Here is a 52,849-nt window from a genome sequence, read left to right as displayed (position 1 = left end):
GGGCCGCTCCCCCATACCGGTGTCGCCAGTACTTCTTCAAGGTCAGGTCTTCTCGCTCGACCCTCTCGTTGTGACTCCGGATCGCCTCCGCGCTTTGCTCCTTCCAACGCGCGCCCTCCTCCCGACGCCTCTCGGCCTCCGTCTCCATCGGGTCATAATCTTTCGGCTTATCCTGATCGGACATCTGATACCCTCCCGGCCCCAAACGCCGCATCCGTTCTCCGAGTCCCATCATGCTCCTCCAGGCCGAAGCCATCACCCTCAAGATCGGCGGCCGGGCCCTGTTCCAGGACGCCAGCTTCGCCGTCCATCCCGACGACCGGATCGGCCTGGTCGGCGACAATGGCAGCGGCAAGTCGACGCTGATCCAGGCGCTGCTCGGCGAGATCGAGCTCGACCGCGGCCGCATCGCGCGCCGGCGCGGGTTGCTGATCGGCCATGTGCCACAGGCGGTGCCGGCCGAGCTGCTGCCCCTGACGCTGCACGAGGCGCTGGTGACGGCCCTGCCCGAGGCGGCGCGGGACGACCGGGCCTGGCGCGCCGACATGGTGCTGGACGAGCTGGGGATCGAGCCCGAGCTGTGGCATGAGCAGAAAGTCGCCGCGCTGTCCGGCGGCTGGCAGCGCCTGCTGCTGGTGGCGCGGGCGACCCTGGCCGACCCCGACCTGCTGATCCTGGACGAGCCGACCAACCATCTCGACGTTGGCAAGGTGATGCGGCTGGAGCGCTGGCTGACCGAGCATCTGCGCCTGCCCTTCATCCTGGTGTCGCATGACCGCGAGTTCCTGGACCGGGTGACCGACCGCACCATCATCCTGCGCGGCGACCGGGTGCGCAGCTACGGCACCTCCTTTTCCCAGGCGCGGCAGGAGCTGATCCGCGAGGATCTGGCGGCGCTGCAGCAGGCCGAGCGCGACGAGAAGGAGGTCGAGCGGCTGGAGCGCGCCGCCAAGCGGCTGGCGATCTGGTCCAACCTGAAGGGCCACAACCCCGGCATGGCGCAGCGCGCCAAGGCGGTGGCGTCCCGCGCCGAGCAGCGCCGGGCGGAGGCCACTGTGGCGCATCGCGAGGCCCGGCGGGACATCAATCTGGACAGCAGCGAGGTGCAGCGTGCCACGCTGGTACGGCTGAAGGACCATGTCGTGCGGACCGAGACCGGGCGCGAGCTGCTGCGCATCGAGCAGGAGTTCATCCGCCGCGGCGACCGCATCGCCCTGCTGGGGCTGAACGGCACCGGCAAGTCGCATCTGATCCGCGACCTGATGGCGGCGATCACCCGGGCCGCCGCCGGCGACGCGCCGCTGGGCCAGTCGATCACCGCCAACCCGCAGCTGCGGCCGGGCTATCTCGACCAGCATCTGTCCGACCTGCCGCGGCAGATGCCGGTGAACCGGGCGCTGCAGGCGGCCTCGACCCTGCGCGACGCCGAGCTGGTGCGGGAGCTGCACAATATCGGCATCCCGATCGAGAAGCAGGCGACGCCGATCGCCAATCTCAGCTACGGTGAGCAGCTGCGCGTCACCTTCCTGCTGCTGCGGCTGCGCCAGCCCAACATCTACCTGCTGGACGAGCCGACCAACCACCTGGACATCGCCGGGCGGGAGCGGCTGGAGGACCTGCTGTCGCGCGACGACACGACCTGCGTCTTCGTCACCCATGACCGGCGCATGCTGCGCGGCATCGGCACGCGCTATCTGGAGATCCGCAACCGCCGGCTGGTCGAGGTCGACGGGCCGGACGAATTCCTGGAGCGGGCGGCGGCCGCGGCCTAAGCCGACGCGGCCTCGATTGCCACGCGGGTGGCGAGGGTCAGCGGCTGCGGCAGGGCTTCGAGGGCGAACCAGCCGATCGCGGCCAGGGCTGCCGGCTCGCGGTTGACCGGATCGCCGGCGGCGATGGCGGCGCGATACACCGGCGCCACCCAATGGGTGCCGGCCGCGCGGTCGATCTGGTCGACCAGGCAGAGCAGCCCGCCGAGCCGCAGCGCGACGCCGAGCTCCTCCTCGATCTCCCGGATCACCGCGGCCTCGACCGTTTCGCCGAAATCGACCTTGCCGCCGGGCAGGCCCCAATGACCGGCCTCCGGCTCCCGCCGCCGCTGCACCAGCAGCAGCCGACCGGACTCGTCCCGGATGAAGGCGCCGACGCCGAGCCGCGGAGCCCCGGTCACAGCGTCGGCCATTGGTCGAAACCGGGATGATCGGGCGGCTGCGCCTCCGCCGCCTGGATCCGGTCGACCAGCGCCGCGCTCGGTCCGCGGCGGCAGGCGGCCGCCACCCGGTCGAGCGCGTCGGCCGGTCCGGACAGCAGCGCCTCGACCGAGCCGTCGCGGCGGTTGCGCACCCAGCCGTCGAGCCCGGCCGCCGTGGCCTGGCCGGCCAGCCAGGCGCGGTAGCCGACGCCCTGGACCCGACCGGTGATGCGGAGCGACACTGCCTTGCGTTCTCCGCTCATTCCTCTTCCTCCGGCTCCTCCGGCAGTGCGCCGCCATACAGCGCGGCGGCGACCAGGCGGATGGCGAAGCGCGCCTCGGCCTCCAGCCGCTCGGCCTCGAACCAGTGCATGTCGACCGTCAGCGTCGGCGGGTCGGAGACGTGCAACGCCCGGTTGCGGGCCCGGCGAAGCACGTCGAAGCGCTCGTCCAGCCCGGCCTCGGCAAACAATGTCCCGGCGTTGAGATAGGGGTCGACGGCCCGGCCGGAGGCGATCGCCTGCTCGCGCAGATGCGCCTCGATCACCGCGACGGCGAGGATCACGGTGGCGACCCAGGCACCGGCGCCGAACACGGTCTCCAGCTCGACCAGCAGCGCCTGGGTATGGTCGCCGACCGCCACGGCAGGATCGTGCCAGCCCCCGGTCCCGCGGCCGGCGATGACGTCGGCGAACCAGCGGGTGCGGGCCTCGCTTTCGTCATTGGCCGCTTTCACTGGGCGAAGATCTCCTCGCATTTCTTCAGGTCGCCCTCGATCCGCGTCTTCTCGGCGCTGGGCGGGCGGTTCGGGCCGGCCATGTCCTTGATCCGGGTGCAGTAATCGGCCCAGGCGCCCAACGCCCGGTCGTCGACCCGGATCATGAAGGGATCGGTCGGGCCCGGCGGCGGATGCAGGTCGTCGCCCTTGATCGAGGCGATCGGCGGCGGCGGCCCCGGATTTTCCGGCGGGGTCAGGCCGTCGCCGCAGCCCGCCAGCAGCAGCACCGGCAGGAGGATATGAAAGACTCGGTTCATGGCGCTCTCCCGGCCCTCAGGCCGCTGCGAATTCCAGGATCTTCTGATCGACCGCCAGGCTGTCGCCGGGCTTGGCGTGCAGGGCACCGACCATGCCGTCGCGTTCGGCCCGCAGGATGTTCTCCATCTTCATCGCCTCGACCACCGCCAGCTCCTGCCCGGCCCGCACCGGGTCGCCCGCGGCGACCGCGAGCGAGACCAGCAGGCCGGGCATCGGCGACAGCAGGAAGCGCGACATGTCGGGCGGCGCCTTGACCGGCATCAGCTCGGCCAGTGCTGCGGCGCGCGGCGTCAGCAGCACCAGGTCGGATTCGCCGCCGGCATGGGTCAGGCGCAGCCCGATCGGGCGGCGGTCGACCTGCGCCACCATGCGCGATCCGTCGATCGTGCCGTCGAACAGCGTCTCGCCCGGCCGCCAATGCCCCTGGATGGCGAAGGATCGGCCGTCGAGCGTCACGCGCCAGCCATCGGCATCCGCCCCCACCGTCACCGGCCGGTTCTGCCGGGCGCCGCGCAGCACCCAGTCCCGCGCCCCCGCCACGCCGCCGCGCAGGACGGCCTCGCGGTGCAGCAGGGCGGCGCCCAGGGCGGCGACCCGGTCGGCGGCCTCGCCCGCCGGAGCGGTGCCGTGGAAGCCGTTCGGGAACTCCTCCGCGATGAAGCGGGTGGTCAGCCGGCCCTCGACGAAGCGCGGATGGTGCATCAGCGCCGCCAGGAACGGGATATTGTGGCTGACGCCGCGGATCACGAAGCCGTCCAGGGCGCTGCGGATCGCGGCGATGGCCGCGTTCCGGTTCGCCCCGATGCCGATCAGCTTGGCGATCATCGGGTCGTAGTGCATCGAGATCTCGCCGCCCTCGTCGACGCCGGTGTCGACGCGGACCTGCGGCCCCTCCTCCGGCGCCCGGTAGCGGGTCAGTCGGCCGATCGAGGGCAGGAAGCCGCGCAGCGGATCCTCGGCGTAGACCCGGGCCTCGACCGCCCAGCCCTCCAGCCGCACATCCTCCTGCCGGAACGGCAGCTCCTCGCCGGCGGCGATGCGAATCATCAGCTCAACCAGGTCGAGGCCGGTCACCGCCTCGGTCACCGGATGCTCGACCTGCAGCCGGGTGTTCATCTCCAGGAAGTAGAAGGAGCGGTCGGCGCCGACGATGAACTCGACCGTCCCGGCGGAGCGGTAGCCGACGGCCCGGGCCAGGGCGCAGGCCTCGGCGCCCATCGCCCGGCGCATCGCCTCGTTGACGAAGGGCGACGGCGCCTCCTCGATCACCTTCTGGTGGCGGCGCTGGATCGAGCATTCGCGCTCGCCGAGATAGACGGTGTTGCCGTGGGCGTCAGCCAGCACCTGGATCTCGATGTGGCGCGGCTCCTCGATGAACTTCTCGGCGAAGACCCGGTCGTCGCCGAAGGCGGAGCGCGCCTCGTTGCGGGCTGAGCGGAAGCCCTCGCGCGCCTCGTCGTCATTGCCGGCGACGCGCATGCCCTTGCCGCCGCCGCCGGCCGACGCCTTGATCATCACCGGATAGCCGATGCGGCGGGAGACTTCGACCGCCTCGTCCTCGTCGAGGATCGGCGCCAGATGGCCCGGCACGGTCGAGACGCCGGCGGCCTGGGCCAGTTTCTTCGATTCGATCTTGTCGCCCATCGCCTCGATGGCGTGGACGCCGGGGCCGATGAAGGCGATGCCCGCTGCCTCCAGCGCCGCGCAGAAGCGCGGATTTTCCGACAGGAAGCCGTAGCCGGGATGCACCGCCTGGGCGCCGGTGGCGCGGCACGCCTCGATGATGCGGTCGATCACCAGATAGGACTGGGCCGAGGGCGCCGGGCCGATCGGCACCGCCTCGTCGGCCATGCGGACATGCACCGCGTCGGCATCGGCCTCGGAATAGACGGCCACGGTCTTGATGCCCATGCGCCGCGCGGTGCGGATGACGCGGCAGGCGATCTCGCCGCGATTGGCGATCAGGATCTTGTCGAACATCGTCCCTTCAGAGGCGGTCGGCCATTGCGGGCAGATTGCGGCGCGGGCGTGCCGCGCCGCAACAGGAAAGCGGTCGAGGGGTCACTCGCTCGCCGGCGGCAGCACCCGGCCGGCGACCGGCGAGGACAGGATCAGCGAGGAGGTGGTGGCGCCGAAGGCGGCCAGACGCAGCAGGATCTCGTCGAGATGCTGGATCGAGCGGGCCACCAGCTTGAAGACATAGGCGTCCTCGCCCGCGACCTCGTGGCACTCCACCACCTCGGGCACGGTACGGGCAAAGGCCTCGACCGCCGGGAACGTCTCGGCCCGGCAGCGCAGCCGGACGAAGGCGGACAGGCCGTAGCCGAGCCGGCCGCGGTCGACCTCGGCCCGGAAGCCCTTGATGACGCCCTGATCCTCCAGCCGCTTCACCCGCTCGGCCACCGCCGGCGGCGACAGGCCGACCAGCCGGCCGAGCTCGGCATAGCTGGCGCGGGCGTTCTCCTGCAGCGCCAGCACCAGGGTGCGACCGATGGCATCGAGGCGGAGTTTCACGTCCATCCGAATCGCCCCCGTTGGTTTCGACCTCGCATTGGTTTAATCGAAGGACCGGCGAACCACCATTCGCGATCGTTCTGTTGTAACACGACCTAACACGAGGCCGGCGGCACCCCACACGTGATGACCGATCCCTTCCTGTTCGCCAAAGGCATCGCGCTGGGCATCGCCATTGCCGCGCCGGTCGGCCCGATCGGCGTCCTGTGCATTCGCCGGACGCTGATCCACGGCACCCGCTTCGGCATCCTGACCGGCATCGGCGCCGCCTTCGCGGACGGGCTGTTCGGCCTGATCGCCGCCTTCGGCATGGTGGCGCTGAGCGCCTGGCTGATCACGGTCAAGGACGCGCTGCACCTGATCGGCGGCACCGTGCTGGCCGTGTTGGCCGTGCGCACCCTGCTGCATGCCGGCCATATCGAGCGCGACCCGGAGACCGGACGGACCGAGAGCAGCGAGGTCACCGCGGTGATCACGGCCTTCCTGCTGACCCTCAGCAACCCGATGACGATCCTGACCTTCGCCACCGCCTTCACCGCGGTCGGGCTGGCGGAGACGCTGTCCATCGCCTCCGGGCTGATCCTCGTCGCCGGCGTGCTGGTCGGCTCCGCCTCCTGGTTCACGGCGCTGAGCTTCATCGTCTCGGCCACCGGCGGCCGGCTGACGCCGCGGACGCTGCTGTGGATCGACCGGGTCGCCGGGGTGCTGCTGCTGGCCTTCTCGGCCTACATGTTCCTGGCGCTGTATCTGCGCTGGTAGCCGCCGCGCTGCGTTCTGGCGGATTGACAAGCCGCTCCGCCTTGGACGAGTGTGGCCCGCCCTGCGGGAAAGGCTCGAGACTGACCCGCCCGGATACATCAGACGGACGCGTCCTGTAATGAATCTTTCGACCCTCCGCGCCGGCGCGGCGCTGCTCCCGCTCCTGTTCGCCGTTCCGGCGATCGCGCAGCAGGCCACGCCCCCGGCACAGCCCGAAAAGCCGGCGGAGGCGCCTGCCGCTGCCCAGCCGGCTCAGGCGGCTCCGGCCCAGGCGGCGCCGCAGGGCCGACAGGCTCCGCTGCCGAAGGAATTCAAGATCGATGCCGGCGGCTGGAAGGGCGGCGCGGTTCCGAACCCGCAGAACCAGCAGTTCAGCCATTGCGACGTGTCGAAACCCTATGATGGCGGGATGACGCTGGCCTTCACGCTGAACCCCAACTACCTGTTCAACGTCGCCGTCGTGAAGCAGAACTGGGGCCTGAAGGAAGCCGACAAGGGCAAGGGCCGCATCCGGGTCGATGCCGCCTACGACAAGCAGTTCGACATCGTTCCGGTCTCCCCGGTCGCCTATGTCCTGCCGGTCGGGCAGGACGGCCAGCTGTTCCAGCTCCTGGCCAAGGGCAGCAAGGCGATCGTGACCACTCCGAAGGGCGAGTTCACCTTCGCGCTCACCGGCACCGGAGCCGCCCTCGGCGGGCTGCGGGACTGCATCGAGACCGCGCGCAAGCTGATCGCCCAGGCCCAGGGCAATGCCGGTGCCGGTGGCCAGCAGCAGGGCGGCCAGCAGCAGGGCGGCGATCCGCGTGCCCTGATCGGCGCCCAGGGCTTCGGCATGCCGGTCGGCGCGCTGCAGGACATCCTGAATGGCGCCGGCATCAAGGATGTCGGCATCGCCGACCCGCGCAAGCTGCCGCGCGACCCGCTGCAGATCAACCAGGCCTGGCAGGTCGGCACCGACGGCAAGGTCGTCGGCGGCCTGCACCAGGAGCCGCGCGGCGATGCGGTCGAGATCGACCAGTTCGCCAAGCGCTATCTCGAGATCATGAAGTCGGTCTGCGGCACCGACTGGCAGAGCAGCGACCAGCCGGCCGTCATCGAAGGCCCCTATGCCGTCAAGCGCGCCGAGCTGAGCTGCACGATGAACCAGCAGAAGATCGCGGCGTCGCTGGTCTTCACCCTCGACGACAACTACTACAGCGCCTTCTTCCACCAGGCGCTGGAGACCGAAAAGGCGCTGGCGGACGACGCCTCGGGCAAGCTGGCCACCTTCATCCAGACGCAGATGGCGGCGGTCGAGGCGGAGCGGCAGAAGCAGGAGAGCGGCCAGGCCGCCCCGCAGGGCACGGCGCCGGCGGCACCCGATGCCGCCGCCCCGGCGGCGCCCGCTGCGCCGGCGACGCCGCCTGCCGAGGGCACTGCCCAGCCGCCTGCGGCCGCGCCCGGCTCCGGCGGCTGACCGAAACCACCCCGGCGCGCGACGCGAGGGCGGATCCATCCCGGATCCGCCCTTGTTGTTTCCGGCAGGAACCGGTCAAGATCACGCGAGGATGGAGAAGCCGATGACGCGAACCGATCCCCGCCCCTCGGCCGAGACCGCCGCCCGCGACGGCCTGACCGACCCGGCCGACATCGCGGCGCTGATCGCGTCCGACCACCGCGACCCATTCGGCGTGCTCGGCCCCCATCCCGACGGCGACGGCACGGTGCTGCGCTGCTTCCGGCCGGACGCGGCGGCGGTCGAGGCGATCGACCCGGACAGCGGCGCGGTGCTGGTCCGCCTGGAGCGGCGCCATGCGGATGGCGTGTTCGATGGCCGCATCGAGCGCCCCTTCCCGCCACGCTACCGGCTGCGCATCGATTACGGCACCGCCGGCGGGGTGTGGGAGATCGAGGACCCCTACCGCTTTCCGTCGAGCTTCGGCGAGATCGACCTGCACCTGCTCGGCGAGGGCACGCATCTCGAGCTGTACCGGCGGCTCGGCGCCCATCCACGGACGCTGGACGGGGTCGACGGCACGGTCTTCGCCGTCTGGGCGCCGAATGCCCGCCGCGTCGCCGTGGTCGGCGAGTTCAACAGCTGGGACGGACGGCTGCATCCGATGCGGCTGCATCCCGGCATCGGCGTATGGGAGATCTTCCTGCCCGGAATCGGCCCCGGCGCGGCGTACAAGTTCGAGATCCGCGGCCCGAACGGCGACCTGCTGCCGCTGAAGACCGATCCCTTCGCCTTCCGGGCCGAGCATCCGCCGAAGACCGCCTCGATCGTGCACGGCCTGCCCGAGCCCAGCTGGGACGACGCCGAATGGCTGGCCGGTCGCGCGGCGGCGCAGCGGCGCGGCGCCCCGATCAGCATCTACGAGGTCCACCCCGGCTCCTGGCGCCGGGTGCCGGAGGAAGGCGGCCGGCCTCTGTCCTGGCGCGAGCTGGGCGACCAGCTGATCCCCTACGCCGCTGGTCTCGGCTTCACCCATATCGAGCTGCTGCCGGTCAGCGAATATCCGTTCGACGGCTCCTGGGGCTACCAGCCGATCGGCCTCTACGCCCCGACCAGCCGCTTCGGCCCGCCGGAGGATTTCGCCGCCTTCGTCGACCGCTGCCACCGCGCCGGGCTGGGCCTGATCCTGGACTGGGTGCCCGGGCATTTCCCGACCGACGAGCACGGCCTGGCCCGGTTCGACGGCACCGCGCTCTATGAGCACGCTGATCCGCGCCAGGGCATGCACCAGGACTGGGGCACGCTGATCTACAATTACGGCCGGGCCGAGGTGCGCAACTTCCTGCTCGGTAACGCGCTGTTCTGGCTCGACCGCTTCCATGTCGACGGGCTGCGGGTCGATGCCGTGGCGTCGATGCTGTATCTCGACTACAGCCGCAAGGCCGGGGAGTGGGTGCCGAACCGCTTCGGCGGCCGCGAGAATCTGGACGCGGTAGAGTTCCTGCGCCAGACCAATGTCGAGGTGTTCGGCCGGCATGAGGGGGTGACCACCCTGGCCGAGGAATCGACCGCCTGGCCCGCCGTGTCGCGTCCCGTCCATCTTGGCGGCCTGGGATTCGGCTACAAATGGAACATGGGGTGGATGAACGACACCCTGCGCTACATGCAGAAGGACCCGGTGCACCGCCATTGGCACCATTCCGACCTGACCTTCGGCCTGCTCTATGCCTTCAGCGAGAACTTCGTGCTGCCGCTGAGCCATGACGAGGTGGTGCACGGCAAGGGGTCGCTGCTGGGCAAGATGCCGGGCGACGACTGGCAGCAATTCGCCAATCTGCGAGCCTATTACGGCTTCATGTGGGCCCATCCGGGCAAGAAGCTGCTGTTCATGGGCGGCGAGTTCGCCCAGCGCAACGAATGGAACCACGACCGCAGCCTGGACTGGCACCTGCTGGACGGCGACCGCCATGCCGGGGTGCAGCGGCTGGTCGGCGATTTGAACCGGCTGTACCGCGAGCTGCCGGCGCTGCATGTGCATGACTGCGAGCCGCAGGGCTTCGACTGGGTCGACGCCAGCAACAGCGCCGATTCGATCCTGGTCTGGCTGCGCCGCGGCGACGAGGGCGACCGGCCGGTGCTGGCGGTGTCGAACTTCACCCCGGTGCCGCGCCAGGGCTACCGCATCGGCGTGCCGCATGGCGGCCGCTGGGTCGAGCGGCTGAACACCGACGCCGGGATCTATGGCGGCTCCGGCGTCGGCAATTTTGGCGGGGTCGAGGCCGAGGCCTCACCCTGGCACGGCCGCCCCTGCTCGATGCTGGTGACCCTGCCGCCGCTGGCGACGGTGCTGTTCGAATGGGCGGGGTAAGGCGACAGGCTCAGTTGATCCAGTTCTGGATCTTTAGCCCACCGATCCGGCGGAACTCCTTTTCGTTGTTGGTGACGAGCGTCAGCTTGGCCGCTTTCGCATGAGCTGCGATCCAGAGATCGTTGTTGCCGATGACCTGTCCCCTTGTCTCCAGGTCCGCCCGGATAGCGCCGTAGGCTTCACCCACCTCCGCTGGAAGAGGCAGGACCGGAAGAAGGGCCAACATCTCGCGCAGCAGTTGCATCGCCTTTGTTTGCGACTGGTTTTTCTCCACCCCGTATAGCAATTCGCCACAGGTGATGACGGACAGCCCGGCCTCGCCCGGCTTCAGCTTCTCGAAGCGGGCCAGTACTTCTGGCGGCCTGCGGCGGCGGATATAGATGCAGATGCTGGTGTCCAGCAGGTAGCGGACGACCGCCATCACAGGTCGTCGCGGCTCTGCGGCGGCGTGTCGTCGCGATCCTCGGCGCCAATCGGCAGCTCGGCCAGCAACTCGAAGGCGCGAGCCATGCCACGCGGCTTCTCGCGCAGGACGACCTCATCGCCGCGGCGGAAGATCTCGACCTCCTGACTCTCGAATCGGAACTGCTTCGGCAGTCGCACGGCCTGACTGTTGCCGGACCGGAACACTCGGGCGATGACCATGGCTTTTCCTCTCAGTATATACACCAATGTATACTGAGAGTTGTCTGGACAAGGTCTGCCGGGGGAGGCTGCCCCGCCGCTACGGCTTCGGCGCCTCGGCCTGGCGCTTCAGCTCCTCCTGCGTGCGGGCGATCTGGGCCTGCAGGTCGGCGAGCTGCTGGCGGGCCGTCGCCAGGTCGCCCTGGATCTTGCCGAGCTGCTCGGTCGCCTGCGCCAGCTGGCCGTTCACCGCAGCGGCATCGGCGTTGAGCCGGCCGTAGCTGTCGCGCTGCGTCGCCTCCTGTGCGCGCAGCTGCTCCACCCGGCCATCGGCGTCGGCGATCTCGCCCTGCTTGGCGGCGAGCTGCGAATCGGCGGCCTTCGCCTGCTCCTGCGTCGCCTGGACCCGCGCTGCGGCCGCGTCGGCCTGCTGCGCCGCCTGGTCGCGGCGCTGGGTGGCCTCGGCCAGGGCGGCCCGGCCCTGCTGCAGCAGCGCCTGCAACTGCTCTGATTCGGCCTTCAGCGCGTCACGGTCCGCGCCGGCCCGCTTCAGCGCCGCCAGCTCCTGCTCCGCCGTCTCCAGCCTGACCTGCAGCCCGTCGCGCGACTGGCCGGCGCTGCGGCTTTCGACGCCGAGATAGATCGCCGCCACCAGGGCGACGAAAGCGACGATGATCGCGGCGACGGCGGCGATTCGCGGCGCTTCCCCGTCACGCGGGGCAACGGGATGCGGATCGGTCGGCGCGGCCGGGCTGTGGTCGGGATCGGCAAGGGTGGTCACGCGGTCGGTCCTCTCGGCAGGTCGGCTGGGCAACGCCTAGCGGCGAAACTTGGTCAAAACGTGTCGGTGGTCGCGGCGGCGCGATGCCCGATGGACGGCCGCCGCCCGCGGGCCCCATCCTGCCCGCGGGACAGGATCGAAGGAACCCCGCAATGCCGCTGCCCGATCGGATTCCGGCCGGACGCCCCTGGCCGCTCGGCGCCACGCTGACGGAAGACGGGGTCAACTTCGCCCTGTTCTCCGCCCATGCCGAGCGGGTCGAGCTGTGCCTGTTCGACGCCGAGGGGCGGCAGGAGGTCGCGCGCCGCGACCTGCAAGCCTGCACCGACCAGGTCTGGCACGGCTTTCTGCCCGGTGCCGGGGCCGGCGCGGTCTATGGTTATCGCGTTCACGGGGCTTACGCACCGCTGGACGGCCACCGGTTCAACCCGAACAAGCTGCTGCTGGACCCCTATGCCCGCGGCCTGGCCGGCGGCTTCCGCTGGGATGATTCGGTGCATGGCTACACCCGCGGCGACCCGGCCGCCGACCTGTCCTTCGACCCACGCGACAGCGCCGCCTTCGTGCCGAAATCGGTTGTGATCGACCCGGCCCATGACTGGGAGGGCGACGAGGCGCCGCGCACGCCCTGGGCCGACACGGTGCTCTACGAGGCGCATGTGCGCGGCCTGACCATGCGCCATCCCGGCGTGCCCGAGCCGCTGCGCGGCACGCTGGGCGGGCTGGCCCATCCAGTGATGGTCGACCACCTGCGCCGGCTCGGCGTCACCGCGGTCGAGCTGATGCCGGTGCACGCCTTCCTGGACGAGCGGGCGCTGGTCGAGCGCGGCCTGAAGAACTACTGGGGCTACAACACCACCGCCTTCTTCGCCGTCCATCCGGCCTATGCGGGAGCCCTCCCCCCGCTGGAGGCGCTGCGCAACGCGGTCAAGGCGCTGCACCGGGCCGGCATCGAGGTGATCCTCGACGTCGTCTACAATCACACGGCGGAGAGCGACGTCTTCGGCCCGACCCTGAACTTCCGCGGCATCGACAACCTGTCCTACTACCAGCACGCGCCGCATGACCGGCGCGAGCCGTTCAACCCGACCGGCACCGGCAACGCCCTCGACCTCGGCCATCCGCGGGTGCTGCAGATGGTGATGGACAGCCTGCGCTGGTGGGTCGAGGCGACACATGTCGACGGCTTCCGCTTCGACCTGGCCACCACCCTGGCCCGGGTGGAGTGCGACTTCAACCCCGCCGCCCCGTTCCTGCAGGCGGTGGCGCAGGACCCGGTGCTGGCGCATGCCAAGCTGATCGCCGAGCCGTGGGACATCGGACCGGGCGCCTGGCGCGTCGGCGGCTTCCCGGCGGGATGGTCGGAGTGGAACGACCATTATCGCGACGGCATCCGCCGCGCCTGGCGCGGCGATCCCGGGTCGCGGCCGGAGCTGGCGCGGCGCCTCTCCGCCTCCGCCGACCTGTTCGACCATGACGGCCGCGGCGCCCGGGCCAGCGTCAACTTCGTCACCGCCCATGACGGCTTCACCCTGGCCGACCTCGTCTCCTACGCGCAGAAGCACAACGAGGCCAATGGTGAGGGCAACCGCGACGGCACCGGCGACAACCACTCCGACAATTGCGGCGCCGAGGGGCCGACCGACGATCCGGCGATCCTGGCCCGGCGGGTCCGCCGGCGACGCAACCTGCTGGCGACGCTGCTGTTCAGCCAGGGCGTGCCGATGCTGCTGGGCGGCGACGAGCTGGGCCACAGCCAGCAGGGCAACAACAACGCCTATTGCCAGGACGGGACCCTGACCTGGCTGGACTGGGCTGCGGCCGACCCCGCCTTCCTCGACTTCGTCGCCCGGATCGTGGCGCTGCGCCGGATCCATCCAGCCCTGCGCCAGCCGCGCTTCCTGCACGGCGCCCCGGGCGGGCCGGACGACCTGCCCGACATCGCCTGGCTGCGGCCGGACGGCCAGCCGATGGCGCCGGCCGACTGGGACGACCCGGCCGACGCCGCCCTCGGCGTGCTGCTGAGCGAGCCGAGCGCGCCGCCGCTGGTGCTGCTGGTCAATCCCGGGCCGGCGGACATCGCCTTTGCGCTGCCGCCGCTCGGCGCCTGGCATCCCTGGCTCGACACGGCGCGGACGCCGAGCGTCCCGAAACTGGAGGCGGCGACCTATCCACTGGCGGCGGAAAGCCTGGTGCTGCTGGCGCTCGGCGCCGCTTCGCCAGCAGAGATCAATAATGACTTGCAATAAAGCTGCGACTGTCTCTCAATCACACAAGTAAAACTTTACGGAATCCTGTAATTGTTCTAAGGTGCCCTCCGACATTGACCGAACATGGCCGAGGCGACGATGCAGGGCGACAAGAAGGTTCTCACCCACCTGAACGCGGTGCTGAAGAACGAGTTGACCGCGATCAACCAGTATTTCCTGCATGCGCGGATGCTGAAGAACTGGGACGTCAAGCGCCTGGCCAAGAAGGTGTATGAGGAATCGATCGGCGAGATGAAGCACGCCGATCTGCTGATCGAACGCATCCTGATGCTGGAGGGCCTGCCGAACCTGCAGGATCTCGGCAAGCTCGGCATCGGCGAGAACGTGCCCGAGATGCTGGAATCAGATCTCGGCCTCGAGACCTTCAACCAGAAGACGGTGAAGGAGGCGATGGTGCACTGCGAATCGGTGCGCGACTTCGTCTCCCGCGACATCCTGCTGAAGATCCTCGACGACACCGAGGAGCACATCGACTGGCTCGAATCGCAGCAGTACCTGATCAGCCAGATGGGCCTGCAGAACTACATCCAGCTGGTGTCCAGCGAAGAGAGCTAAGCCGGCCTCTTCGCGCGCTTCGACAGAGCCCCGCTTCGGCGGGGCTTTTTTCTGCCCGGCCGATTGCATCCCGGGCTCGTAACCCAACCTGATACGAAGATCCATCAGCGCCGGGAGGAACCGATGCCCCGTAGCGTGCCGATCGTCTTGCTGGCGGCACTCGTGCCCGCCACCGCTTTGGCCCATCACGGCTGGAGCTCCTACGACGCCAACACCGCCCTCACGCTGTCGGGGCCGATCGAGGCCGCGAGCTACCAGAACCCGCACGGCCAGATCACCCTGACCCAGGACGGCAAGACCTGGCATGTGGTGCTGTCGCCGCCGTCTCGGATGGACCGGCGCGGCCTGCCGCGCGAGGATCTGGTCGTCGGCAAGCCGGTGACCGTGGTCGGCTATCCCAGCCGGGTCGTCGCCGACGAGATGCGGGCCGAGCGGATTACCATCGACGGCCGCACCGTCGAGCTGCGCTGATCCGATGGAGCACGGCCCGACGGGCGGCGGCTTCCTCGCCGAAAGCGCGGCGCTGCTCGAGCACTCCTCTTTTGGCGGATTGATGCGCGATTCGCTGTGGCTGTATCCGGCGGCCAACCTGCTGCATCTGCTCGGGCTGGTGCTGCTGGTCGGTGGCATCGGGCTGCTCGACCTCCGGCTCGTCGGCTTCGGCCGCGCCCTGCCGATCCTCGTGGTGTCGCGCTTGCTGACCCGGGTCGCGCTGGCCGGGCTGGTGCTGATGGCCGCGACCGGCGCGGCGCTGTTCGCCGCCGATGCCGGGCCGCTGGCCGCAACCGACGTGTTCCAGCTCAAGATCCTGGTGATCGCAGCGGCGCTGGCCAACTCGCTGGCCTTCCGCTGGCTGTGGCAGCGGTCGCTGCCCGATTGGGACCGCACCCCGCCGCTGCTCGGCCGGGTCCAGGCGGCGGGGTCGATCGTGCTGTGGTTCCTCGCCGGCGCCCTCGGCCGGCTGATCGCTTACGGGTAGGACCGGCCGAAGTCAGGTCACCGCTTCGGCTTGTTGATCGCCTCGATCTGGCGCTGCAGGTCGTCGAGCTTCTGGCGCAGCGTATCGATCGATCCTTGCTCCGACGGGGCGGCGGCCGGCGCCGGTGCCGCCGGCTGGGACGGCTGCCCCGGCTTGCCGGCCTGGGGGCCGAAGGGGGTGAACATCTGCATCGCCCGCTCGAACAGGGCCATGTTCTGCTTGCTCATTTCCTCCAGCGCGCCGCCGAACGGGAATACGCCGCTGACTTCCTTGAAGTAGCTGCGCATCTGGTCCTGGTTGCGGGCGAAGGCCTCCATCGAGGATTCGAGGTAGCGCGGCACCATGAACTGCAGATTGTCGCCGTACAGGCTGATCAGTTGCCGCAGGAAGCCGATCGGCAGCATGTTCTGGCCGCCTTTGCCCTCTTCCTCGACGATGATCTGGGTCAGCACCGAGCGGGTGATGTCCTCGCCCGTCTTGGCGTCATAGACCAGGAATTCGACGCCTTCCTTGACCATCTGGGCCAGGTTCTCGAGCGTCACATAGCTCGACGTCGCCGTGTTGTAGAGGCGGCGGTTGGCATATTTCTTGATGGTGATGGGAGCGCTCTTCGGCTCCTCGGCCGACGGGGCGGTTCCAGGAGCGGCCTGACTGGTCGGCATGGGGGTCCCTATCGCTTCTTCCGGCCGCGGGCTCACGGCCGCTTTGACTGAATTGAGGCCTATACTGGTCCGACCAGGGCGGCATGTCACGATCCTTTCGCATCGCAACACGCGCCAGGCATAGGCAGGCCCGGCAGGGCCGATTATGATCGCCGGCGATGACTGCGCCGAAACCGCCCCATGACCCGCCGCCCGGCGACGGCGACAGCCCGGACGCCCTGGCCCGCCGCTTCCTCGATCTCTGGCAAGAGCATTGGACCGCAACCCTGACCGATCCCGAGACGCTGCGCGGCTGGGCCGCCCTGCTGGACCCGGGCCATGTGTCGCGGATCATCGCCGGGCTGGGCGGGAGCGATGACGCTGCGCCTAGGACCGCGGCCGCTGCCGCTGCATCTGGCCGCGGCCGCGGCGAGCCTGATGAGCGGGATCGCCGCATTGCCGCTCTCGAAGAGCGCGTCGCCCAGCTCGAAGCCGCTGTGGCCGGAGCCGCTGCGCCGCGCCGCCGAACGCCTCGCAAGCCTGCGCCCTGAGGCCGCCGGGGCGGCCCTGGCGCGGGAAGGGACCCGGCGCGCCGCCGCCTTCCTGACCGGGCTGGAGCGCTATATCCGCCATCCCTATCGCCGCGACCTGCCGGCGCCGCCGGTGCTGTGGCGGGACGGGTCGGCCCGGCTGCGGGACTATGGCCCTGCCGACGGGTTGCCGCTGCTGGTGGTGCCGTCGCTGGTCAACCGCGCCTATGTGCTGGACCTGACGGCCGAGCGCAGCCTGCTGCGCTTCCTGTCGGCGCAGGGCCTGCGGCCGCTGCTGCTGGAATGGGACGTGCCGGACGCGGCCGAGCACAACTTCAGCCTGACCGACGTGATCCTGCGGCGGCTGGAGCCGGCGCTGGATGCCGCTCTCGCGGTTGCGAAACGGCCGGTCGGGCTGCTGGGCTACTGCATGGGCGGCACGCTGGTCGCGGCGCTGGCGGCGCGGCGGCCGGACGACATCGCCGGTATCGCCTTCATGGCCGCGCCCTGGGACTTCCACGCCGATGCGCCGCACCAGGCCGAGATCGGCCGGATGGCGGCGGCAGCAAGCTTGGCCGTCATCGCGTCGCTCGGGGTGCTGCCGGTCGACGGCATCCAGGCGCTGTTCACCACGCTCGATCCGCTGACAGCCCTGCGCAAGTTCAGCGCCTTCGGCCGGCTCGACCCGGAGTCACCCGAGGCGGCGCGCTTCGTGGCGCTGGAAGACTGGCTGAACGACGGCATCCCGCTGCCCGGCCCGGTGGCGCTGGAATGCCTGGCCGGCTGGTACGGCGGGAACACGCCCGGCCGCGGGCAGTGGCGGATCGACGGCGCGCCGGTGCGGCCGGAGGCGATCCGCCGGCCCAGCCTGCATTTGATCCCGGCCCGCGACCGCATCGTGCCGCCGGCCAGCGCCCGCGCCTTGGCCGAGAGCATCCCCGGCGCCGAGCGGATCGAGCCGACGCTCGGCCATATCGGCATGGTGGTGGCGGGCGGCGCCGAGGCGCAGGTGTGGCGGCCGCTGGCGGGATGGCTGGCCGGCGCTATTCGAAACGGACCGACAGCGACACCGGCGCGGCCGAAAGCCCGTCGTAGCGCGCCGTCACGGTCCCGCCCGGCACCGGCTGCACCGGCGGGCCGAAGGAGCCGAGGCTGACCAGTTGGCCCGGCTGCAGCGCCTCGCCCTGTGCGGCGAGGTCCTGCGCCAGCCAGATCACGGCGTTGAGCGGATGGCCGAGGATGGCGGCGCCCGGTGCCTCGGCCAGCACCTTGCCGGTGCCGTCGGCCAGCGACACCTTCATCGTCGCCAGCCTCTCGGCGAGCCCGGGCTCGATCGCGATCGGCTCACCCAGCACGCCGAGCCGGGCGCCGACATTCACGGCAGCGATCGATTCCGCCGTAGGCTTCTGGTCCGGGGGCAGGGCCAGGTCGGCGAGTTCGATGAAGGGCCTGAATGCCGAGAGATGCGCCAGCACCTCGGCCGACGTCCTGGCCTGGTTGACGCCCGCGTCGCCGATCACGGCGATCAGATCCGCCTCGACCAGGGGTCGTGCGGCATAGCCGGCCGGGACCGGAGCGCCCGGTTCGCCCAGCATCCGCTGCAGCAGTACGCCCGACACCGGATGGTCGACACCCAGCCGCTCCTGCATCGCCTTGCCGGTCAGCCCGACCTTGTAGCCGACCGGCGGCCCCAGGTCGGGGGCGAGGTCCCGGACCAGCGTCTTCTGGACGCAGGCGGCGGTTACGGCGTCGATCTCGGCGAGACCGGACACCGTCGTCGTCGCCCGCCAGGCCGCGGCCGCGCGCTCGGCAATGGCGGCGCAGTCCTCGGCCGCCACCGCTGGCATCGTTCCCACCAGCGTGGCCAGGATCACGGCCCGCAGCAACGGTTTCCGCATCGATCCCCCTCCCCTTCGCACCGATCCACCCGTCGTGGTTGCGCCGGCGGAACGGGCATGGCTATCGTCATCCTAGCGCAATTCGACCGGTGCGGCCCGACCGCACCGGACAGCATGAGGAAATGCCTCCATGGCCAATGTCGTCATCGCCGCAGCCGCGCGCACGCCGGTCGGGGCCTTCGCCGGCGCCTTCGCCGCCGTGCCGGCGCATGAGCTGGGCATCGCCGCGATCACAGCGGCGCTGGGCCGGGCCAAGGTCGAGGCCGCCGAGGTCGACGAGGTGGTGCTGGGCCAGGTGCTGACCGCCGCGACCGGCCAGAACGCGGCGCGCCAGGCCGCGATCGGCGCCGGCATCCCGAAATCGGCCACCGCCTACGGCATCAACCAGGTCTGCGGCTCCGGCCTGCGCACCGTGGCGCTCGGCGGCCAGGCGATCGCGCTGGGCGACGCCCGCATCGTCGTCGCCGGCGGGCAGGAGAGCATGTCGCTGGCGCCGCACGCGCTGCATCTGCGCAGCGGCACCAAGATGGGCGACGCCAAGATGGTCGACACCATGATCCGCGACGGGCTGTGGGACGCCTTCAACGGCTACCACATGGGCAACACCGCGGAAAACGTGGCCCGGCAGTGGCAGATCACCCGCGAGGACCAGGACCGCTTCGCCCTGGCGTCGCAGCAGAAGGCGGGGGCGGCGCAACGCGAAGGCCGGTTCAACGACGAGATCACGCCGGTCACGGTCAAGGGGCGCAAGGGCGACGTGGTGATCGATGCCGACGAGTACCTGAAGCCGGACACCACGATCGAGGTGCTGGCCAAGCTGCGCCCAGCCTTCGACAAGGAGGGCACGGTGACCGCCGGCAACGCCTCCGGCCTCAATGACGGTGCCGCGGCGCTGGTGCTGATGAGCGAGGAGGAAGCCGCGCGTCGTGGCATCACGCCCTTGGCCCGCATCGCCTCCTGGGCCACGGCCGGCGTCGACCCGGCGGTGATGGGCTCGGGCCCGATCCCGGCCAGCCGCGCGGCGCTGAAGAAGGCCGGCTGGACCGCCGAGCAGCTGGACCTGATCGAGGCCAACGAGGCCTTCGCCGCCCAGGCCTGCGCCGTGAACAAGGACATGGGCTGGGACCCGGCCCGGGTGAACGTCAATGGCGGCGCCATCGCCATCGGCCACCCGATCGGCGCCTCGGGCGCCCGGATCCTGACCACCCTGCTGTACGAGATGGGCCGGCGGGACGCCAAGAAGGGCCTGGCCACCCTGTGCATTGGCGGCGGCATGGGCATCGCCCTCTGCGTCGAACGCTGAGACCGGCGCCTCTCGACCGAGGCGCTGTTTCCCGGCCGCCCGCCGATCTCTCGTCGCGGCCGGCGGCCCTTCAAATCCAACCCTGGGAGGACGCTATGGGACGTGTAGCCGTTGTGACCGGCGGGACGAGAGGAATTGGCGAGGCGATCTCGCTGGCCCTGAAGGAGAAGGGCTACAAGGTCGCCGCGACCTATGCCGGCAACGATGAGGCCGCCCGCGCCTTCAGCGAGCGGCACGGCATCAGCGTCTACAAGTTCGACGTCGCCGATTTCGAGCAGTGCCAGGCTGCGATCGCCAAGATCGAGGCCGAGCTCGGGCCGGTCGAGATCCTGGTCAACAACGCCGGCATCACCCGCGACGGCACCATCCACAAGATGGACCGGCACGCCTGGGACGCCGTGATCGACACCAATCTCGGCTCCTGCTTCAACATGTGCCGCTGCGTCATCGACGGCATGCGCGCGCGCAGCTTCGGCCGCATCGTCAACATCGGCTCGATCAACGGCCAGGCCGGCCAGTACGGCCAGGTGAACTACGCCGCGGCGAAGTCCGGCATCCACGGCTTCACCAAGGCGCTGGCGCAGGAAGGCGCCGGCAAGGGCATCACCGTCAACGCCATCGCGCCTGGCTATATCGACACCGACATGGTCCGCGCCGTGCCGCCGAACGTGCTGGAGAAGATCGTCGCCAAGGTGCCGGTCGGCCGCCTGGGCAAGGCGTCGGAGATCGCCCGCGGCGTGCTGTTCCTGGTCGATGACGAGGGCGGTTTCATCACCGGCTCGACCCTGTCGATCAACGGCGGCCAGCACATGTATTGAGGCCGCTCCCGGACCGCGCCGGCACCTTGAGCCAGTCCGGCGCGGTCCGGCGCCGCTTCCGTCCGGTGCGTGCCGATTTCGGCCCTGGATATTTGATTTACCTTTAGGATAGTATTCTGGAAAATTGTGATCGCCATATTGAAGTGGATACGGTGGAGGGGATTTTATGTCGCTGATAACCGATAGCGCGCTCGACATTCCTAGCGCCGGCGCCGGCTCCGGAAGGGTTGTGTGGGCCGGCTCGACCGGGAACCGGAATATCGACGGGCTGCTGGATGGCTACAAATGGTCCGGCGACTCGATCACCGTGGCTTATCCCGGTACGGCGAGCGCATACGGTTCGGGATACAGCGAAGCCCTGCACGGTTTCCGGCCTTTGACCGGGCCGATGATCGCGGCGGCGGGCAATATTTTCACCCAGATCATGAGTTTCACCAATCTGCGGATCACCGAGGGCAGCGCCTGAACGGCCAACATCCGGCTCGCCCATTCATCGATGCCCGAGACGGCCTATGCCTATACCCCGAGCAGCTACTCCAAGGCAGGAGATATCTGGTTCTCCGGCACGGACCATGACGCGCCGGTCCGAGGCGGCTATGCCTGGTACGGCATCCTGCACGAGGTCGGGCACGCTCTCGGCCTGAAGCACGGACACGAGACCGGCGGCGTCGCTAACGTTGCGATGCAGTACGCATACGACGCGATGGAATACTCGCTGATGACATACCGGAGCTATGTCGGCGCCCCTACGGATTATGTCTACAACGAAGACTATGGCTTCGCACAGACTTACATGATGTACGACATCGCCGCGCTGCAGAAGCTGTATGGCGCGGACTACGTCAACAACGCCGGCAACAACGTCTACACCTTCTCGCCAACGACCGGGGCGATGTTCATCGACGGGGGCAGCCAGGGCACGCCGGGCGCCAACCGCATCTTCCGGACGATCTGGGATGGCGGCGGCAACGACACCTACGACTTCTCGAACTATGCAACCAACCTGACCGTGGATCTGAGGCCTGGCGGCTATTCGAAGCTCTCCTCGTCGCAGATCGCCGATCTGGGGAACAATCATCAGGCCAAGGGCAATGTCTACAACGCGCTGCTGTACGGCAACGACCCGCGATCCCTGATCGAGAATGCCCGCGGCGGCAGCGGCAACGACACCATCGTCGGCAATCAGGCGAACAATCAGCTCTCCGGCGGGGCCGGGAACGACACTCTCGACGGCAGGACCGGAGACGACCTCCTGATCGGCGGCGCCGGCACCGACACCGCGGTGATCCACGCAAAACTGACGCAAACCACGATATCCACCAGCCCGGGCAACCCCGTCCTTCACGGACCCCAGGGGCACCACACGGTGGTCGGTGTCGAGCAATACAGATTCGACGACGGAACCGTCGTCCAGGCTGACGGCAACGCCCTGGTCGACGACCTGTTCTACTTCCGCAGCAACCGCGATATCTGGAATGCGCATGTCGATCCGGACATGCACTACGCCCAGACCGGCTGGCGGGAAGGGCGCGATCCCAACGCCTTCTTCGACACGAGCTGGTATCTGGCGCAGAACCCGGATGTCGCGGCGGCGAGGATCAATCCGCTCGAGCACTACCATCTCGCCGGCTGGCGGGAAGGACGCGATCCTTCGGCACAGTTCGACACCAGCTCCTATCTCGCGTTCAATTCGGACATCGCCGCAGCGCGGGTCGATCCGCTGCAGCACTATCTGGCGCAAGGCCTCTATGAGGGGCGCAGCACCAAGGTCTTCGCGACCGCAAACTCATTGAGCTTTGTCACGCTTTCCTATTCCGGTCCGAATGTCGTCCTGACCGATGCCGCAGGTCCGCATCGCCTGACCGGCATCGAACAGTACAAGTTCTGGGACGGGCTGGTGGTTCAGGCCGACGGCAAAGCCCTGGTCGACGACCTGTTCTATTACGATGACAATCTCGATGTCTGGAACGCCCATGTCGATCCGGACACGCATTACGCCCAGGGGGGTTGGCGGCAAGGGCGCGACCCCAACGCCTTCTTCGACACCAGCTGGTATCTGGCGCAGAATCCGGATGTCGCGGCGGCGAGGATCAATCCGCTCGAGCACTACCATCTCGCCGGCTGGCGCGAGGGCCGCGACCCTTCGGCACACTTCGACACCAGCGCCTATCTGGCCGCCAATCCGGACATCGCCGCGGCCCGCATCGATCCGCTGGAGCACTATCTCGCACAAGGGATGTATGAGGGCCGCGTCATTCCCGACACCCTCTTCGGGTGACACGGTAGTTTCGGTCAGGCCGCCGCCGCGTCGGCCGGCAGCCTGACCGCTGTTCCTGCCGGGGCCATTCCCTCGACGCGCTCCCGGAAGTCCTGGCCCCAGGCCTTCATGGCATCGAGCACGGGGGCCAGGGTGCGACCGTATTCGGTCAGCGAGTATTCCACCCGCGGCGGCACCTCGGCGAAGACATGCCGGTTCACGATGCCGTCCGCCTCCAGCTCGCGCAGCTGCAGCGTCAGCGAGCGCTGCGACACGCCGCCGAAATGCTTCCGCAGCTCGCCGAAGCGCCGTGGCCCGTCCAGCAGCTGGTACAGGATCACCGGCTTCCACTTGCCGCCCATCACGGCGAGCGTGACCTCGACGGCGCAGCCATAGGGCCGGCGGGCCTGATCTCGTGGCGGCATTTCATCTCCATAGGTGCAAAAGAGTATCCTATGGCAAGAAATGTTGCCTTCTTGCGTGAAGGCCTGCAAGCCGCAACATGGCGTCCATGCCGCCGATCCGGCGGCGATCCCGACACATCGGAGCTTCGAGCCATGCGCCAGTACCGCTTCCCCCGCACCGGCAGCATCGACGACCTCACCCTCGCCGAGACCGAGACGCCGGTCGCCGGCCGCGGCCAGGCACTGGTCCGGTTGCGCGCGGCGTCACTGAACTATCGCGACCTGATGGTCGCCACCAATCGTTACGGCCGCGGCGCGCCGCTGCCCGACCTGGTGCCGTTGTCGGACGGCGCCGGCGAGGTCGTGGCGGTCGGCCCCGACGTCACCCGGGTCAAGGTCGGCGACCGCGTCGCCGGCATCTTCATGCAGAGCTGGATCGGCGGCGAGATCGACCCCGCCGATCCGGCCAGCGCCCTGGGTGGCGCCGCCCATGGCGTGCTGGCCGAATACCGCGTGTTCGACCAGGACGGGCTGGTGCACCTACCCGACCACCTGTCCTTCGAGGAGGGTGCCGCCCTGCCCTGCGCCGGGGTGACCGCCTGGAACGCGCTCTATGGCGGCCAACATCCGCTGCAGCCGGGCGAGACCGTGCTGGTGCTCGGCACCGGCGGCGTCTCGATCCTGGCGCTGCAATTCGCCCGCGCCGCCGGGGCCCGGGTGATCGCCACCTCCTCCAGCGACGCCAAGCTGGAGGAGGCGAAGACGCTGGGCGCCGCGGAGCTGATCAACTACCGCCGCCATCCGGAGTGGGAGAAGGAGGTGCTGCGGCTGACCGGCGGGCGCGGCGTCGACCATGTCGTCGAGGTCGGCGGCGCCGGCACGGTGCCGAAGTCGATCGCCGCCACCCGGATCGGCGGCTTCGTCCAGCTGATCGGCGTGCTGACCGCCGGCAGCCCGTTCGAGCCGACGCCGCTGATCGGCCGGTCGGTGACGCTGCGCGGCCTCTATGTCGGCTCGCGCCAGATGTTCGAGGCGATGAACCGGCACATCGCGCAGGCGGGCATCAAGCCGGTGATCGACCGTGTGTTCCCGTTCGAGCAGGCGAAGGACGCCTACCGCCACCTGGAGGCGGCCGGCCATGTCGGCAAGATCGTGATTGCGATCGGATGATGGCGATCGGATCTGGTGGGTCGGGACTTCGGCCCGACCCACCAGTCAGTAAGGATCCGGGGTGATGCGGCCGGTGGCGAGATCGACCGTCACCGGCTTCGGCCCGGCGTATCCGTCGGAACAGCAATAGCTGCTCGACAGCAGCAGACCGGCCTTCTGGCCTGATTTCAGTGCTACATCGTTGGAAATCAGCACGAATTGACCATGTCCGGTGTCGCGCACCTTCCAGGCGACCGTGCCGACCACGATCCATTTGCCTGCGGGGATGTTGGCGAAGCTGAAGTATCCGCTCGAATCACATTTGGCTTCCTGCCGCTCGGCCTTCTCCAGAATGGCGAGCCACAGATCGGCGGCGGACATGTAGGGGGAACTCATCTTCCCCACGGCCAGGGCAACATCCGTCGTCTCGACATAGGCGCGAACGCGCTGGCCCGCGCAGGTCAGCAGGGTTCCGTTCGGCATGCGGAGAATTCCGCGGCCGATGATCGTTCCCATGCCATCTCGCACCGGAGCTGCCTCCGCGGCGGCGACGGACGGGCTCTTTGCGGCCTGCTGGCATGCGCCGAGCATGAGGAAGGCGATGAGAGCGCCGCAGACCAATGAAATCCGCATGAAAATTCCCCCTTCGAAATTCCGACTGACAGCCCATCGGGCGCAAGCCGGTCGAAGGGAGGGTATCACGCCAGTCTCGATCAGCGAGGGGCGTCGGATCGGCGTTTAAGGAATTGCGATGGGGTGATCTCAGAGGGGATCGCGGGGCGGCCTCTGCCAGCCTCGCCACCGATCGAGCCCCAGATCGGCCCGGAGATGGTCAGAGAGGTCGCCCGGCCGCAGCACCGGGCGACGGCGCCACAGCAGCGACGCGAGCGACAGCAGCTTTCCAGCGAGGCGGCACAGCGCCCTCGGCCGGCGAGCCGGAAGGACGGCCGGCATGGCGCTCATCCCGGCACCACGGCGAGCACGTCGAGCTCGAACAGCAACCCTTCGCGGAAGAAGCGGTCGATCTGCAGTGTCGTGCTGGCCGGCGGCGCCGCGCAGTTGACGTAGCGGTCGCGCACCTGGCGCAAGGCGGGCCCCTGGGCGGCGAAGTCGGTGACGAACATGCCGAGCCGGACGACATGCTCGAAGCCGCTGCCGACGGCGGCCAGGCCGGCCTTGACGTTCTCGAAGGCCTGTTCGGCCTGGGCGGCGAAATCCGGCCCGGCGATCGAGCCGTCCGGGCGAAGGCCGACCTGGCCGGCGAGCTGGACCAGCCGGGCGCCGGCAGGGATCAGCACGACCTGGGAGTAGCCGTTCGGCGCCGGCATGGTGTCGGGGTTGAGGAAGCTCAGAGGGTCGGCGGGCATTATGTGCATCCTGGCTGGAAAGAATGGGCGGACGATGCGCCATCCCCTCCGGCCGAACCACGCAGGGCCTCGCCGCCGATCATAAGCCAGGCTTATACTGGGCCATGCCGACCGACAGCCTGCCCCTGCCTGCCCTGCACGCCTTCGAAGCGGCCGCGCGGCATGTCAGCTTCACCCGCGCGGCGGCGGAGCTGGGGCTGACCCAGGCGGCGGTCAGCTACCACATCAAGCGGCTGGAGGAGCGGCTGGGGGCGCCCTTGTTCGCCCGCCGCGGCCGCAGCCTGGCCCTGACCGAGGCCGGCGAGCGGCTGGCCGCGGAGGTGGTCGACGCCTTCGGCCGGCTGCGCGCCGTACTCGGCAGCGAGGTGGATGCGGCGGGCCGCAGCCTGACGGTCGTCTCGGTGCCAACCTTCACCACCCATTGGCTGGCGCCGCGGCTCGGCGCCTTCCAGGCCGCCCATCCGGAGATTGCGGTCAAGCTCGCCACCAGCACCGAGCTCGGCGACAGCATCGAGGGCGAGCTCTCCGCCGATATCGAGATCCGCGCCGGGCCAAGCGGCTTTCCGCCGCGCTTCATCGCCCACAAGCTGCTGGAGGTTCGCCTCGCCTGCGTGGTGGCGCCCCAACTCGCGGCCGGGCTGCGCCAACCGGCGGATGTGCTGTCGCTGCCGCTGATCGGCATGAGCATGAGCTGGGATGCCTGGTTCGAGGCGGCCGGCGTCGATGCCCCACCGGCGATGCGAAAGCAGGCGCCGCGCTTCGACAACCAGGCAGCCTCGGCGCAGGCCGCCGCGGGCGGGCTCGGAGCGGCCCTGGTCACGCCCGATTTCTTCGCCGAGGACCTGGCCAACGGACGGCTGGTTGCGCCCTTCCCGCTCCTGGTCGACCGCGCCAAGGGCTACTGGCTGGTCTACGCCGCGGACCAGCGCCACCGGCCCAAGATCCGCGCCTTCCGCGACTGGATCGTCGCAGCCGCCGCCCGGTCATGAAAAAGGCGGCCCGAAGGCCGCCCTGATCGTCACGCCGCGGCCCGTCCGGTCAGGAGGCGTTCGCCGGCTGGAAGCCGAGGATGGCCTCGATCTGCCGGGTCACCGTGTCCATGTCGGCCATGCCGTCCACTGCCTTCAGCAGCCCCTTGTCGCGGTAATAGGGGATGATCGGCGCGGTCTGCTCGCGATAGATGCCGAGGCGCTTGCGGAGCGTCTCCTCGGTGTCGTCGGCGCGCTTCTCGGTCGATTGGGCGGCGCGGTTGGCGACGCGGGCGAACAAAGCCGCCTCATCGACCTTCATCTCGATCACCACGGCCAGCGCCCTGCCGTGCCGGCCCAGCATCTCGTCCAACCCCTCGGCCTGGCGCACGGTGCGCGGGAAGCCGTCGAGGATGAAGCCGCGATCGCAGTCGGACTGGGCAATCCGCTCCGCGATCATGTCCAGCATGACCTCGTCTGTCACCAGATCACCGCGATCCAGGATCTCCTTCACCTGGCAGCCGAGCGGCGTGCCGGCGGCGATCGCCGCCCGCAGCATGTCGCCGGTCGAGAGCTGCTTCAGCCCGTAGCGCTCCTCCAGCCGTTTCGCCTGCGTCCCCTTCCCTGCCCCGGGCGGGCCCAACAGGATCAAATTCATCGACGGCTCCCCCGCAGCTTCGATTTCTTGATCAGCCCCTCATACTGATGGGCCAGGAGATGGGAATGGACCTGGGCCACGGTGTCCATGGTGACCGTGACCACGATCAGCAGGCTGGTGCCGCCGAAGTAGAACGGCACCGCGTATTGCGACGTCAGGAACTCCGGCAGCAGGCAGACCACCGTCAGATAGGCGGCGCCGATCACCGTGATCCGGGTCAGCACGTAGTCGATGTAGTCGGCAGTCGACTTGCCCGGGCGGATGCCGGGGATGAAGCCGCCATACTTCTTCAGGTTGTCGGCCGTCTCCTCCGGATTGAAGACGATCGCGGTGTAGAAGAAGCAGAAGAAGATGATCAGCCCGGCATAGAGCGCCATGAACAGCGGTTGGCCGTGGGCCAGCTGCGTCGCGATCCAGGACACCCAGCCGCTCGCGCCCTCGGCCTGGTTGCCGGCGAAACCGACGAGCGTCGCCGGCAGCAGCAGCAGCGACGAGGCGAAGATCGGCGGGATCACGCCCGAGGTGTTGAGCTTGAGCGGCAGGTGCGAGCTCTCGCCGCCGAACATGCGGTTGCCGACCTGTCGCTTCGGGTACTGCACCAGGAGTCGCCGCTGCGCCCGCTCCATGTAGACGATGAAGAAGATCACCGCCACGCACAGCGCCAGCAGCACCAGGATCACGAAGGGCGAGATCGCGCCGGTCCGGCCCAGCTCCAGCATCTGCACCAGGGCATGCGGCAGCGAGGCGACGATGCCGGTGAAGATGATCAGCGAGATGCCGTTGCCGACGCCGCGCGAGGTGATCTGCTCACCCAGCCACATCAGGAACATGGTGCCGCCGACGATGGTGACCACCGTGGTGAAGCGGAAGTACCAGCCGGGATCGACCACCGCCGGACCGATCGAGCCGCTCACGCTCTCCAGCCCGACCGCCAGCGCATAGGCCTGGGCCGTGGCGAGGACCACGGTGAAGTAGCGGGTGTACTGGTTGATCTTCTTGCGGCCGGCCTCGCCCTCCTTCTTCAGCGCCTCGAGCGTCGGCGACACCGCCGTCAGGAGCTGGATGATGATGGAGGCCGAGATGTACGGCATGATGTTCAGCGCAAAGATCGTCATCCGACCCAGCGCGCCACCGGCAAACATGTTGAGGATGCCGAGGAGGCCGCCACCCTGCTGCTGGAAGATCTCCGACAGCACGCGGGGATCGATCCCGGGAATCGGCACGTAGGTGCCGATCCGGTAGATGATCAGCGCGCCAAGGGTGAACCAGATGCGCTTGCGAAGCTCCGTGGCCTTGGCGAAGGCGCCGAAGTTCAGGTTCGCAGCGAGCTGTTCTGCAGCAGATGCCATGCAAGGCCTCGAATGAAAAGGGCGGGGACTGCGAACAAACGCGGTCCCCGCCCTCCGTTTTTACCCGTGTTGGACGGCGGCGTTAAGCCTGGGACGACGCCCCTGCGTCATTCTCGACAGCCTCGGCCGGAGCCGGGCTGGTCTGGACCACCGAGCCGCCGGCCTTCTCCACCGCCGCGACCGCAGCCGCCGAGGCGCTGTAGACGTGCAGGGTGACCTTGGCCGAGAGCTCGCCCTTGGCCAGCAGACGGACGCCGTCCAGCGTCTTGGCGATGAGGCCGCCGGCGACCAGCGCCTCGGCGTCGACCGGCTTGGCCGCGTCGACCCGGCCGGCCTCGATCGCCTTCTGCAGGCGGCCGAGATTGACCACGGCGTAGTTCGACCGGAACTTCTTGTTGTTGAAGCCCCGCTTCGGCAGCCGCATGTAAATCGGCATCTGGCCGCCTTCGAAGCCCTTCAGGGCGACGCCGGTCCGGCTCTTCTGACCCTTCACACCACGGCCGCCGGTCTTGCCCTTGCCGGAGCCGATGCCGCGACCGACGCGGATGCGCGACTTGCGCGCGCCCGCATTGTCGCGGAGATCGTTGAGTTTCGTCATGATTGCTCCTCAGGAACAGACGGGCCTCAGCCCGCCTGCTCGACCCGCACCAGGTGCTTGACCTTCTCGATCATCCCGCGGACAGACGGAGTGTCCTCCAGCTCGCGGGTGCGATGCAGCTTGTTCAGCCCAAGGCCGACCAGCGTCTGGCGCTGATCCTGCCGGCGGCCGATCGGGCTGCCGATCTGGGTGACGATCACGGTCGATTTGTCAGCCATTCGCGGCCTCCACCACCTCGACGCCACCCTCGCGCTTGCCCGCCGGGCTGCCGATGATGTCGGCGACGCGCTTGCCGCGCCGGGCGGCGACGGCCCGCGGGCCCTCGATCGTCCGCAGCGCCTCGAAGGTCGCCTTGATCATGTTGTGCGGGTTCGACGTGCCGATCGACTTGGCGACGACGTCCTGGACGCCCAGCGCCTCGAAGATCGCGCGCATCGGACCGCCGGCGATGATGCCGGTGCCCTGGGTGGCGCTGCGGAGCTGGACCTTGCCGGCGCCGAAGTGACCCAGGATGTCGTGATGCAGCGTCCGGCCTTCGCGCAGCGGAACGCGGATCATGCTGCGCTTCGCCTGCTCGGTGGCCTTGCGGATCGCCTCCGGCACCTCACGGGCCTTGCCCGAGCCGTAGCCGACACGGCCGCGGCCGTCGCCGGTGACCACCAGGGCGGCGAAGCCGAAGCGCCGGCCACCCTTCACCACCTTCGCGACGCGGTTGATGTGGACGAGCTTCTCGATCAGCTCCTCACCCGCATCCCGCTCGCTCGGGCGCTTGTCGCCACGATCCCGAGGACCGCGCGAATCTCTGCTTTCGCGTGCCATACGCGTGCTCCTCAGAAGTCCAGGCCGCCCTCACGGGCGGCATCGGCTAGGGCCTTGACCCGGCCGTGATACAGGTAGTGTCCACGATCGAACACGACCTTCTCGACGCCGGCCGCCTTGGCCCGCTCCGCGAGGAGCTTGCCGACCGCGGCGGCGGCCTCGATGGTGGCGCCGGTCTTCAGCGACCCGCGCAGGTCCTTCTCGATCGACGAGGCGGCGGCAAGGGTCTTGCCGGCCTGGTCGTCGATGACCTGGGCATAGATCTGCTTCGAAGAACGGAACACGGACAGGCGGACCCGGCCGTAGCGGGCCTGGCTCAGCTTGTGGCGGAGACGTTCCTTGCGGCGCTCGCGCAACTCGTTGGTCTTGGTGGTCATCCCGGCCGTCCTTACTTCTTCTTGCCTTCTTTGCGCAGGAGGGTCTCGGTCTCGTACTTGATGCCCTTGCCCTTGAACGGCTCGGGCTTCCGGTACCCGCGGATCTCCGCGGCAACCTGGCCAACGCGCTGCTTGTCGAAGCCGGTGATCGCGATCGAAGTCGGCTTCTCGCACTTGATCGTGATCCCCTCGGGGATCGGATAACGCACCTCGTGGCTGTAGCCGAGGGTCAGCACCAGTTCCTTGCCCTGGACCGCGGCGCGGTAACCGACGCCGTTGATCTCGAGGTTGGTGGTGAAGCCCGTGCTGACGCCCACGACCATGTTGTTGATCAGGGTGCGGCTGGTGGCCCACATGGTCTGCGCCAGGCGCGACTGGCTCTTCGGCTCAACCTTGATCGCGCCGTCTTCCATCGAGACCTTGATCTCGTCGTTGACCGCGAGCTTGAGCTGACCGAGCTTGCCCTTGACCGAGACGGCCTGGCCCGACACCGAAGCGTCAACCCCAGCCGGAACCTTGACCGCGTGCTTGCCGATTCGTGACATCGCCGCTCTCCTCAGAACACGCGGGCGAGGATCTCGCCGCCGACATTGGCGGCGCGGGCCTCGACGTCCGACATCACACCGCGCGGCGTCGACAGGATGGAGATGCCCAGCCCGTTGTACACCTTCGGCAGGTCCTTGATGCCGGAGTAGACGCGACGGCCCGGCTTCGACACGCGGTCGATGCGGCGGATCGCCGGCTGGCCCTCGGCATATTTCAGCTCGACCTTGGTGGCCGAGATGCCGGTGCTGACCTCATGGGTCTCATAGCCGCGGATGTAGCCCTCGCGCTTCAGTACGTCGAGCACATTGGTGCGCAGCTTCGAGGCCGGAGTCTCGATCACGGCCTTGCCGGCGCGCTGGCCATTGCGGATACGGGTGAGCAGATCGCCCAACGGATCACTTAGCGACATAATCCGTACTCCTTACCAGCTCGACTTGGTCATGCCGGGGATCTGCCCGCGCGAGGCCAGCTCGCGCAGCGCGATACGGCTCAACTTGAAGCGCCGGTAGAAGGCCTTCGGGCGACCGGTCAGCTCGCACCGGTTGTGGATGCGCACCGGAGAGGAGTTCCGCGGCAGTTCCGCAAGCTTCAAGCGGGCGGTGAACCGGTCCTCCATCGGCAGGCTTTGGTCGTTGGCGATCGTCTTCAGGCGCTCGCGGCGGCCGGCGAACGCCTTCGCCAGCTTCTCGCGACGCTTGTTCTTCTCGACCGAGCTCTTCTTGGCCATGATCTATCCTTGCTCGTTCAGCTGACGAACGGGAAGTCGAAGGCCTTGAGAAGCGCACGCGCCTCCTCGTCGGTCTTCGCGGTCGTCACGATAACGATGTCCATTCCCCGAACCGTCTCGATCTTGTCGTAGTCGATCTCGGGGAACACGATCTGCTCCTTGATGCCGAGGGCGTAGTTGCCCCGGCCGTCGAAGGACTTGGCCGACAGGCCGCGGAAGTCGCGGACCCGCGGCAGGGCGATGTTCACCAGGCGGTCGAGGAACTCGTACATCCGCTCGCGGCGCAGGGTGACCTTGGTGCCGATCGACATGCCTTCGCGCAGCTTGTAGACCGCGATCGACTTCCGCGCCTTCGTGATCACCGGCTTCTGGCCGGCGATCAGCGTCAGCTCGGACGCGGCCGCCTGGATCTTCTTGCTGTCGGCGACGGCATCGCCGACGCCCATGTTGATGATGATCTTCTCGATCCGCGGCACCTGCAGGTCGTTCGCATAAGCGAAATCCTGCTTCAGCTTCGGCCGGATGACCTTGTCGTAGTGGGTTTTGAGACGAGCCATGGCCATCCTCACCGATCAATCACTTCGCCGGAGGCCTTGGCGACCCGGACCTTGCGGCCGTCGTCGAGCGTCTTGAAGCCGACGCGGGTCGGCTTGCCGCTCTTCGGGTCGGCATGCGCGACGTTCGAGACGTGCAGCGCAGCCTCCTGCTCCACGATCCCGCCCTGCGTCTTCGCAGACTGGCGGGTGTGGCGCTTCACGATGTTCACGCCGCGGACGACAACGCGGTCATCGGCCGGACGGACCTCGATGACCTCGCCCTTCTTGCCCTTGTCACGGCCGGCGAGGACGACGACCTGGTCGCCTTTCTTGATCTTCGCAGCCATCACAGCACCTCGGGGGCGAGCGAGATGATCTTCATGAACTTCTTGGCCCGCAGCTCGCGAGTCACCGGCCCGAAGATGCGGGTGCCGACCGGCTCGCCCTGCTTGTTGATCAGCACGGCCGCGTTGCGGTCGAACTTGATCGTCGAGCCATCCGGGCGGCGCAGTTCCTTGGCGGTCCGAACGATGACAGCGCGATGCACGTCACCCTTCTTCACGCGGCCCCGCGGAATCGCCTCCTTGATCGACACGACGATGACGTCGCCGACGGTGGCGGTCCGGCGGTGGGAACCGCCCAGCACCTTGATGCACATCACCCGACGAGCGCCTGAATTGTCGGCGACGTCCAGATTCGTCTGCATCTGAATCATGGTTTACGCTCCCGAAACAGCGGGGTCGGCGGAGGCGCCGATGGCGCTCGCCTCGGCCTCGGACAGGACGAGCCAGGACTTCCGCTTGCTGATCGGCCGGGTCTCGATGATCGAGACGCGATCGCCGACCTTGCAAGCATTGGCCTCGTCATGGGCGAGGTACCGCTTGGTCCGCTTGATGAACTTCTTGTAGACCGGGTGCATCAGGTTGCGTTCGACGAGGACCGTGACGGTCTTCTCAGTCTTGTCGGACACAACCGTCCCGATGAGCACGCGCCGCGGCATGGCTCACAATCCTCTTACTTGGCCAGCGCGGCATCCTTGCCGCGCTGGCCCATGACGGTCTTGATGCGCGCGATGTCGCGGCGCACGACGCGGACCCGCGCCGTGTTCTCGAGCTGGCCCGACGCGGCCTGGAAGCGCAGGTTGAACTGCTCCTTCTTCAGCGCGAGCAGATCGTCCTTCAGCTGGTCCGGCGTCTTGGCGCGGACGTCTTCGATATCCATGGTCAGACCTCCTCACCAAGGCGGGCGATGAACTTGCAGGCGATCGGCAGCTTGGCGGCGGCCAGGGCGAAGGCTTCCTTCGCCAGGTCGCCGGGCACGCCGTCGAGCTCGAACATGACGCGGCCGGGCTTGACCCGGGCCGCCCAGAACTCGGGAGCGCCCTTGCCCGAACCCATGCGGACTTCGGCCGGCTTCGACGACACCGGCACATCCGGGAAAATCCGGATCCAGACGCGGCCCTGACGCTTGATGTGGCGGGTGATCGCGCGGCGGGCCGCCTCGATCTGCCGCGCGGTCAGGCGCGCCGGCTCCTGAGCCTTCAGGCCGAAGGCGCCGAAGTTCAGCGTGGTGCCGCCCTTCGCAACGCCGTGGATCCGGCCCTTGTGCTGCTTGCGGTACTTGGTGCGCTTGGGACTCAGCATGATCCTCAGCCCTCCCGACCGCGATCGCGGCCACGACGGTCGTCACGACGATCGCCACGCTCCGGCCGGGCCGAAGACGGGCCGGCAGCCGCCTCGGCCGCCCGCTTGTCCTGGGCCATCGGGTCATGAGCGAGGATCTCGCCCTTGAACACCCAGACCTTGACGCCGCAGGTGCCGTAGGTGGTCTTCGCCGTCGCCGTGCCGTAATCGACATCGGCGCGCAGCGTGTGCAGGGGCACGCGGCCCTCGCGGTACCACTCGGTGCGGGCGATCTCGGCGCCGCCGAGGCGGCCGCCGCAATTGATCCGGATGCCCTGGGCACCCAGGCGCATCGCATTCTGCACCGCGCGCTTCATGGCGCGGCGGAAGGCGACCCGGCGCTCCAGCTGGCTGGCGATGTTCTCGGCGACCAGCTTGGCGTCGATCTCCGGCTTGCGGATCTCGACGATGTTCAGGCTGACCTCGCTGCGCGCCATCTTCGCTAGCTCCTGGCGGAGCTTCTCGATGTCGGCGCCCTTCTTGCCGATCACCACGCCCGGACGGGCGGTGTAGACCGTGACGCGCGCCTTCTTCGCCGGCCGCTCGATGACGATGCGGCTGATGCCCGCCTGGGCCAGCCGCTTCTCGAGGAACTCGCGGATCTTGAGATCGGCGTGCAGCAGGCCGGCATAGTCCTTGGTCGCGAACCAGCGCGAATCCCAGGTCCGGTTGATGCCGACCCGAAGGCCGATCGGATTGACTTTCTGACCCATTACGCCGTCTCCCGCCGCTCGCGGACGATGACCGTGAGGTTCGACCAGAGCTTCTCGATGCGGGACGCACGGCCGCGGGCGCGGGCATGGAACCGCTTCATGACGATCTGCCGCCCGACATAGGCCTCGGCCACGTAGAGCCGATCGACGTCCAGCTGGTGATTGTTCTCGGCATTGGCGATCGCCGACTGCAGCACCTTCTTCACGTCGTCGGCGATGCGCCGGCGGGAGAAAGTGAGCTCGGCGAGTGCCTTGGCCGCATCCTTGCCTCGGATCGACTGAGCGACGAGGTTCAGCTTGCGGGGGCTGGTGCGCAGCGTCTTCGCAAACGCTCGCGCCTCATTGTCCGCAAGGCGAGGGGGGTTCTTCTCCTGTCCCATCGCTTACTTCCTCTTCGACTTCTTGTCCGACGCGTGGCCGTAGTACGTCCGCGTCGGCGAGAACTCGCCGAACTTGTGACCGACCATGTTCTCGTTGACCACGACCGGCAGGAACTTCTGCCCGTTGTAGACACCGAAGGTCAGGCCGACGAACTGCGGCAGGATGGTCGAGCGACGCGACCAGATCTTGATGATCTCGTTCCGGCCCGACGAGCGCGACTTGTCTGCCTTCTTGAGCAGATAGCCGTCGACGAACGGGCCCTTCCAAACGGAGCGTGCCACCGTCGCTCTCCCTTACTTCTTGCGACGGCGGATAATGAGCTTATCCGTCGCCTTGTTGCTGCGGGTCTTGCGGCCCTTGGTCGGCTTGCCCCACGGGGTGACCGGATGACGGCCGCCCGAGGTGCGCCCCTCACCACCACCATGCGGGTGGTCGACCGGGTTCATGGCGACGCCGCGGGTGACCGGCTTCTTGCCGAGCCAGCGGTTGCGGCCGGCCTTGCCGATCGAGATGTTCGACTGGTCCGGGTTCGACACCGCGCCGACCGTGGCGAAGCACTCGCCGCGCACGATGCGCAGCTCGCCCGACGCCAGCTTCAGCTGGGCATAGCCCATGTCGCGGCCGACGAGCTGGGCGTAGGTGCCGGCGGAACGCGCCAGCTGGCCGCCCTTGCCGGCCTTCAGCTCGACATTGTGGACGATCGTGCCGACCGGCATGCTGCGCAGCGGCATGGCGTTGCCCGGCTTGATGTCGACCTTCTCGCCGGCGACGACCTTGTCGCCCGCAGCCAGGCGCTGCGGCGCCAGGATGTAGGCCTGCTCGCCGTCCTCATAGGTGACGAGGGCGATGAACGCGGTCCGGTTCGGATCGTATTCCAGGCGCTCGATCGTGCCGACGACACCAAGCTTGCGGCGCTTGAAGTCGATGATGCGATAGGTGCGCTTGTGCCCGCCGCCCTGATGGAAGGCGGTGATCCGGCCGGTGTTGTTGCGGCCACCCTTCTTGGTCAGGCCCTCGGTCAAGGTCTTGACCGGCTTGCCCTTCCACAGGCCCGAGCGGTCCACCTGAACCAGCTGGCGGAGGCCCGGGGTGATGGGATTGAATGTCTTCAAGGCCATCGGATCAAACCCCCGTGGTCACGTCGATCTGCTGCCCTTCGGCGAGCGTCACGACGGCCTTCTTCACATCCGAACGCTTGCCCGGGAGACCCCGGAAGCGCTTGGTCTTGCCCTTGACGATCAGGGTGTTCACCGCCGTGACCTTGACGCCGAACACACCTTCGACCGCACCGCGGATCTCGGGCTTGGTGGCATCGAGCGGCACCTTGAACACGACCTGGTTGTGGCCGGCGGCGAGCGTCGCCTTCTCGGTGATCACCGGCGCGCGGATGATGTCGTACATCCGCGGGGTGACGTTGGCCTCGGCCTTCTTCTTGCGAGAGCGGATCATTTCAGGCGGGCCTCGAGCTGCTCGACCGCCTGGCGCGACAACACGAGGGTGTCACGACGCAGGATGTCGTAGACGTTGGCGCCCTGGCTGGGCAGAACGTCGATGGACGGCAGGTTCCGCGCGGCGAGGGCGAAGTTCGTGTCGATCTGCTCGCCGGCCAGGATCAGCGCGGAGTCGAGACCCAGCGCGGTCAGCTTGGCGGCGAGGCCCTTGGTCTTGTGGCTGTCGGCCACGACCGCATCGACCACGACCAGCTTGCCATCGGCCGCCTTGGAGGACAGCGCGTGGCGCAGGGCCAGCTTGCGGACCTTCTTCGGCAGGTCGTGCGCATGGCTGCGAACGACCGGCCCGAAGATCCGGGCGCCGCCGCGGAACTGCGGCGACCGCGTCGAACCCTGGCGGGCGTGACCCGTGCCCTTCTGCTTGTAGGGCTTCTTGGTCGTGCCGCTGATCTCGCTGATGCCCTTGGTCTTATGGTTGCCGGAGCGGCGCTTGGCCAGCTGCCAGTTCACCATACGGAAGAGCAGATCGGTGCGGACCTCGAGACCGAACACGGTATCGTCGAGATCGATCTCACCGGCGCTGGTGTTGTCGAACGTCTTGACGGCGATCTTCATCGCTTAGCCCTCCTGGCCGGCGGTGTCGGCCGCGGGAGCGTCGACAGCAGCCGTCTCGGCGGCAGCCTTGCGGACCGCACCCGGGAACGGGACGTCCTTCGGCGCCGGCCGCTTGACCGCGTCGCGGATCAGCACCCAGCCGCCTTCGGCGCCCGGGACCGCACCCTTGACCATGATCAGGCCGCGCTCGACATCGGTGGTGACGACGGTGAGGTTCTGTACCGTCACCCGTTCGGCACCGAGATGGCCGGCCATCTTCTTGTTCTTGAAGACCTTGCCCGGGTCCTGCCGCTGGCCGGTCGAACCATGCGACCGGTGCGAGACGGACACGCCGTGCGAGGCGCGCAGGCCACCGAAGTTCCAGCGCTTCATGACGCCGGCGTAGCCCTTGCCGATCGAAGTACCGGTGACGTCGACGACCTGGCCGGCCACGAAATGGTCGGCAGTCAGCTCGTCACCGACGGTCAGCAGCGCATCGGTGCTGACGCGGAACTCGACCAGCTTCTTCTTCGGCTCGACTTCAGCCTTGGCGTAGTGGCCGCGAACGCCCTTGGAGACGTTCTTGACCTTGGCCTTGCCGGCGCCGAGCTGCACCGCGGTGTAGCCGTCGGTCTCCTCGGTCTTCACCGCGACGACCTGGACGCCGTCGAGCTTGAGGACCGTGACCGGGACGTGCTGGCCGTCGGCGTCGAAAATTCGTGTCATGCCCAGCTTCTGGGCGATCAATCCGGAGCGCATTGTCACCGCCTCAGAGCTTGATCTCGACATCGACACCGGCCGCAAGGTCGAGCTTCATCAGAGCATCGACGGTCTGCGGCGTCGGGTCGACGATGTCGAGCAGACGCTTGTGGGTGCGGATCTCGAACTGCTCGCGCGACTTCTTGTCGACATGCGGCGAGCGGTTGACGGTGTAGCGCTCGATGTTCGTCGGCAGCGGGATCGGCCCGCGCACCCGAGCCCCGGTCCGCTTCGCGGTGTTGACGATCTCGCTGGTCGACTGGTCGAGCACGCGATGATCGAACGCCTTGAGGCGGATACGGATGTTCTGACTGTCCATCGTTCTGTATCCGAGTGTTCTTGCCGAGAGGTGGAAAACCGGCTCATCCGGCCCCCACGTCGCGAACAGTCCAAAAAAAAACTCACCCAAGCCGCGAGGGGGCTCGGGTGAGGCGCGTTTCATAACCGAGCCCGCCCCGAATGTCACGCCCGGAATGCCGGTTGTGACGCTTTCGTGATCGGGCCCGCCATGCGCGAAGCTCAGGGCTCGTCGCCCGTCGCCTCTCTCATCCCGGGCCGCCCTTTCCGCGCCGCCTTGCGGCGAGTAACGGAGGTACGGTCCTTGGTCCTTCACAAGCCGGGAGCCGAGGCCCCCGACCCATGATCCTTCAAGCCATCATCACTTGATGATGGAGGCGACGACGCCGGCGCCGACGGTGCGGCCGCCTTCGCGGATGGCGAAGCGCAGGCCCTCATCCATGGCGATCGGCGCGATCAGCGTGACCTTCATCGAGATGTTGTCGCCCGGCATCACCATCTCGGTGCCTTCCGGCAGCTCCACCACTCCGGTCACATCCGTCGTCCGGAAGTAGAACTGCGGACGGTAGTTGGTGAAGAACGGCGTGTGACGGCCGCCCTCTTCCTTCGTCAGGATGTACGCCTCGGCCTTGAACTCGGTGTGCGGCGTGATCGAGCCCGGCTTGGCCAGAACCTGGCCGCGCTCGACCTCCTCGCGCTTGGTGCCGCGCAGCAGCGCCCCGACATTGTCGCCCGCCTCGCCCTGGTCCAGCAGCTTGCGGAACATCTCGACGCCGGTGCAGGTCGTCTTCACCGTCGGCTTCAGACCGACGATCTCGATTTCCTCGCCCACCTTCACGATGCCGCGCTCGATCCGGCCCGTCACCACCGTGCCGCGGCCCGAGATCGAGAACACGTCCTCGATCGGCATCAGGAACGGCTTGTCCTTCGGACGCTCCGGCTGCGGGATGTACGCGTCCACCCGAGCCATCAGCTCCAGGATCGCGTCGTGGCCCAGCTTCTTGTCGCCGTCCTCCAGCGCCACCAGCGCCGAGCCCGGCACGATCGGAATGTCGTCGCCAGGGAAGTCGTACGAGCTCAGCAGCTCGCGCACCTCAAGCTCGACCAGCTCCAAGAGCTCCGGATCGTCGACCATGTCGACCTTGTTCAGGAACACCACCAGCGCCGGCACACCGACCTGACGCGCCAGCAGAATGTGCTCGCGGGTCTGCGGCATCGGGCCGTCGGCCGCCGACACCACCAGGATCGCGCCGTCCATCTGCGCCGCACCCGTGATCATGTTCTTCACGTAGTCGGCGTGGCCCGGGCAGTCCACATGCGCGTAGTGACGGTTCGCCGTCTCATACTCCACATGCGCCGTCGAGATCGTGATCCCGCGCGCCTTCTCTTCCGGCGCCTTGTCAATCTGGTCGTACGCCGTGAACGTCGCCCCGCCCGTCTCCGCCAACACCTTCGTGATCGCCGCCGTCAGCGACGTCTTGCCGTGGTCCACGTGACCGATCGTGCCGATGTTGCAGTGCGGCTTCGTCCGCTCAAACTTCGCCTTCGCCATTCTCTCTCTCCGTTCTTCTTAAGCGCGCATCAAGCAAGCTTGGCGCGGACTTCGTCGGCGATCGCCTGGGGCACTTGCTCGTAATGATCGAAGTGCATCGAATACTGGGCGCGGCCCTGAGACATCGACCGCAGGGTGTTGACGTAGCCGAACATGTTGGCCAGCGGCACCATCGCCGCGATGACCTGGGCGTTGCCGCGGCTGTCCATGCCCTGGATCTGGCCGCGACGGCTGTTCAGGTCGCCGATGACGTCGCCCATGTAGTCCTCGGGCGTCACCACCTCGACCTTCATGATCGGCTCGAGCAGCGCCGGCCGTGCCTTCGGAATGCCCTCGCGGAACGCGGCGCGGGAGGCGATTTCGAAGGCCAGCACCGAGGAGTCGACGTCGTGATAGGCGCCGTCGATCAGCGAGGCCTTGAAGTCGATCACCGGGAAGCCGGCGATCACGCCGGTGTCCTTGGCCGAGTTCAGGCCCTTTTCCACGCCCGGGATGTATTCCCGAGGCACGGTGCCGCCGATGACCGAGCTTTCGAACTGGTAGCCCGACCCGGCCGGCAGCGGCTCGAACACCAGCTTGATGCGGGCGTACTGGCCGGAACCGCCGGTCTGCTTCTTGTGGGTGTAGTCGATCTCGGCCCGCTGGGTGATGGTCTCGCGATAGGCCACCTGCGGCGCGCCGACATTGGCGTCCACCTTGAACTCGCGCTTCATGCGGTCGACCAGGATCTCGAGATGGAGCTCGCCCATCCCCTTGATCACGGTCTGGCCGCTCTCAGGATCCACGGCGACGCGGAAGGACGGATCCTCCTGCGCCAGGCGCTGCAGCGCGGTCGACATCTTCTCCTGGTCGGCCTTCGACTTCGGCTCGACCGCGACCTCGATGACCGGCTCCGGGAACTCCATGCGCTCGAGCACGATCGGCTTGGCCGGATCGCACAGGGTGTCGCCCGTCGTGGTGTTCTTCAAGCCGACCAGAGCGACGATGTCGCCGGCGCTGGCCTCCTTGATCTCCTCGCGGTTGTTCGCATGCATCAGCAGCATGCGGCCCACCCGCTCCTTCTGGTTCTTGACCGAGTTCTGGACGTAGGAGCCGGCCAGCAGCGTGCCCGAATAGATGCGGGCGAAGGTCAGCGAGCCGACGAACGGGTCGGTCATGATCTTGAAGGCGAGAGCCGAGAACGGCGCCTCGTCATTGGTCGGCCGGGTGTCCGGCTCGTCCGAATCGACCTTGTGGCCCTCGACCTGGGCGACGTCGAGCGGCGACGGCAGGAAGTCGACCACGGCGTCGAGCAGGGTCTGCACGCCCTTGTTCTTGAAGGCGGAGCCGCAGAGCACCGGCACGAACTTGAACGCCAGCGTGCCCTTGCGGATGCAGGCGCGCAGCTGGTCCGGAGTCGGCTCGGTGCCTTCGAGATAGGCCTCCATCACCGTGTCGTCCATCTCGACCGCGGTGTCGAGCAGGGTCTGGCGGTATTCGGCCGCCTTCTCCTTCAGGTCGTCCGGGATCTCGGCGATGTGGAAGTTGGCGCCGAGGCTGTCGTCCTCCCAGATCACCGCCCGGTTCTCGACCAGGTCGACGATGCCGGCATACTCGCTTTCGACGCCGATCGGCATGTTCAGCACCAGGGGCACCGCGCCCAGCCGGTCCTTGATCATGTCGACGCAGCGATAGAAGTTGGCGCCGATCCGATCCATCTTGTTGACGAAGCAGATCCGCGGAACCTTGTACTTGTCGGCCTGGCGCCAGACGGTCTCGGACTGCGGCTCGACGCCCGCCACCGAATCGAACACCGTCACCGCACCATCGAGCACGCGCAGGGACCGCTCGACCTCGATGGTGAAGTCGACGTGGCCCGGCGTGTCGATGATGTTGACGCGATAGTCGCGCCAGAAGGCGGTGGTCGCAGCCGAGGTGATGGTGATGCCGCGCTCCTGCTCCTGCTCCATCCAGTCCATCGTCGCCGTGCCTTCATGCACTTCGCCGATCTTGTACGACTTTCCGGTGTAGTAGAGGATTCGCTCGGTCGTGGTCGTCTTACCGGCATCGATGTGCGCCATGATGCCGATGTTGCGGTATTTCTCGATCGCGTGGCTACGCGGCATGATCAGTCTCTCGGGCCGGAGGCTGGGTTACCAGCGGTAGTGCGAGAACGCCTTGTTGGCGTCCGCCATCTTGTGCGTGTCTTCGCGCTTCTTCACCGCGGCGCCCCGCTGGTTGGAGGCGTCCATCAGCTCATTCGAGAGGCGGTCGACCATGGTGGTCTCGGAACGCTTGCGCGCCGCCGCGATCAGCCAGCGGATGGCCAGGGCCTGGCCACGCTCGGCGCGGACTTCGACCGGCACCTGGTAGGTGGCGCCGCCGACGCGGCGCGAGCGGACCTCGACATGCGGGCGGACATTCGCCAGCGCCTCGTGGAAGGCCACGATCGGGTCGGCCTTGGTGCGGGCCTGCAGCTTGTCGAGCGCGTCGTAGACGATCGTCTCGGTGGTCGACTTCTTGCCGTCGTACATGAGGTTGTTCATGAACTTCGACAGGATGACATCGCCGAATTTCGGGTCCGGCAGGATTTCACGCTTCTCGGCGCGATGGCGACGGGACATCTGTGACCTCCTTACTTCGGACGCTTCGCGCCGTACTTCGACCGGCGCTGGCGACGATCCTTGACACCCTGCGTATCGAGCGTGCCGCGAATGATGTGGTAGCGCACGCCCGGCAAGTCCTTGACGCGGCCGCCGCGGATCATGACGACCGAGTGCTCCTGCAGGTTGTGGCCTTCACCCGGGATGTAGCTGGTGACCTCGAACCCGTTGGTGAGGCGCACGCGCGCCACCTTACGAAGCGCCGAGTTCGGCTTCTTCGGGGTCGTGGTGTAGACACGGGTGCAAACGCCACGCTTCTGCGGGCAGGCCTGGAGAGCCGGCACCTTGTTGCGCGCCCGCTGCGGCTGGCGCGGCTTACGGATCAACTGATTGATCGTCGGCATATCTGCCCTTCTTGGTTCTTCGACAAAAACGGCCCGGCAAAGCGGCCCACCCCTCCGGTCGCCACTGGCTTGACATCACAATCCGAGAGAAGGATGACGCAAACGATACAGGACCCCGAGGCGCCCACGCCTGCGGGGCCAACCGGAGTCCTTCGCTTGTCGCGGCTGCATCCCAGATGCATCCGCGGTCGTCTGTCTCTGCGGAAAGCGCGTCTAACCCGTCGCAAAACGGGTTACAGCCGGCTCCCGGAAAAGCGCGCGGACTATACGGATGCACCCCTGCCCCGTCAAGCCGCATCGATCGCCTGCGAAACGATCAGGCGCCGCCCTGCCCCGGCAGCGAAACCGAGCCCAGCTTGTCGGGGTTGCGGGTCCAGAACACGCCGGTGATTCCCTCGGGCCCGACGGCGACGCCGATGGTGCCCATCAGCTGATCGCCGTCCATCACCACATAGCCCTGCTGGCCGTTGATCCAGCGCGGCAGATAGGTGAATTCGCGGCCGAACTTGCGCCAGACGCCGTGCAGGAACTGGGCCACCCGCTCGCTGCCTTCGATCACGTTCATCGCCGCCCGGACCTTGCCGCCGCCGTCGCTGTACAGCTGGGCGTCGCGGGCCAGCAGCGCGGTCAGCTGCGCCAGGTCGCCGGAGCGCAGCGCGTCGTGGAAAGCGGTCAGCATCGCCTGGTGCCGCGGCTGCGGCACCGGCTCGGCGGCGAGGCCGCTGCCCTCGAGCTTGCGCCGGGCGCGGCTGACCAGCTGGCGGGTGGCGGCGTCGCTGCGGTCGAGTGCCGTCGCCACGGCGGCATGCTCCAGGCCGAAGACATGCTGCAGCAGATAGGCCGCGCGCTCCACCGGCGTCAGCTTCTCCAGCAGCAGCAGGAAGGCGGTGGTCAGCGTCTCGCTGCGCTCCAGCTCCTCGGCGGCGGAGGGAGCGGTCTCGGTCACCAGCGGCTCCGGCAGCCAGGGGCCGACATAGGTCTCGCGCCGGTGCCGGGCCGAGCGGAGCTGGTCGATGCACAGCCGGGTGCAGGCGGTGACCAGCCAGGCCCGGGCGTTGTCGACGGCACCGCGGTCGGCCGCCTGCCAGCGCAGCCAGGTCTCCTGCACCGCGTCCTCGGCGTCGGCGCGCGAGCCGAGCATGCGGTAGGCCAGGCCCCACAGAACCCTGCGGCTGGCTTCGAAGTCCGCGGCGTCGGAGCGGGCATGGGCGTGATCCATCTGCGTCTCGGGGGCGAAGGGCGACACGGACAAGACGGAACAGCCTCTGCAAATGTGACGTGGCAGCCTACACCCGCTCGGCCAGGTGCCGCGCGCGGATCTCGTCGAGCCCCGCGACGATGCTGCGGGCGTCGAAATGCGCCCTCGCCCGGGCCGGCCCAGCGAGCTGCAGCCGGCGGCGCAGCGCCGGGTCGCCGATCAGGGTCTCGGCGGCCGCCTGGATGGCCTCCGCCGTCACCTTCGGCAGGGTGACCGCGGTGTCGCCGGTGATCTCGCGCAAGCCACCGGTGCCGGAGCAGATCAGCGCGGCGCCCCAGGTCAGCGCCTCCAGCGCGGTGCGGCCGAACGGCTCCTCATAGACCGAGGGCACCGAGGCGATGGCGGCGCGGCGGACCCAGCCCATGACCTCGTCATGCGGCATGAAGGGCAGGAACTGCGCCCGGTCGCCGGCCTCGGCCAGGGTGGCCTTGACCTGCTCGACGAAGGCCGGGTCGCGGCCGCGGCCGATCATCACCGCCCGCCAGTCCGGATGCGCCGCCAGCACCGGCTTCATCGCCCGGGCGAATTCCAGCGGCCCCTTGTCCGGGATCACCCGCCCGACCTGGATGATGATGTTCTCCTTGGCCTCCGGCGGCGGTGCCGGCGCGTCCATGTCGAGACCGTTATAGACCACGTCGAGCGTGCCCTTGAACCAGGGCGCATGCGCCTGGAAGTGCCGGCGCAGCGCCTCGGACACGAAGACGAAGCCGGCGAAGCGGGAGACGGCGGCGCGATAGTGCAGCCGCCACAGCAGCCCCTTGTGGAAGCGGATGAAGTTGTGCCGGAAGTACAGCAGCGGCACCCGCGGCAGCGCCCGGACCAGGGCGGAGGCGGTCACCCGGTGGGCGTGCACCTCGATCAGCGATGGGTTCAGCGCCTTGATCTGCGGCAGCGCCCGCTTCATCCAGCGGCGATGCGGCTCCCCCTCCTGCAGCGGGATCGGATGGAAGCGGATGCCCGGGAAGGGCTCGCCCGCATCCTGCCCGACCACGACGATGTCCTGCGCGTAGCGGCTGAAGGTGACGGTGTCGCGCGCATAGAGATCGACCGGGCTGGCGCCGACGGCGCCGAACTTCATCTTGCGCGGCAGGACGATGACGATGGGACCCATGGCTACCTCCGGGCGCCTTTATGGCGACCCGCGACGGCCGATGCCAGGGTTCTCCCAAAGACACCCATGGGCCTGCGACCGCGCTGCGAGTTGATCGCATCCGGTCCCGGGCCTATTCTCCGCCGCAAGATCGCGCGGCCGGCCGCGCTTCAGGAGAACGGTGTGATGCTTCGCTACGATGTGCTCGAACAGGCGGCGGTGGACCGGACGCCGTTCCCGCATGTGATTTCCGGGGATGTGCTGCCGGAGGCGCGCCGCGCCGAGCTGGAGAAGGATTTCCCCGATATCCCGATCACCGGCTTCGTGCCGCCGGACGAGTACCCGGCCGGGGCCGCGTTCAAGGAGCTGGTGTCGGACGTCACCAGCCGGGAATTCGCCACCATGCTGGGTGCCAAGTTCGGCCTCGACCTGGCGTCGAAGCCGACCCTGGTGACGGTGCGGAAATGGTCCGAGGCGGCGGCCGGGCGGCCGCACACCGACGGGGCGGACAAGATCGTCACTGCGCTGGTCTATCTGAACCGGGAGTGGGCCTCGAACGAAGGCTGCCTGCGCATCCTGACCAGCCAGGACATCAACAGCCCGGATGCCCGGGAAGTGGCGCCGACCTTCGGCAACTTCCTGGCCTTCCAGCGCTCCGACCATTCCTGGCACGGCCACCTGCCGTTCAAGGGTGAGCGCCGGGTGCTGCAGATCGCCTGGTGCGTGAACGAGGAGGCGATCGCCCGCAAGCGCAAGCGCCACGGCCAGTCGAGCTTCCTGAAGAAGCTGTTCTCCTTCGGCAAGAAGCATTGAGCGGAGCGGCCTGAACCCCATATCGCATCAGGGGCGCAGGCTGGCGGCCGGCCCCTCCGACCGACGGGAGACGGCCATGCATCCGATCCGCACCCTTGTCGTCGCCGGCTTCGTCCTGACCGGCTGCATCGCCGCGGCGCCGCCGGAGGCCGCGCCCGACCCGGCCGTGGCGGCGAAGCTGCGGCAGCTGTCCGGCGGCAATGCCTGCAGCGACCGGATCGCCGGGGCATTGACGGCGGCCGGGATCGCCGCCGACCGGATCACCGACTACGACCTGGCGCCAGCGGCGACGAGCGGCCGGCGCAGCGGGGGGACGCGGCGGAACCTGCAGCGCCAGGCCTGGCTCAAGATGGCCGGCGGCGGCAGCGTCGTGGTCCAGTTCGAGCCGTCATCGTGCCGCATCGCCCTCGTCTACGCCCGCGACGGCGCAGTGCTGCCGAGGGCCGGCTGAGCCCGCGGCCCTCAGTCCTCTTTGTCGCTGCTGCCGATGATGCGCCCGGTCGAATCGTAGTGGATCGTCCGGTTGCCTTGTTGGCGGTCATAGCCGAGCGTGCGGCCAACGGAATCGTGGCGGAGGACGCGGGAGCCGTCCTGCCGGTCATATCCCGTCATCCGACCTGCGGAGTCGTAGTGGACGGTGCGTTTACCGTCCTGTCGCTCGTATCCGATCAGGCGGCCTGTCGAATCATACTCGGCCTGCCGCTGCGCCGACGCGGTCCCGGCCGTGAGAGGCCCCGAGAGCGCCGTAAGCACGCCGAGACCCAGGATCCATCGCTTCCGCATTCGCCCCTCCCGCACCACCCGAGCCGAGCCCGGCAGCTTCAACGGCTATCGCCGATTTGCGGCAATTCCGTGGTCCCGGCGGCAAGGCGCTCCAGCAACGGCACCGCCTCCGCCGGGTCCGGCATGGCGGCGATCTCCCGCGCCATCCGCGCCGCCGCCGACCGACAGGCCGGATCGGCCAGCACTGCCTGTGCGGCCTCGCGCACCGTCTCCGGCGAGCAGCCGACCGGGTCGAGCACCCGGGCGACGCCGAGCGCGGCGCAGCGCTCCGCATTGGCCGGCTGGTCCGCCCCGATCGGCAGCAGGACCATCGGCACGCCATGCGCCAGCGCCCCGATCACGCCGCCCGACCCGGCCTGCGAGACCATCAGGCTGCAACGGGGCAGCAGCTGTGATTGCGGCACGTAGCGCTCGATCCGGACATGCGCCGGCTGCGGGCCGAACGCCGCCGGGTCGATCTCGCGTCCGGTGGTCACCACCAGGGTGACCGGCAGGTCGCGCAACCCGGCGATCATCCGCTCGAGCAGGTCCCCGGCTTCGAGATGGAACACGGTGCCGAGCGTGGCGTAGACGACCGGCCGATCCGTCGGCAGAGCCGCGAGCCAGGCCGGCACCTCCGCCACGGCCTCGCCGACCGACGGGCGGATCAGCCGCGCCGTCGCCGGCAGCGGGTAGGCCGGGTCGCGGAACGACAGCGGCACCGGCGACAGCACCAGGTGCCGGCGCAGCATCGCCAGATCCGGATCGGGGCCGAGGCCGTGCTCCGCCCGCAGCGCGTCGAGCGGCGCCGCCACCAGATCGGGCCGGACCAGGGCGCCGGCGGCGATCACCAGCACCGAGGCATGGGGCAGGCCGAGGCGCTCGGCCGCGACCATGGCGCCGAAATCCATCTCGTCGCAGACCAGCAGGTCCGGCCGCCAGCGGCCGCACAGATCGAGCAGCGCGGCCGCCCGGTCGCGCGCCACCCGGCCGGCAAAGCCGTCGCGCACCGCCCGGTCCTCCCGCGCGGCGTCGAAGGCGAGCAGCGGCGTGCGGACCGGGGCCGAGCGCAGCGTCATTCCGCCGGTGGCGAAGGCGGTGAAGCCGGCGGCCTCGACCGTTTCGGTCATCGCCGGCTGCCCGGCGAAGGCGACATCGTGGCCGGCCGCCGTCACGGCTCGCGCGAGCGGCACCAGCGGCTGGAAGTGTCCATTGCCGCCCGCGAAGCTGAACAGGACCCGCATCGCTCTCCCTGCCCCCTTCTGTCATTGCCGGGCTTGACCCGGCAATCCAGTGGGTTTCGACATCCTCTGGATGCCCGGGTCAAGCCCGGGCATGACAGGAGAGAGCGCGGGATACTGGCAAAGAAAAACCCCCGCCGGCGGACCGGAGGGGGTTTCTTTGGAGTTAGCCTCGGATCAGGCGGCGGCTTCGCCCGATGGCAGGGCCGGCTCGCCGTCCTGCTCCTCGTGCTGCAGCCGGGCGACCCGGTCGCGCTCGCCGGCGATCGCTCGCAGGCGGTTGACCACCGAGCCGGTGCCCGCCGGGATCAGGCGGCCGACGATGACGTTCTCCTTGAGGCCGGCCAGGTCGTCGACCTTGCCGGAGACCGCCGCCTCGGTGAGGACGCGGGTGGTCTCCTGGAACGAGGCCGCCGAGATGAACGACTTGGTCTGCAGCGAGGCCTTGGTGATGCCCTGGAGCACCGAGACGCCCTTGGCCGGTCGCAGGTTCTCGCGGATCGTCTTCTCGTTCTCTTCCTCGAAATCCTCGCGGTCGACCTGATCGCCGATCAGGAGGGTGGTGTCGCCCACCTCCGTCACCTCGATCTTCTGCAGCATCTGGCGGACGATCACTTCGATGTGCTTGTCGTTGATCTTCACGCCCTGGAGCCGGTAGACGTCCTGGATCTCGTTGACCAGGTAGTCCGCCAGCGCCTCGACGCCGAGGACCGACAGGATGTCGTGCGGCACCGGGTTGCCGTCCAGCAGCTGGTCGCCCTTGAGGACGTAGTCGCCTTCCTGCACCGAGATGTGCTTGCCCTTCGGAATGAGGTACTCGCGCTCCTCGCCCGACTCCTCATGCCGCACGACGATGCGCCGCTTGGTCTTGTAGTCCTTGCCGAACTCGACCCGGCCATCGAGGTCCGAAATGATGGCGTAGTCCTTCGGCTTGCGGGCCTCGAACAGTTCGGCGACGCGCGGCAGACCACCGGTGATGTCACGCGTCTTCGAGCCTTCGCGCGGGATACGGGCCATGACGTCGCCGGCCTGCACCTGCGCGCCGTTCTCGACCTGCAGGATGGCGTCGACCGAGAGGAAGTAGCGCGCCTCCAGGCCGTTCGGCAGGCGGATCACCTCGCCCTTCTCGTCGCGCAGGACGATGCGGGGCTTCAGCTGGTCGCCGCGCGGCTGCTGCCGCCAGTCGACCACCACCTTGGCCGAGATGCCGGTCTGCTCGTCGACGACCTCGCGGATCGAAACGCCTTCGACCAGGTCCATATAGGTCGCCGTGCCCGCCTTCTCGGTGATGATCGGCATGGTGTACGGATCCCACTCGGCCATCTTGCGGCCGCGCTCGATCTTCTCGCCGTCATCGACCAGCAGCTTGGCGCCGTAGGGCAGACGATGGCGCGCCTTTTCGCGGCCCTGCCCGTCGACGAGCTGCAGCTCGCAGTTCCGGCTCATCACCACCAGGACGCCCTGGCCGTTCTTCACCACGTTGCGGTTCTTGATCTGGACCTTGGCGTCGAACGCCGCCTCGATCGCAGACGCTTCCGCACCGCGCTGGGCCGCGCCGCCGATGTGGAACGTCCGCATCGTCAGCTGGGTGCCCGGCTCGCCGATCGACTGCGCCGCGATGACGCCGACGGCCTCGCCGATGTTCACCGTGGTGCCGCGGGCCAGGTCGCGGCCGTAGCACTTGCCGCAGATGCCGCCCTTGGTCTCGCAGGTCAGGGCCGACCGGATCAGCACCCGGTCGATGCCGGCGATCTCGACCGCCTCGACCAGCGCCTCGTCGATCAGCTCGCCCTGCTGGACCACGACCTCACCGGTCAGCGGGTGCAGCACCGCTTCGCCGGCGCAGCGGCCCAGGAGACGCTCGCCCAGCGGCACGATCACCTCGCCACCGTCGATCACGGCGCCGGTGGTGATGCCGTTCTTGGTGCCGCAATCCTCCTCGACCACCACGCAATCCTGGGCGACGTCGACCAGGCGGCGGGTGAGGTAGCCGGAGTTCGCGGTCTTCAAGGCGGTGTCGGCCAGGCCCTTGCGGGCGCCGTGCGTCGAGTTGAAGTACTCGAGAACGGTCAGGCCTTCCTTGAAGTTCGAGATGATCGGCGTCTCGATGATCGACCCGTCCGGCTTCGCCATCAGGCCGCGCATGCCGGCGAGCTGCCGGATCTGCGCTGCCGAACCGCGGGCGCCGGAATGGGCCATCATGTAGACCGAGTTCACCTGCCGGGTCGGGTCGGTGAGCGTGGCCTGAATCTCGGCCATCATCTCACGCGCCACCTCGTCGGTGGTGTTCGACCACACGTCGACCACCTTGTTGTACTTCTCGCCGCGGGTGATCAGGCCGTCGAGATACTGGTTCTCGTACTCCTTCACCAGCTGCGTCGCCTTGGCGATCAGCTCTTCCTTCGCCTTCGGGATGACCATGTCATCCTTGCCGAAGGAGATGCCGGCGCGGCAGGCATGGGCGAAGCCCAGGCCCATCAGCCGGTCGCAGAAGATCACCGTCTCCTTCTGGCCGCAGTGGCGGTAGACGATGTCGATGACGTTGGTGACGTCCTTCTTCGTCAACAGCCGGTTGACCTGGCTGAACGGCACCGCCGGGTGCCGCGGCAGGATCTCGGACAGCAGCATCCGGCCCGGCGTGGTGGTGACGCGCTGGATGATCTCCTGGCCGGTCTCGTCGACCGTCTTGAACCGGGTCTTGATCCGGCTGTGCATGCCGATCACGCCGGCCGCCATCGCCTGCTCCATCTCGCCGATCGAGGCGAAACGGGGGATCTGGTGGGCGGTCAGCTTGCCCGACTTCAGCTTCTCGAACACCGCCTTGATGTCGGTGGCGTCGACCACGTCCGCCGGCTTGGCCGGGTTCTGCAGGATGATGTCGTCATTGGTGATCGCGGAGGTCAGCGCCTCGATCCCGTCGATCGACAGCGCCGGGCCGAGCTTGTCGTTGCGCTCCATCGACAGGTAGTAGATGCCGAGGACGATGTCCTGCGACGGCACGATGATCGGCTTGCCGTTGGCCGGGCTGAGGATGTTGTTGGTCGACATCATCAGCACGCGGGCCTCGAGCTGGGCCTCGAGCGCCAGCGGCACGTGCACGGCCATCTGATCGCCGTCGAAATCGGCGTTGAAGGCGGTGCAGACCAGCGGGTGCAGCTGGATCGCCTTGCCCTCGATCAGGGTCGGCTCGAACGCCTGGATGCCCAGGCGGTGCAGCGTCGGGGCACGGTTCAGCAGGACCGGGTGCTCGCGGATGACCTCCTCGAGGATGTCCCAGACCTCCGGCCGCTCCTTCTCCACCATCCGCTTCGCGGCCTTGATGGTGGACGCCATGCCGTACAGTTCGAGCTTGTGGTAGATGAACGGCTTGAACAGCTCGAGCGCCATCTTCTTCGGCAGGCCGCACTGGTGGAGCTTCAGCTCCGGCCCGACGACGATGACCGAACGGCCCGAATAGTCGACGCGCTTGCCGAGCAGGTTCTGGCGGAACCGGCCCTGCTTGCCCTTCAGCATGTCGCTGATCGACTTCAGCGGGCGCTTGTTGGCGCCGGTGATGACGCGGCCGCGGCGGCCGTTGTCGAACAGCGCGTCGACCGCCTCCTGCAGCATGCGCTTCTCGTTGCGCACGATGATGTCGGGCGCGCGCAGCTCGATCAGCCGCTTCAGGCGGTTGTTGCGGTTGATGACGCGGCGATAGAGATCATTCAGGTCTGACGTGGCGAAGCGGCCGCCGTCCAGGGGGACGAGCGGGCGCAGCTCCGGCGGGATCACCGGAACGACGTCCAGCACCATCCACTCCGGATGCGAGCCGGATTCGAGGAAGGCGTCGATCAGCTTCAGCCGCTTGACCAGCTTCTTGCGCTTGGCCTCGGAGCCGGTCTCGCGCAGCTCCTCACGGACCTGCACCCGCTGCTCCTCCAGGTCCATGCCCGAAAGCATGCCCTTGAGGGCCTCGGCGCCGATCTTGGCGGTGAAGGAATCCTCGCCGTACTCGTCCTGGGCGCGAAGATACTCGTCCTCGGTGAGGAGCTGGTTCTTCTTCAGCGCGGTCAGGCCGGGCTCGACCACCACGAAGCTCTCGAAGTACAGGACCTTCTCGAGATCCTTGAGCGTCATGTCGACCATCAGGCCGATGCGCGACGGCAGCGACTTCAGGAACCAGATATGCGCCACCGGCGAGGCCAGCTCGATATGGCCCATGCGCTCGCGCCGGACCTTCGACAGCGTGACCTCGACGCCGCACTTCTCGCAGATGATGCCGCGGTACTTCATGCGCTTGTACTTGCCGCACAAGCACTCGTAATCCTTGATCGGACCGAAGATCCGGGCGCAGAACAGGCCGTCCCGCTCCGGCTTGAAGGTCCGGTAGTTGATCGTCTCGGGCTTCTTGATCTCGCCATAGGACCAGGAGCGGATGCGCTCCGGGCTGGCGATCTGGATCTTGATCTGGTCGAAGCTCTGCGGCGTCGAGACCTGGCCGACGAGATTCATCAACTCGTTCATGTACCTGCTCCCCCGGGGGTAGGGACGGACGTATAGGGTTCAACGACGGCCGATCCTGTCGGACCGGCCGCCGGAAACGGATCAGAAGCTGCGCTGCTCGAGCTCGACATTGAGGCCCAGCGACCGCAGTTCCTTCATCAGCACGTTGAAGGATTCGGGGATGCCGGCCTCGAAGTTGTCGTCGCCGCGGACGATCGCCTCGTAGACCTTGGTGCGGCCGGACACGTCGTCCGACTTCACCGTCAGCATCTCCTGCAGCGTGTACGCCGCGCCGTAGGCTTCGAGCGCCCACACCTCCATTTCGCCGAAG

64 protein-coding genes (1 of these 64 only partly in view) are annotated in these 52,849 nt (G+C 68.3%); 17 read left to right on the top strand and 47 right to left on the bottom strand.

Annotated features, from left to right (window positions below; genetic code table 11):
- The first annotated feature begins 233 nt into the window (after positions 1–233).
- Positions 234–1,772 (top strand): ABC-F family ATP-binding cassette domain-containing protein, encoded by a 1,539-nt coding sequence (locus QFZ27_RS15180; RefSeq protein ID WP_429227214.1) that lies wholly within the window; start codon positions 234–236, stop codon positions 1,770–1,772.
- On the opposite strand, the gene QFZ27_RS15175 is transcribed toward QFZ27_RS15180, so the two are convergent.
- The 6 genes from QFZ27_RS15175 to QFZ27_RS15150 form a co-directional block, all read right to left on the bottom strand.
- Positions 1,769–2,182, bottom strand: a complete 414-nt coding sequence (locus tag QFZ27_RS15175; protein ID WP_429227213.1) for an NUDIX domain-containing protein — start codon at positions 2,180–2,182, stop codon at positions 1,769–1,771. The two genes, QFZ27_RS15180 and QFZ27_RS15175, sit on opposite strands and share 4 nt — an antisense overlap.
- Complete coding sequence (locus QFZ27_RS15170; RefSeq protein ID WP_429227212.1) at positions 2,167–2,454, bottom strand: acylphosphatase; 288 nt, start codon at positions 2,452–2,454, stop codon at positions 2,167–2,169. Before QFZ27_RS15170 ends, QFZ27_RS15175 begins: the two co-directional genes overlap by 16 nt.
- The gene (locus QFZ27_RS15165) at positions 2,451–2,927 is read right to left on the bottom strand and encodes a hypothetical protein (protein WP_429227211.1); all 477 of its coding nucleotides are present in this window, start codon (positions 2,925–2,927) and stop codon (positions 2,451–2,453) included. The genes QFZ27_RS15170 and QFZ27_RS15165 overlap by 4 nt, the downstream gene beginning before the upstream one ends.
- On the bottom strand, positions 2,924–3,226 hold the full coding sequence (locus tag QFZ27_RS15160; protein ID WP_429227210.1) for a hypothetical protein: 303 nt from the start codon (positions 3,224–3,226) through the stop codon (positions 2,924–2,926). The genes QFZ27_RS15165 and QFZ27_RS15160 overlap by 4 nt, the downstream gene beginning before the upstream one ends.
- A 16-nt stretch (positions 3,227–3,242) precedes the next feature.
- Positions 3,243–5,207 carry an acetyl-CoA carboxylase biotin carboxylase subunit gene (locus QFZ27_RS15155; protein WP_429227209.1) on the bottom strand — a complete coding sequence of 655 codons (1,965 nt, stop codon included), beginning with the start codon at positions 5,205–5,207 and terminating at the stop codon, positions 3,243–3,245.
- Positions 5,208–5,288: 81 nt separating this feature from the next.
- Positions 5,289–5,747, bottom strand: coding sequence for an Lrp/AsnC family transcriptional regulator (locus tag QFZ27_RS15150; protein WP_429227208.1), 459 nt, complete (start codon positions 5,745–5,747; stop codon positions 5,289–5,291).
- A gap of 120 nt (positions 5,748–5,867) precedes the next feature.
- Between QFZ27_RS15150 and QFZ27_RS15145 the strand changes: the two genes are divergently transcribed.
- From QFZ27_RS15145 to glgB, 3 genes are all read left to right on the top strand, one after another.
- Positions 5,868–6,500, top strand: a complete 633-nt coding sequence (locus QFZ27_RS15145) for a LysE family translocator (protein WP_429227207.1) — start codon at positions 5,868–5,870, stop codon at positions 6,498–6,500.
- 118 nt (positions 6,501–6,618) lie between these two features.
- Entirely contained in the window at positions 6,619–7,956 is a 1,338-nt protein-coding gene (locus tag QFZ27_RS15140; RefSeq protein WP_429227206.1) for a hypothetical protein, read from the top strand.
- Positions 7,957–8,059: 103 nt separating this feature from the next.
- A complete protein-coding gene (gene glgB, locus QFZ27_RS15135) occupies positions 8,060–10,303 on the top strand; it encodes a 1,4-alpha-glucan branching protein GlgB (RefSeq protein WP_429227205.1) in 2,244 nt (747 codons plus the stop codon).
- Positions 10,304–10,313: 10 nt separating this feature from the next.
- Here the strand turns inward: glgB and vapC are convergent, their stop codons facing one another.
- From vapC to QFZ27_RS15120, 3 genes are all read right to left on the bottom strand, one after another.
- Positions 10,314–10,724, bottom strand: a complete 411-nt coding sequence (gene vapC, locus QFZ27_RS15130; RefSeq protein WP_429227204.1) for a type II toxin-antitoxin system tRNA(fMet)-specific endonuclease VapC — start codon at positions 10,722–10,724, stop codon at positions 10,314–10,316.
- A complete protein-coding gene (locus QFZ27_RS15125; protein WP_429227203.1) occupies positions 10,724–10,948 on the bottom strand; it encodes an antitoxin in 225 nt (74 codons plus the stop codon). The genes vapC and QFZ27_RS15125 overlap by 1 nt, the downstream gene beginning before the upstream one ends.
- 79 nt (positions 10,949–11,027) lie before the next feature.
- The gene (locus tag QFZ27_RS15120; RefSeq protein ID WP_429227202.1) at positions 11,028–11,708 is read right to left on the bottom strand and encodes a hypothetical protein; all 681 of its coding nucleotides are present in this window, start codon (positions 11,706–11,708) and stop codon (positions 11,028–11,030) included.
- 152 nt (positions 11,709–11,860) lie between these two features.
- Here QFZ27_RS15120 and glgX point away from each other — a divergent pair, with 152 nt between their 5' ends.
- The 4 genes from glgX to QFZ27_RS15100 all read left to right on the top strand — a co-directional run bounded on the left by glgX (position 11,861) and on the right by QFZ27_RS15100 (position 15,512).
- Positions 11,861–13,957, top strand: a complete 2,097-nt coding sequence (glgX, locus tag QFZ27_RS15115) for a glycogen debranching protein GlgX (RefSeq protein WP_429227201.1) — start codon at positions 11,861–11,863, stop codon at positions 13,955–13,957.
- Positions 13,958–14,056: 99 nt separating this feature from the next.
- On the top strand, positions 14,057–14,533 hold the full coding sequence (bfr, locus tag QFZ27_RS15110; protein ID WP_138888471.1) for a bacterioferritin: 477 nt from the start codon (positions 14,057–14,059) through the stop codon (positions 14,531–14,533).
- A 123-nt stretch (positions 14,534–14,656) separates the two neighbouring features.
- A complete protein-coding gene (locus QFZ27_RS15105) occupies positions 14,657–15,004 on the top strand; it encodes a DUF6152 family protein (protein WP_429227200.1) in 348 nt (115 codons plus the stop codon).
- Positions 15,005–15,008: 4 nt separating this feature from the next.
- On the top strand, positions 15,009–15,512 hold the full coding sequence (locus QFZ27_RS15100; RefSeq protein ID WP_429227199.1) for a hypothetical protein: 504 nt from the start codon (positions 15,009–15,011) through the stop codon (positions 15,510–15,512).
- A 17-nt stretch (positions 15,513–15,529) separates the two neighbouring features.
- Here the strand turns inward: QFZ27_RS15100 and phaR are convergent, their stop codons facing one another.
- Positions 15,530–16,174 (bottom strand): polyhydroxyalkanoate synthesis repressor PhaR, encoded by a 645-nt coding sequence (gene phaR, locus QFZ27_RS15095; RefSeq protein ID WP_429227198.1) that lies wholly within the window; start codon positions 16,172–16,174, stop codon positions 15,530–15,532.
- Positions 16,175–16,528: 354 nt separating this feature from the next.
- Between phaR and QFZ27_RS15090 the strand changes: the two genes are divergently transcribed.
- Complete coding sequence (locus tag QFZ27_RS15090; RefSeq protein WP_429227197.1) at positions 16,529–17,839, top strand: alpha/beta fold hydrolase; 1,311 nt, start codon at positions 16,529–16,531, stop codon at positions 17,837–17,839.
- Here QFZ27_RS15090 and QFZ27_RS15085 read toward each other — a convergent pair.
- A complete protein-coding gene (locus QFZ27_RS15085) occupies positions 17,727–18,581 on the bottom strand; it encodes a 2-keto-4-pentenoate hydratase (protein WP_429227196.1) in 855 nt (284 codons plus the stop codon). The genes QFZ27_RS15090 and QFZ27_RS15085 overlap by 113 nt on opposite strands.
- Positions 18,582–18,711: 130 nt before the next feature.
- Between QFZ27_RS15085 and QFZ27_RS15080 the strand changes: the two genes are divergently transcribed.
- The 4 genes from QFZ27_RS15080 to QFZ27_RS15065 all read left to right on the top strand — a co-directional run bounded on the left by QFZ27_RS15080 (position 18,712) and on the right by QFZ27_RS15065 (position 22,980).
- Positions 18,712–19,884: an acetyl-CoA C-acetyltransferase gene (locus QFZ27_RS15080; RefSeq protein WP_429227195.1), complete on the top strand. Its 1,173-nt coding sequence runs from the start codon at positions 18,712–18,714 to the stop codon at positions 19,882–19,884.
- Between the two features lie 95 nt (positions 19,885–19,979).
- Positions 19,980–20,702: an acetoacetyl-CoA reductase gene (gene phbB / locus QFZ27_RS15075; RefSeq protein WP_429227194.1), complete on the top strand. Its 723-nt coding sequence runs from the start codon at positions 19,980–19,982 to the stop codon at positions 20,700–20,702.
- A gap of 166 nt (positions 20,703–20,868) precedes the next feature.
- Positions 20,869–21,168: a hypothetical protein gene (locus QFZ27_RS15070; protein WP_429227193.1), complete on the top strand. Its 300-nt coding sequence runs from the start codon at positions 20,869–20,871 to the stop codon at positions 21,166–21,168.
- A 30-nt stretch (positions 21,169–21,198) separates the two neighbouring features.
- The gene (locus tag QFZ27_RS15065; RefSeq protein ID WP_429227192.1) at positions 21,199–22,980 is read left to right on the top strand and encodes a M10 family metallopeptidase; all 1,782 of its coding nucleotides are present in this window, start codon (positions 21,199–21,201) and stop codon (positions 22,978–22,980) included.
- 14 nt (positions 22,981–22,994) lie between these two features.
- On the opposite strand, the gene QFZ27_RS15060 is transcribed toward QFZ27_RS15065, so the two are convergent.
- Positions 22,995–23,384, bottom strand: a complete 390-nt coding sequence (locus tag QFZ27_RS15060; protein WP_429227191.1) for a winged helix-turn-helix transcriptional regulator — start codon at positions 23,382–23,384, stop codon at positions 22,995–22,997.
- A 132-nt stretch (positions 23,385–23,516) separates the two neighbouring features.
- Here QFZ27_RS15060 and QFZ27_RS15055 point away from each other — a divergent pair, with 132 nt between their 5' ends.
- Entirely contained in the window at positions 23,517–24,533 is a 1,017-nt protein-coding gene (locus QFZ27_RS15055; RefSeq protein ID WP_429227190.1) for a zinc-dependent alcohol dehydrogenase family protein, read from the top strand.
- Positions 24,534–24,578: 45 nt separating this feature from the next.
- Here QFZ27_RS15055 and QFZ27_RS15050 read toward each other — a convergent pair whose 3' ends face one another.
- Positions 24,579–25,145: a hypothetical protein gene (locus QFZ27_RS15050; RefSeq protein WP_429227189.1), complete on the bottom strand. Its 567-nt coding sequence runs from the start codon at positions 25,143–25,145 to the stop codon at positions 24,579–24,581.
- A 326-nt stretch (positions 25,146–25,471) separates the two neighbouring features.
- Positions 25,472–25,879, bottom strand: coding sequence for a RidA family protein (locus QFZ27_RS15045; protein WP_429227188.1), 408 nt, complete (start codon positions 25,877–25,879; stop codon positions 25,472–25,474).
- Positions 25,880–25,983: 104 nt separating this feature from the next.
- Between QFZ27_RS15045 and QFZ27_RS15040 the strand changes: the two genes are divergently transcribed.
- Positions 25,984–26,868, top strand: coding sequence for a LysR substrate-binding domain-containing protein (locus QFZ27_RS15040; protein ID WP_429227187.1), 885 nt, complete (start codon positions 25,984–25,986; stop codon positions 26,866–26,868).
- A 49-nt stretch (positions 26,869–26,917) separates the two neighbouring features.
- On the opposite strand, the gene QFZ27_RS15035 is transcribed toward QFZ27_RS15040, so the two are convergent.
- From QFZ27_RS15035 to QFZ27_RS14895, 29 genes are all read right to left on the bottom strand, one after another.
- The gene (locus QFZ27_RS15035; protein WP_429227186.1) at positions 26,918–27,505 is read right to left on the bottom strand and encodes an adenylate kinase; all 588 of its coding nucleotides are present in this window, start codon (positions 27,503–27,505) and stop codon (positions 26,918–26,920) included.
- Entirely contained in the window at positions 27,502–28,854 is a 1,353-nt protein-coding gene (gene secY, locus QFZ27_RS15030) for a preprotein translocase subunit SecY (RefSeq protein ID WP_429227185.1), read from the bottom strand. Before secY ends, QFZ27_RS15035 begins: the two co-directional genes overlap by 4 nt.
- An 82-nt stretch (positions 28,855–28,936) precedes the next feature.
- Complete coding sequence (gene rplO / locus QFZ27_RS15025; protein ID WP_429227184.1) at positions 28,937–29,452, bottom strand: 50S ribosomal protein L15; 516 nt, start codon at positions 29,450–29,452, stop codon at positions 28,937–28,939.
- A gap of 26 nt (positions 29,453–29,478) precedes the next feature.
- Complete coding sequence (gene rpmD, locus QFZ27_RS15020; RefSeq protein WP_429227183.1) at positions 29,479–29,670, bottom strand: 50S ribosomal protein L30; 192 nt, start codon at positions 29,668–29,670, stop codon at positions 29,479–29,481.
- Positions 29,663–30,271 (bottom strand): 30S ribosomal protein S5, encoded by a 609-nt coding sequence (rpsE, locus tag QFZ27_RS15015; protein ID WP_380305219.1) that lies wholly within the window; start codon positions 30,269–30,271, stop codon positions 29,663–29,665. Before rpsE ends, rpmD begins: the two co-directional genes overlap by 8 nt.
- A gap of 11 nt (positions 30,272–30,282) precedes the next feature.
- The gene (gene rplR, locus QFZ27_RS15010) at positions 30,283–30,648 is read right to left on the bottom strand and encodes a 50S ribosomal protein L18 (protein ID WP_429227182.1); all 366 of its coding nucleotides are present in this window, start codon (positions 30,646–30,648) and stop codon (positions 30,283–30,285) included.
- Positions 30,649–30,659: 11 nt separating this feature from the next.
- Positions 30,660–31,193, bottom strand: a complete 534-nt coding sequence (rplF, locus tag QFZ27_RS15005) for a 50S ribosomal protein L6 (RefSeq protein WP_429227181.1) — start codon at positions 31,191–31,193, stop codon at positions 30,660–30,662.
- A gap of 11 nt (positions 31,194–31,204) precedes the next feature.
- Entirely contained in the window at positions 31,205–31,603 is a 399-nt protein-coding gene (gene rpsH, locus QFZ27_RS15000; protein ID WP_342241625.1) for a 30S ribosomal protein S8, read from the bottom strand.
- Between the two features lie 12 nt (positions 31,604–31,615).
- Positions 31,616–31,921, bottom strand: coding sequence for a 30S ribosomal protein S14 (gene rpsN, locus QFZ27_RS14995; RefSeq protein ID WP_088152685.1), 306 nt, complete (start codon positions 31,919–31,921; stop codon positions 31,616–31,618).
- Between the two features lie 17 nt (positions 31,922–31,938).
- A complete protein-coding gene (rplE, locus tag QFZ27_RS14990) occupies positions 31,939–32,478 on the bottom strand; it encodes a 50S ribosomal protein L5 (protein WP_429227180.1) in 540 nt (179 codons plus the stop codon).
- Positions 32,479–32,486: 8 nt separating this feature from the next.
- Positions 32,487–32,807, bottom strand: a complete 321-nt coding sequence (rplX, locus tag QFZ27_RS14985; protein WP_429227179.1) for a 50S ribosomal protein L24 — start codon at positions 32,805–32,807, stop codon at positions 32,487–32,489.
- Complete coding sequence (gene rplN / locus QFZ27_RS14980) at positions 32,804–33,172, bottom strand: 50S ribosomal protein L14 (RefSeq protein WP_026873847.1); 369 nt, start codon at positions 33,170–33,172, stop codon at positions 32,804–32,806. Before rplN ends, rplX begins: the two co-directional genes overlap by 4 nt.
- Positions 33,173–33,175: 3 nt before the next feature.
- Positions 33,176–33,457: a 30S ribosomal protein S17 gene (gene rpsQ, locus QFZ27_RS14975; protein ID WP_395682330.1), complete on the bottom strand. Its 282-nt coding sequence runs from the start codon at positions 33,455–33,457 to the stop codon at positions 33,176–33,178.
- Between the two features lie 14 nt (positions 33,458–33,471).
- Entirely contained in the window at positions 33,472–33,678 is a 207-nt protein-coding gene (rpmC, locus tag QFZ27_RS14970) for a 50S ribosomal protein L29 (protein WP_309791387.1), read from the bottom strand.
- Between the two features lie 2 nt (positions 33,679–33,680).
- Positions 33,681–34,100 (bottom strand): 50S ribosomal protein L16, encoded by a 420-nt coding sequence (rplP, locus tag QFZ27_RS14965; RefSeq protein ID WP_138892692.1) that lies wholly within the window; start codon positions 34,098–34,100, stop codon positions 33,681–33,683.
- Positions 34,101–34,105: 5 nt separating this feature from the next.
- Complete coding sequence (rpsC, locus tag QFZ27_RS14960) at positions 34,106–34,852, bottom strand: 30S ribosomal protein S3 (RefSeq protein ID WP_429227178.1); 747 nt, start codon at positions 34,850–34,852, stop codon at positions 34,106–34,108.
- Entirely contained in the window at positions 34,852–35,232 is a 381-nt protein-coding gene (gene rplV, locus QFZ27_RS14955) for a 50S ribosomal protein L22 (protein WP_138892694.1), read from the bottom strand. Before rplV ends, rpsC begins: the two co-directional genes overlap by 1 nt.
- Positions 35,233–35,235: 3 nt before the next feature.
- Positions 35,236–35,514, bottom strand: coding sequence for a 30S ribosomal protein S19 (gene rpsS, locus QFZ27_RS14950; RefSeq protein ID WP_342239776.1), 279 nt, complete (start codon positions 35,512–35,514; stop codon positions 35,236–35,238).
- Between the two features lie 12 nt (positions 35,515–35,526).
- A complete protein-coding gene (gene rplB, locus QFZ27_RS14945; RefSeq protein WP_380305237.1) occupies positions 35,527–36,351 on the bottom strand; it encodes a 50S ribosomal protein L2 in 825 nt (274 codons plus the stop codon).
- 4 nt (positions 36,352–36,355) lie between these two features.
- Entirely contained in the window at positions 36,356–36,682 is a 327-nt protein-coding gene (locus QFZ27_RS14940; RefSeq protein ID WP_138892697.1) for a 50S ribosomal protein L23, read from the bottom strand.
- Positions 36,679–37,299, bottom strand: coding sequence for a 50S ribosomal protein L4 (gene rplD / locus QFZ27_RS14935; protein WP_429227177.1), 621 nt, complete (start codon positions 37,297–37,299; stop codon positions 36,679–36,681). Before rplD ends, QFZ27_RS14940 begins: the two co-directional genes overlap by 4 nt.
- A gap of 3 nt (positions 37,300–37,302) precedes the next feature.
- Positions 37,303–38,037 (bottom strand): 50S ribosomal protein L3, encoded by a 735-nt coding sequence (gene rplC, locus QFZ27_RS14930; protein ID WP_429227176.1) that lies wholly within the window; start codon positions 38,035–38,037, stop codon positions 37,303–37,305.
- 10 nt (positions 38,038–38,047) lie between these two features.
- Complete coding sequence (rpsJ, locus tag QFZ27_RS14925; protein WP_026873858.1) at positions 38,048–38,356, bottom strand: 30S ribosomal protein S10; 309 nt, start codon at positions 38,354–38,356, stop codon at positions 38,048–38,050.
- 339 nt (positions 38,357–38,695) lie between these two features.
- Positions 38,696–39,886, bottom strand: a complete 1,191-nt coding sequence (gene tuf, locus QFZ27_RS14920) for an elongation factor Tu (protein ID WP_429227156.1) — start codon at positions 39,884–39,886, stop codon at positions 38,696–38,698.
- A 29-nt stretch (positions 39,887–39,915) separates the two neighbouring features.
- Positions 39,916–41,991, bottom strand: coding sequence for an elongation factor G (gene fusA, locus QFZ27_RS14915; protein ID WP_429227175.1), 2,076 nt, complete (start codon positions 41,989–41,991; stop codon positions 39,916–39,918).
- A 27-nt stretch (positions 41,992–42,018) separates the two neighbouring features.
- The gene (rpsG, locus tag QFZ27_RS14910; protein WP_429227174.1) at positions 42,019–42,489 is read right to left on the bottom strand and encodes a 30S ribosomal protein S7; all 471 of its coding nucleotides are present in this window, start codon (positions 42,487–42,489) and stop codon (positions 42,019–42,021) included.
- Positions 42,490–42,500: 11 nt separating this feature from the next.
- Positions 42,501–42,872: a 30S ribosomal protein S12 gene (gene rpsL / locus QFZ27_RS14905; protein WP_026873043.1), complete on the bottom strand. Its 372-nt coding sequence runs from the start codon at positions 42,870–42,872 to the stop codon at positions 42,501–42,503.
- 316 nt (positions 42,873–43,188) lie between these two features.
- Entirely contained in the window at positions 43,189–44,091 is a 903-nt protein-coding gene (locus QFZ27_RS14900; RefSeq protein ID WP_429227173.1) for an RNA polymerase sigma-70 factor, read from the bottom strand.
- 67 nt (positions 44,092–44,158) lie between these two features.
- Positions 44,159–45,241, bottom strand: coding sequence for a glycosyltransferase family 4 protein (locus QFZ27_RS14895; protein ID WP_429227172.1), 1,083 nt, complete (start codon positions 45,239–45,241; stop codon positions 44,159–44,161).
- Between the two features lie 165 nt (positions 45,242–45,406).
- Between QFZ27_RS14895 and QFZ27_RS14890 the strand changes: the two genes are divergently transcribed.
- Both QFZ27_RS14890 and QFZ27_RS14885 read left to right on the top strand, forming a co-directional pair.
- Positions 45,407–46,033: a 2OG-Fe(II) oxygenase gene (locus QFZ27_RS14890; RefSeq protein WP_429227171.1), complete on the top strand. Its 627-nt coding sequence runs from the start codon at positions 45,407–45,409 to the stop codon at positions 46,031–46,033.
- Positions 46,034–46,109: 76 nt separating this feature from the next.
- Positions 46,110–46,484, top strand: coding sequence for a hypothetical protein (locus QFZ27_RS14885; RefSeq protein ID WP_429227170.1), 375 nt, complete (start codon positions 46,110–46,112; stop codon positions 46,482–46,484).
- An 11-nt stretch (positions 46,485–46,495) separates the two neighbouring features.
- Here QFZ27_RS14885 and QFZ27_RS14880 read toward each other — a convergent pair whose 3' ends face one another.
- From QFZ27_RS14880 to rpoB, 4 genes are all read right to left on the bottom strand, one after another.
- Positions 46,496–46,816, bottom strand: a complete 321-nt coding sequence (locus QFZ27_RS14880; RefSeq protein ID WP_429227169.1) for a hypothetical protein — start codon at positions 46,814–46,816, stop codon at positions 46,496–46,498.
- A gap of 38 nt (positions 46,817–46,854) precedes the next feature.
- Entirely contained in the window at positions 46,855–48,039 is a 1,185-nt protein-coding gene (locus tag QFZ27_RS14875) for a glycosyltransferase (protein WP_429227168.1), read from the bottom strand.
- A gap of 174 nt (positions 48,040–48,213) precedes the next feature.
- Entirely contained in the window at positions 48,214–52,539 is a 4,326-nt protein-coding gene (gene rpoC / locus QFZ27_RS14870) for a DNA-directed RNA polymerase subunit beta' (protein ID WP_429227167.1), read from the bottom strand.
- A gap of 81 nt (positions 52,540–52,620) precedes the next feature.
- Positions 52,621–52,849, bottom strand: partial view of a DNA-directed RNA polymerase subunit beta gene (rpoB, locus tag QFZ27_RS14865; protein WP_429227166.1) — the final stretch only. Its footprint extends 3,962 nt past the window's final position; 229 of the gene's 4,191 nt are visible here — the last part of the coding sequence; the start codon falls outside the window, past its right edge; its stop codon occupies positions 52,621–52,623.

The sequence above is a fragment of the Inquilinus ginsengisoli genome, assembly GCF_050434925.1.
GTDB classification, from domain to species: Bacteria; Pseudomonadota; Alphaproteobacteria; order DSM-16000; family Inquilinaceae; genus Inquilinus; species Inquilinus ginsengisoli_B.
This window is presented reverse-complemented; position numbering and strand designations above follow the sequence as displayed.

Bases quoted from the DNA above. Each gene is read 5' to 3' on its own strand.
- QFZ27_RS15180 (WP_429227214.1), top strand. From the start codon at position 234: ATGCTCCTCCAGGCCGAAGCCATCACCCTCAAGATCGGCGGCCGGGCC.
- QFZ27_RS15175 (WP_429227213.1), bottom strand. From the start codon at position 2,182: ATGGCCGACGCTGTGACCGGGGCTCCGCGGCTCGGCGTCGGCGCCTTC.
- QFZ27_RS15170 (WP_429227212.1), bottom strand. From the start codon at position 2,454: ATGAGCGGAGAACGCAAGGCAGTGTCGCTCCGCATCACCGGTCGGGTC.
- QFZ27_RS15160 (WP_429227210.1), bottom strand. From the start codon at position 3,226: ATGAACCGAGTCTTTCATATCCTCCTGCCGGTGCTGCTGCTGGCGGGC.
- QFZ27_RS15155 (WP_429227209.1), bottom strand. From the start codon at position 5,207: ATGTTCGACAAGATCCTGATCGCCAATCGCGGCGAGATCGCCTGCCGC.
- QFZ27_RS15150 (WP_429227208.1), bottom strand. From the start codon at position 5,747: ATGGACGTGAAACTCCGCCTCGATGCCATCGGTCGCACCCTGGTGCTG.
- QFZ27_RS15145 (WP_429227207.1), top strand. From the start codon at position 5,868: ATGACCGATCCCTTCCTGTTCGCCAAAGGCATCGCGCTGGGCATCGCC.
- QFZ27_RS15140 (WP_429227206.1), top strand. From the start codon at position 6,619: ATGAATCTTTCGACCCTCCGCGCCGGCGCGGCGCTGCTCCCGCTCCTG.
- glgB (WP_429227205.1), top strand. From the start codon at position 8,060: ATGACGCGAACCGATCCCCGCCCCTCGGCCGAGACCGCCGCCCGCGAC.
- vapC (WP_429227204.1), bottom strand. From the start codon at position 10,724: ATGGCGGTCGTCCGCTACCTGCTGGACACCAGCATCTGCATCTATATC.
- QFZ27_RS15125 (WP_429227203.1), bottom strand. From the start codon at position 10,948: ATGGTCATCGCCCGAGTGTTCCGGTCCGGCAACAGTCAGGCCGTGCGA.
- glgX (WP_429227201.1), top strand. From the start codon at position 11,861: ATGCCGCTGCCCGATCGGATTCCGGCCGGACGCCCCTGGCCGCTCGGC.
- bfr (WP_138888471.1), top strand. From the start codon at position 14,057: ATGCAGGGCGACAAGAAGGTTCTCACCCACCTGAACGCGGTGCTGAAG.
- QFZ27_RS15105 (WP_429227200.1), top strand. From the start codon at position 14,657: ATGCCCCGTAGCGTGCCGATCGTCTTGCTGGCGGCACTCGTGCCCGCC.
- QFZ27_RS15100 (WP_429227199.1), top strand. From the start codon at position 15,009: ATGGAGCACGGCCCGACGGGCGGCGGCTTCCTCGCCGAAAGCGCGGCG.
- phaR (WP_429227198.1), bottom strand. From the start codon at position 16,174: ATGCCGACCAGTCAGGCCGCTCCTGGAACCGCCCCGTCGGCCGAGGAG.
- QFZ27_RS15090 (WP_429227197.1), top strand. From the start codon at position 16,529: ATGACGCTGCGCCTAGGACCGCGGCCGCTGCCGCTGCATCTGGCCGCG.
- QFZ27_RS15085 (WP_429227196.1), bottom strand. From the start codon at position 18,581: ATGCGGAAACCGTTGCTGCGGGCCGTGATCCTGGCCACGCTGGTGGGA.
- QFZ27_RS15080 (WP_429227195.1), top strand. From the start codon at position 18,712: ATGGCCAATGTCGTCATCGCCGCAGCCGCGCGCACGCCGGTCGGGGCC.
- phbB (WP_429227194.1), top strand. From the start codon at position 19,980: ATGGGACGTGTAGCCGTTGTGACCGGCGGGACGAGAGGAATTGGCGAG.
- QFZ27_RS15070 (WP_429227193.1), top strand. From the start codon at position 20,869: ATGTCGCTGATAACCGATAGCGCGCTCGACATTCCTAGCGCCGGCGCC.
- QFZ27_RS15065 (WP_429227192.1), top strand. From the start codon at position 21,199: ATGCCCGAGACGGCCTATGCCTATACCCCGAGCAGCTACTCCAAGGCA.
- QFZ27_RS15060 (WP_429227191.1), bottom strand. From the start codon at position 23,384: ATGCCGCCACGAGATCAGGCCCGCCGGCCCTATGGCTGCGCCGTCGAG.
- QFZ27_RS15055 (WP_429227190.1), top strand. From the start codon at position 23,517: ATGCGCCAGTACCGCTTCCCCCGCACCGGCAGCATCGACGACCTCACC.
- QFZ27_RS15050 (WP_429227189.1), bottom strand. From the start codon at position 25,145: ATGCGGATTTCATTGGTCTGCGGCGCTCTCATCGCCTTCCTCATGCTC.
- QFZ27_RS15045 (WP_429227188.1), bottom strand. From the start codon at position 25,879: ATGCCCGCCGACCCTCTGAGCTTCCTCAACCCCGACACCATGCCGGCG.
- QFZ27_RS15040 (WP_429227187.1), top strand. From the start codon at position 25,984: ATGCCGACCGACAGCCTGCCCCTGCCTGCCCTGCACGCCTTCGAAGCG.
- QFZ27_RS15035 (WP_429227186.1), bottom strand. From the start codon at position 27,505: ATGAATTTGATCCTGTTGGGCCCGCCCGGGGCAGGGAAGGGGACGCAG.
- secY (WP_429227185.1), bottom strand. From the start codon at position 28,854: ATGGCATCTGCTGCAGAACAGCTCGCTGCGAACCTGAACTTCGGCGCC.
- rplO (WP_429227184.1), bottom strand. From the start codon at position 29,452: ATGACGAAACTCAACGATCTCCGCGACAATGCGGGCGCGCGCAAGTCG.
- rpmD (WP_429227183.1), bottom strand. From the start codon at position 29,670: ATGGCTGACAAATCGACCGTGATCGTCACCCAGATCGGCAGCCCGATC.
- rpsE (WP_380305219.1), bottom strand. From the start codon at position 30,271: ATGGCACGCGAAAGCAGAGATTCGCGCGGTCCTCGGGATCGTGGCGAC.
- rplR (WP_429227182.1), bottom strand. From the start codon at position 30,648: ATGACCACCAAGACCAACGAGTTGCGCGAGCGCCGCAAGGAACGTCTC.
- rplF (WP_429227181.1), bottom strand. From the start codon at position 31,193: ATGTCACGAATCGGCAAGCACGCGGTCAAGGTTCCGGCTGGGGTTGAC.
- rpsH (WP_342241625.1), bottom strand. From the start codon at position 31,603: ATGTCGCTAAGTGATCCGTTGGGCGATCTGCTCACCCGTATCCGCAAT.
- rpsN (WP_088152685.1), bottom strand. From the start codon at position 31,921: ATGGCCAAGAAGAGCTCGGTCGAGAAGAACAAGCGTCGCGAGAAGCTG.
- rplE (WP_429227180.1), bottom strand. From the start codon at position 32,478: ATGGCTCGTCTCAAAACCCACTACGACAAGGTCATCCGGCCGAAGCTG.
- rplN (WP_026873847.1), bottom strand. From the start codon at position 33,172: ATGATTCAGATGCAGACGAATCTGGACGTCGCCGACAATTCAGGCGCT.
- rpsQ (WP_395682330.1), bottom strand. From the start codon at position 33,457: ATGCCGCGGCGCGTGCTCATCGGGACGGTTGTGTCCGACAAGACTGAG.
- rpmC (WP_309791387.1), bottom strand. From the start codon at position 33,678: ATGGATATCGAAGACGTCCGCGCCAAGACGCCGGACCAGCTGAAGGAC.
- rplP (WP_138892692.1), bottom strand. From the start codon at position 34,100: ATGCTGAGTCCCAAGCGCACCAAGTACCGCAAGCAGCACAAGGGCCGG.
- rpsC (WP_429227178.1), bottom strand. From the start codon at position 34,852: ATGGGTCAGAAAGTCAATCCGATCGGCCTTCGGGTCGGCATCAACCGG.
- rplV (WP_138892694.1), bottom strand. From the start codon at position 35,232: ATGGGACAGGAGAAGAACCCCCCTCGCCTTGCGGACAATGAGGCGCGA.
- rplB (WP_380305237.1), bottom strand. From the start codon at position 36,351: ATGGCCTTGAAGACATTCAATCCCATCACCCCGGGCCTCCGCCAGCTG.
- QFZ27_RS14940 (WP_138892697.1), bottom strand. From the start codon at position 36,682: ATGATCCGCTCTCGCAAGAAGAAGGCCGAGGCCAACGTCACCCCGCGG.
- rplD (WP_429227177.1), bottom strand. From the start codon at position 37,299: ATGAAGATCGCCGTCAAGACGTTCGACAACACCAGCGCCGGTGAGATC.
- rplC (WP_429227176.1), bottom strand. From the start codon at position 38,037: ATGCGCTCCGGATTGATCGCCCAGAAGCTGGGCATGACACGAATTTTC.
- rpsJ (WP_026873858.1), bottom strand. From the start codon at position 38,356: ATGGACAGTCAGAACATCCGTATCCGCCTCAAGGCGTTCGATCATCGC.
- tuf (WP_429227156.1), bottom strand. From the start codon at position 39,886: ATGGCGAAGGCGAAGTTTGAGCGGACGAAGCCGCACTGCAACATCGGC.
- fusA (WP_429227175.1), bottom strand. From the start codon at position 41,991: ATGCCGCGTAGCCACGCGATCGAGAAATACCGCAACATCGGCATCATG.
- rpsG (WP_429227174.1), bottom strand. From the start codon at position 42,489: ATGTCCCGTCGCCATCGCGCCGAGAAGCGTGAAATCCTGCCGGACCCG.
- rpsL (WP_026873043.1), bottom strand. From the start codon at position 42,872: ATGCCGACGATCAATCAGTTGATCCGTAAGCCGCGCCAGCCGCAGCGG.
- QFZ27_RS14900 (WP_429227173.1), bottom strand. From the start codon at position 44,091: ATGGATCACGCCCATGCCCGCTCCGACGCCGCGGACTTCGAAGCCAGC.
- QFZ27_RS14895 (WP_429227172.1), bottom strand. From the start codon at position 45,241: ATGGGTCCCATCGTCATCGTCCTGCCGCGCAAGATGAAGTTCGGCGCC.
- QFZ27_RS14890 (WP_429227171.1), top strand. From the start codon at position 45,407: ATGCTTCGCTACGATGTGCTCGAACAGGCGGCGGTGGACCGGACGCCG.
- QFZ27_RS14885 (WP_429227170.1), top strand. From the start codon at position 46,110: ATGCATCCGATCCGCACCCTTGTCGTCGCCGGCTTCGTCCTGACCGGC.
- QFZ27_RS14880 (WP_429227169.1), bottom strand. From the start codon at position 46,816: ATGCGGAAGCGATGGATCCTGGGTCTCGGCGTGCTTACGGCGCTCTCG.
- QFZ27_RS14875 (WP_429227168.1), bottom strand. From the start codon at position 48,039: ATGCGGGTCCTGTTCAGCTTCGCGGGCGGCAATGGACACTTCCAGCCG.
- rpoC (WP_429227167.1), bottom strand. From the start codon at position 52,539: ATGAACGAGTTGATGAATCTCGTCGGCCAGGTCTCGACGCCGCAGAGC.